At 38.1% G+C, this 57,671-nt stretch carries 55 protein-coding genes, 17 tRNA genes and 1 pseudogene (1 of these 73 running past the window's edge); 23 read left to right on the top strand and 50 right to left on the bottom strand.

Annotated elements, in window-relative coordinates:
• The 8 genes from ABE099_RS20190 to ABE099_RS20155 all read right to left on the bottom strand — a co-directional run.
• Window positions 1-259, bottom strand: partial view of a PTS sugar transporter subunit IIB gene (locus ABE099_RS20190; RefSeq protein WP_430033340.1) — the 5' portion only. The gene continues 29 nt to the left of window position 1, outside the view; 259 of the gene's 288 nt are visible here — the first part of the coding sequence; its start codon is at window positions 257-259; its stop codon lies off the left edge, out of view.
• Between the two features lie 13 nt (window positions 260-272).
• Window positions 273-2,357 (bottom strand): BglG family transcription antiterminator, encoded by a 2,085-nt coding sequence (locus tag ABE099_RS20185; protein WP_430033338.1) that lies wholly within the window; start codon window positions 2,355-2,357, stop codon window positions 273-275.
• Window positions 2,358-2,782: 425 nt separating this feature from the next.
• Window positions 2,783-4,141 carry a hypothetical protein gene (locus ABE099_RS20180; protein WP_430033336.1) on the bottom strand — a complete coding sequence of 453 codons (1,359 nt, stop codon included), beginning with the start codon at window positions 4,139-4,141 and terminating at the stop codon, window positions 2,783-2,785.
• Window positions 4,142-4,251: 110 nt separating this feature from the next.
• Complete coding sequence (nadE, locus tag ABE099_RS20175) at window positions 4,252-5,073, bottom strand: ammonia-dependent NAD(+) synthetase (RefSeq protein WP_430033334.1); 822 nt, start codon at window positions 5,071-5,073, stop codon at window positions 4,252-4,254.
• A 25-nt stretch (window positions 5,074-5,098) separates the two neighbouring features.
• Window positions 5,099-5,716 (bottom strand): nicotinate (nicotinamide) nucleotide adenylyltransferase, encoded by a 618-nt coding sequence (nadD, locus tag ABE099_RS20170; protein WP_430033332.1) that lies wholly within the window; start codon window positions 5,714-5,716, stop codon window positions 5,099-5,101.
• A gap of 34 nt (window positions 5,717-5,750) precedes the next feature.
• Window positions 5,751-7,241: a nicotinate phosphoribosyltransferase gene (locus tag ABE099_RS20165; protein ID WP_430033330.1), complete on the bottom strand. Its 1,491-nt coding sequence runs from the start codon at window positions 7,239-7,241 to the stop codon at window positions 5,751-5,753.
• An 85-nt stretch (window positions 7,242-7,326) separates the two neighbouring features.
• Entirely contained in the window at window positions 7,327-7,920 is a 594-nt protein-coding gene (locus ABE099_RS20160) for a cysteine hydrolase family protein (RefSeq protein WP_430033328.1), read from the bottom strand.
• Between the two features lie 144 nt (window positions 7,921-8,064).
• A complete protein-coding gene (locus ABE099_RS20155) occupies window positions 8,065-8,838 on the bottom strand; it encodes an NUDIX hydrolase (protein WP_430033326.1) in 774 nt (257 codons plus the stop codon).
• A 483-nt stretch (window positions 8,839-9,321) separates the two neighbouring features.
• Between ABE099_RS20155 and ABE099_RS20150 the strand changes: the two genes are divergently transcribed.
• Both ABE099_RS20150 and ABE099_RS20145 read left to right on the top strand, forming a co-directional pair.
• Window positions 9,322-9,957 carry a PBECR4 domain-containing protein gene (locus ABE099_RS20150; protein ID WP_430033324.1) on the top strand — a complete coding sequence of 212 codons (636 nt, stop codon included), beginning with the start codon at window positions 9,322-9,324 and terminating at the stop codon, window positions 9,955-9,957.
• Between the two features lie 67 nt (window positions 9,958-10,024).
• Window positions 10,025-10,786, top strand: coding sequence for an alpha/beta fold hydrolase (locus ABE099_RS20145; RefSeq protein ID WP_430033322.1), 762 nt, complete (start codon window positions 10,025-10,027; stop codon window positions 10,784-10,786).
• A gap of 17 nt (window positions 10,787-10,803) precedes the next feature.
• On the opposite strand, the gene ABE099_RS20140 is transcribed toward ABE099_RS20145, so the two are convergent.
• Complete coding sequence (locus ABE099_RS20140; RefSeq protein WP_430033320.1) at window positions 10,804-11,682, bottom strand: LysR family transcriptional regulator; 879 nt, start codon at window positions 11,680-11,682, stop codon at window positions 10,804-10,806.
• Between the two features lie 158 nt (window positions 11,683-11,840).
• Here ABE099_RS20140 and ABE099_RS20135 point away from each other — a divergent pair, with 158 nt between their 5' ends.
• Both ABE099_RS20135 and ABE099_RS20130 read left to right on the top strand, forming a co-directional pair.
• Window positions 11,841-12,626, top strand: a complete 786-nt coding sequence (locus tag ABE099_RS20135) for a SagB/ThcOx family dehydrogenase (protein WP_430033318.1) — start codon at window positions 11,841-11,843, stop codon at window positions 12,624-12,626.
• 143 nt (window positions 12,627-12,769) lie between these two features.
• On the top strand, window positions 12,770-13,672 hold the full coding sequence (locus ABE099_RS20130; protein WP_430033316.1) for a TIGR01777 family oxidoreductase: 903 nt from the start codon (window positions 12,770-12,772) through the stop codon (window positions 13,670-13,672).
• A 601-nt stretch (window positions 13,673-14,273) separates the two neighbouring features.
• On the opposite strand, the gene ABE099_RS20125 is transcribed toward ABE099_RS20130, so the two are convergent.
• On the bottom strand, window positions 14,274-15,182 hold the full coding sequence (locus ABE099_RS20125) for a helix-turn-helix domain-containing protein (RefSeq protein ID WP_430033314.1): 909 nt from the start codon (window positions 15,180-15,182) through the stop codon (window positions 14,274-14,276).
• A gap of 273 nt (window positions 15,183-15,455) precedes the next feature.
• Here ABE099_RS20125 and ABE099_RS20120 point away from each other — a divergent pair, with 273 nt between their 5' ends.
• Entirely contained in the window at window positions 15,456-15,647 is a 192-nt protein-coding gene (locus tag ABE099_RS20120) for a hypothetical protein (protein ID WP_430033311.1), read from the top strand.
• A 516-nt stretch (window positions 15,648-16,163) separates the two neighbouring features.
• On the opposite strand, the gene ABE099_RS20115 is transcribed toward ABE099_RS20120, so the two are convergent.
• Together ABE099_RS20115 and ABE099_RS20110 are read right to left on the bottom strand one after the other, a co-directional pair.
• Window positions 16,164-18,083 carry an ATP-dependent nuclease gene (locus ABE099_RS20115; protein WP_430033309.1) on the bottom strand — a complete coding sequence of 640 codons (1,920 nt, stop codon included), beginning with the start codon at window positions 18,081-18,083 and terminating at the stop codon, window positions 16,164-16,166.
• A complete protein-coding gene (locus tag ABE099_RS20110) occupies window positions 18,076-19,857 on the bottom strand; it encodes an ATP-binding protein (protein WP_430033306.1) in 1,782 nt (593 codons plus the stop codon). Before ABE099_RS20110 ends, ABE099_RS20115 begins: the two co-directional genes overlap by 8 nt.
• A 240-nt stretch (window positions 19,858-20,097) precedes the next feature.
• Between ABE099_RS20110 and ABE099_RS20105 the strand changes: the two are divergent.
• Window positions 20,098-21,276 (top strand): annotated as a pseudogene (locus tag ABE099_RS20105) (IS256 family transposase).
• Between the two features lie 99 nt (window positions 21,277-21,375).
• Here ABE099_RS20105 and ABE099_RS20100 read toward each other — a convergent pair.
• Both ABE099_RS20100 and ABE099_RS20095 read right to left on the bottom strand, forming a co-directional pair.
• Window positions 21,376-23,331: an AAA family ATPase gene (locus ABE099_RS20100; protein WP_430033304.1), complete on the bottom strand. Its 1,956-nt coding sequence runs from the start codon at window positions 23,329-23,331 to the stop codon at window positions 21,376-21,378.
• Window positions 23,332-23,560: 229 nt separating this feature from the next.
• Entirely contained in the window at window positions 23,561-23,770 is a 210-nt protein-coding gene (locus ABE099_RS20095; RefSeq protein ID WP_430033301.1) for a helix-turn-helix domain-containing protein, read from the bottom strand.
• 178 nt (window positions 23,771-23,948) lie between these two features.
• Here ABE099_RS20095 and ABE099_RS20090 point away from each other — a divergent pair, with 178 nt between their 5' ends.
• Window positions 23,949-24,257 carry a DUF6809 family protein gene (locus tag ABE099_RS20090; RefSeq protein ID WP_430033298.1) on the top strand — a complete coding sequence of 103 codons (309 nt, stop codon included), beginning with the start codon at window positions 23,949-23,951 and terminating at the stop codon, window positions 24,255-24,257.
• A 174-nt stretch (window positions 24,258-24,431) separates the two neighbouring features.
• Here ABE099_RS20090 and ABE099_RS20085 read toward each other — a convergent pair whose 3' ends face one another.
• From ABE099_RS20085 to ABE099_RS20075, 3 genes are all read right to left on the bottom strand, one after another.
• On the bottom strand, window positions 24,432-24,893 hold the full coding sequence (locus ABE099_RS20085; RefSeq protein WP_430033296.1) for an SMI1/KNR4 family protein: 462 nt from the start codon (window positions 24,891-24,893) through the stop codon (window positions 24,432-24,434).
• Between the two features lie 82 nt (window positions 24,894-24,975).
• Complete coding sequence (locus ABE099_RS20080) at window positions 24,976-25,542, bottom strand: hypothetical protein (RefSeq protein ID WP_430033294.1); 567 nt, start codon at window positions 25,540-25,542, stop codon at window positions 24,976-24,978.
• A 118-nt stretch (window positions 25,543-25,660) separates the two neighbouring features.
• The gene (locus tag ABE099_RS20075; RefSeq protein WP_430033291.1) at window positions 25,661-26,239 is read right to left on the bottom strand and encodes a hypothetical protein; all 579 of its coding nucleotides are present in this window, start codon (window positions 26,237-26,239) and stop codon (window positions 25,661-25,663) included.
• Between the two features lie 237 nt (window positions 26,240-26,476).
• On the opposite strand from ABE099_RS20075, the gene ABE099_RS20070 reads away from it, so the two are divergent.
• The 4 genes from ABE099_RS20070 (at window position 26,477) to ABE099_RS20055 (ending at window position 27,672) form a co-directional block, all read left to right on the top strand.
• Complete coding sequence (locus ABE099_RS20070; protein ID WP_430033289.1) at window positions 26,477-26,656, top strand: hypothetical protein; 180 nt, start codon at window positions 26,477-26,479, stop codon at window positions 26,654-26,656.
• A 55-nt stretch (window positions 26,657-26,711) separates the two neighbouring features.
• Entirely contained in the window at window positions 26,712-27,092 is a 381-nt protein-coding gene (locus tag ABE099_RS20065; RefSeq protein ID WP_430033286.1) for a hypothetical protein, read from the top strand.
• Between the two features lie 65 nt (window positions 27,093-27,157).
• Entirely contained in the window at window positions 27,158-27,382 is a 225-nt protein-coding gene (locus tag ABE099_RS20060; RefSeq protein ID WP_430033284.1) for a DUF6199 family natural product biosynthesis protein, read from the top strand.
• A 44-nt stretch (window positions 27,383-27,426) separates the two neighbouring features.
• The gene (locus ABE099_RS20055) at window positions 27,427-27,672 is read left to right on the top strand and encodes a DUF6199 family natural product biosynthesis protein (RefSeq protein ID WP_430033283.1); all 246 of its coding nucleotides are present in this window, start codon (window positions 27,427-27,429) and stop codon (window positions 27,670-27,672) included.
• A gap of 26 nt (window positions 27,673-27,698) precedes the next feature.
• On the opposite strand, the gene ABE099_RS20050 is transcribed toward ABE099_RS20055, so the two are convergent.
• Together ABE099_RS20050 and ABE099_RS20045 are read right to left on the bottom strand one after the other, a co-directional pair.
• Window positions 27,699-28,541: an alpha/beta fold hydrolase gene (locus tag ABE099_RS20050; protein WP_430033280.1), complete on the bottom strand. Its 843-nt coding sequence runs from the start codon at window positions 28,539-28,541 to the stop codon at window positions 27,699-27,701.
• Between the two features lie 657 nt (window positions 28,542-29,198).
• Entirely contained in the window at window positions 29,199-29,567 is a 369-nt protein-coding gene (locus ABE099_RS20045) for a winged helix-turn-helix transcriptional regulator (protein ID WP_430033278.1), read from the bottom strand.
• A gap of 237 nt (window positions 29,568-29,804) precedes the next feature.
• Between ABE099_RS20045 and hxlA the strand changes: the two genes are divergently transcribed.
• From hxlA to ABE099_RS20025, 4 genes are all read left to right on the top strand, one after another.
• Window positions 29,805-30,437: a 3-hexulose-6-phosphate synthase gene (hxlA, locus tag ABE099_RS20040; protein WP_430033276.1), complete on the top strand. Its 633-nt coding sequence runs from the start codon at window positions 29,805-29,807 to the stop codon at window positions 30,435-30,437.
• A 6-nt stretch (window positions 30,438-30,443) separates the two neighbouring features.
• Window positions 30,444-31,004 (top strand): 6-phospho-3-hexuloisomerase, encoded by a 561-nt coding sequence (hxlB, locus tag ABE099_RS20035; protein ID WP_430033274.1) that lies wholly within the window; start codon window positions 30,444-30,446, stop codon window positions 31,002-31,004.
• A 101-nt stretch (window positions 31,005-31,105) separates the two neighbouring features.
• Window positions 31,106-31,585, top strand: coding sequence for a tetratricopeptide repeat protein (locus ABE099_RS20030; protein WP_430033272.1), 480 nt, complete (start codon window positions 31,106-31,108; stop codon window positions 31,583-31,585).
• Between the two features lie 73 nt (window positions 31,586-31,658).
• Window positions 31,659-32,531: a pentapeptide repeat-containing protein gene (locus tag ABE099_RS20025; protein ID WP_430033270.1), complete on the top strand. Its 873-nt coding sequence runs from the start codon at window positions 31,659-31,661 to the stop codon at window positions 32,529-32,531.
• 10 nt (window positions 32,532-32,541) lie between these two features.
• On the opposite strand, the gene ABE099_RS20020 is transcribed toward ABE099_RS20025, so the two are convergent.
• From ABE099_RS20020 to ABE099_RS20010, 3 genes are all read right to left on the bottom strand, one after another.
• Complete coding sequence (locus ABE099_RS20020; protein WP_430033268.1) at window positions 32,542-32,982, bottom strand: hypothetical protein; 441 nt, start codon at window positions 32,980-32,982, stop codon at window positions 32,542-32,544.
• 336 nt (window positions 32,983-33,318) lie between these two features.
• Entirely contained in the window at window positions 33,319-34,134 is an 816-nt protein-coding gene (locus ABE099_RS20015) for a TrmH family RNA methyltransferase (RefSeq protein ID WP_430033266.1), read from the bottom strand.
• A 55-nt stretch (window positions 34,135-34,189) separates the two neighbouring features.
• Entirely contained in the window at window positions 34,190-34,876 is a 687-nt protein-coding gene (locus tag ABE099_RS20010) for a potassium channel family protein (RefSeq protein ID WP_430033264.1), read from the bottom strand.
• Between the two features lie 134 nt (window positions 34,877-35,010).
• Here ABE099_RS20010 and sspI point away from each other — a divergent pair, with 134 nt between their 5' ends.
• On the top strand, window positions 35,011-35,235 hold the full coding sequence (gene sspI, locus ABE099_RS20005; protein ID WP_210089164.1) for a small acid-soluble spore protein SspI: 225 nt from the start codon (window positions 35,011-35,013) through the stop codon (window positions 35,233-35,235).
• A gap of 96 nt (window positions 35,236-35,331) precedes the next feature.
• Here sspI and ABE099_RS20000 read toward each other — a convergent pair whose 3' ends face one another.
• The 10 genes from ABE099_RS20000 to ABE099_RS19955 form a co-directional block, all read right to left on the bottom strand.
• Window positions 35,332-36,915, bottom strand: coding sequence for a peptide chain release factor 3 (locus ABE099_RS20000; RefSeq protein ID WP_430033261.1), 1,584 nt, complete (start codon window positions 36,913-36,915; stop codon window positions 35,332-35,334).
• Window positions 36,916-37,035: 120 nt separating this feature from the next.
• Window positions 37,036-38,589, bottom strand: coding sequence for a glucose-6-phosphate dehydrogenase (gene zwf, locus ABE099_RS19995; protein ID WP_430033259.1), 1,554 nt, complete (start codon window positions 38,587-38,589; stop codon window positions 37,036-37,038).
• Window positions 38,590-38,782: 193 nt separating this feature from the next.
• Window positions 38,783-39,640, bottom strand: coding sequence for a YwmB family TATA-box binding protein (locus ABE099_RS19990; protein ID WP_430033257.1), 858 nt, complete (start codon window positions 39,638-39,640; stop codon window positions 38,783-38,785).
• Window positions 39,641-39,827: 187 nt separating this feature from the next.
• On the bottom strand, window positions 39,828-40,481 hold the full coding sequence (locus tag ABE099_RS19985; protein ID WP_430033255.1) for a response regulator: 654 nt from the start codon (window positions 40,479-40,481) through the stop codon (window positions 39,828-39,830).
• Window positions 40,468-41,535, bottom strand: coding sequence for a sensor histidine kinase (locus ABE099_RS19980; protein ID WP_430033252.1), 1,068 nt, complete (start codon window positions 41,533-41,535; stop codon window positions 40,468-40,470). Before ABE099_RS19980 ends, ABE099_RS19985 begins: the two co-directional genes overlap by 14 nt.
• Before the next feature lie 41 nt (window positions 41,536-41,576).
• Window positions 41,577-42,227: a cell wall-active antibiotics response protein LiaF gene (liaF, locus tag ABE099_RS19975; protein WP_430033250.1), complete on the bottom strand. Its 651-nt coding sequence runs from the start codon at window positions 42,225-42,227 to the stop codon at window positions 41,577-41,579.
• A gap of 127 nt (window positions 42,228-42,354) precedes the next feature.
• A complete protein-coding gene (locus tag ABE099_RS19970) occupies window positions 42,355-43,062 on the bottom strand; it encodes a PspA/IM30 family protein (protein WP_430033248.1) in 708 nt (235 codons plus the stop codon).
• 1 nt (window position 43,063) lies between these two features.
• A complete protein-coding gene (locus tag ABE099_RS19965) occupies window positions 43,064-43,546 on the bottom strand; it encodes a PspC domain-containing protein (RefSeq protein WP_430033246.1) in 483 nt (160 codons plus the stop codon).
• A gap of 5 nt (window positions 43,547-43,551) precedes the next feature.
• Complete coding sequence (locus tag ABE099_RS19960; protein WP_430033244.1) at window positions 43,552-44,220, bottom strand: PspA/IM30 family protein; 669 nt, start codon at window positions 44,218-44,220, stop codon at window positions 43,552-43,554.
• 58 nt (window positions 44,221-44,278) lie between these two features.
• On the bottom strand, window positions 44,279-44,578 hold the full coding sequence (locus ABE099_RS19955; protein WP_210089154.1) for a LiaF transmembrane domain-containing protein: 300 nt from the start codon (window positions 44,576-44,578) through the stop codon (window positions 44,279-44,281).
• Between the two features lie 336 nt (window positions 44,579-44,914).
• Between ABE099_RS19955 and ABE099_RS19950 the strand changes: the two genes are divergently transcribed.
• Together ABE099_RS19950 and ABE099_RS19945 are read left to right on the top strand one after the other, a co-directional pair.
• A complete protein-coding gene (locus ABE099_RS19950; protein WP_430033242.1) occupies window positions 44,915-45,409 on the top strand; it encodes a cation:proton antiporter regulatory subunit in 495 nt (164 codons plus the stop codon).
• Window positions 45,396-46,238, top strand: coding sequence for a YitT family protein (locus ABE099_RS19945; protein ID WP_430033240.1), 843 nt, complete (start codon window positions 45,396-45,398; stop codon window positions 46,236-46,238). The genes ABE099_RS19950 and ABE099_RS19945 overlap by 14 nt, the downstream gene beginning before the upstream one ends.
• A gap of 83 nt (window positions 46,239-46,321) precedes the next feature.
• On the opposite strand, the gene ABE099_RS19940 is transcribed toward ABE099_RS19945, so the two are convergent.
• Window positions 46,322-48,058 carry an ABC transporter ATP-binding protein gene (locus tag ABE099_RS19940; protein ID WP_430033237.1) on the bottom strand — a complete coding sequence of 579 codons (1,737 nt, stop codon included), beginning with the start codon at window positions 48,056-48,058 and terminating at the stop codon, window positions 46,322-46,324.
• A 220-nt stretch (window positions 48,059-48,278) separates the two neighbouring features.
• Between ABE099_RS19940 and ABE099_RS19935 the strand changes: the two genes are divergently transcribed.
• From ABE099_RS19935 to ABE099_RS19915, 5 genes are all read left to right on the top strand, one after another.
• Window positions 48,279-49,730, top strand: a complete 1,452-nt coding sequence (locus tag ABE099_RS19935; protein WP_430033235.1) for an ABC transporter permease subunit — start codon at window positions 48,279-48,281, stop codon at window positions 49,728-49,730.
• Between the two features lie 13 nt (window positions 49,731-49,743).
• Window positions 49,744-51,219 carry an ABC transporter permease gene (locus ABE099_RS19930; protein WP_430033233.1) on the top strand — a complete coding sequence of 492 codons (1,476 nt, stop codon included), beginning with the start codon at window positions 49,744-49,746 and terminating at the stop codon, window positions 51,217-51,219.
• Between the two features lie 336 nt (window positions 51,220-51,555).
• Complete coding sequence (locus ABE099_RS19925; protein ID WP_430033231.1) at window positions 51,556-53,376, top strand: ABC transporter substrate-binding protein; 1,821 nt, start codon at window positions 51,556-51,558, stop codon at window positions 53,374-53,376.
• A gap of 448 nt (window positions 53,377-53,824) precedes the next feature.
• Window positions 53,825-55,108 (top strand): MFS transporter, encoded by a 1,284-nt coding sequence (locus ABE099_RS19920; protein WP_430033229.1) that lies wholly within the window; start codon window positions 53,825-53,827, stop codon window positions 55,106-55,108.
• A 121-nt stretch (window positions 55,109-55,229) separates the two neighbouring features.
• Window positions 55,230-55,844, top strand: coding sequence for a LysE family translocator (locus ABE099_RS19915; protein WP_430033227.1), 615 nt, complete (start codon window positions 55,230-55,232; stop codon window positions 55,842-55,844).
• Between the two features lie 87 nt (window positions 55,845-55,931).
• Here the strand turns inward: ABE099_RS19915 and ABE099_RS19910 are convergent.
• The 17 genes from ABE099_RS19910 to ABE099_RS19830 form a co-directional block, all read right to left on the bottom strand.
• Window positions 55,932-56,010 (bottom strand) — tRNA-Leu (locus ABE099_RS19910).
• 72 nt (window positions 56,011-56,082) lie between these two features.
• A tRNA-Leu gene (locus tag ABE099_RS19905) sits at window positions 56,083-56,171 on the bottom strand.
• A 14-nt stretch (window positions 56,172-56,185) separates the two neighbouring features.
• A tRNA-Cys gene (locus ABE099_RS19900) sits at window positions 56,186-56,259 on the bottom strand.
• A 6-nt stretch (window positions 56,260-56,265) separates the two neighbouring features.
• A tRNA-Gly gene (locus ABE099_RS19895) sits at window positions 56,266-56,340 on the bottom strand.
• A 7-nt stretch (window positions 56,341-56,347) separates the two neighbouring features.
• Window positions 56,348-56,422 (bottom strand) — tRNA-Gln (locus ABE099_RS19890).
• 18 nt (window positions 56,423-56,440) lie between these two features.
• Window positions 56,441-56,513: transfer RNA gene (locus tag ABE099_RS19885), tRNA-His, on the bottom strand.
• Between the two features lie 64 nt (window positions 56,514-56,577).
• Window positions 56,578-56,653: transfer RNA gene (locus ABE099_RS19880), tRNA-His, on the bottom strand.
• A 22-nt stretch (window positions 56,654-56,675) separates the two neighbouring features.
• Window positions 56,676-56,749, bottom strand: a tRNA-Trp gene (locus ABE099_RS19875).
• Between the two features lie 10 nt (window positions 56,750-56,759).
• A tRNA-Tyr gene (locus tag ABE099_RS19870) sits at window positions 56,760-56,844 on the bottom strand.
• A 4-nt stretch (window positions 56,845-56,848) separates the two neighbouring features.
• Window positions 56,849-56,924 (bottom strand) — tRNA-Thr (locus tag ABE099_RS19865).
• A 22-nt stretch (window positions 56,925-56,946) separates the two neighbouring features.
• Window positions 56,947-57,022 (bottom strand) — tRNA-Phe (locus ABE099_RS19860).
• Window positions 57,023-57,054: 32 nt separating this feature from the next.
• Window positions 57,055-57,131, bottom strand: a tRNA-Asp gene (locus ABE099_RS19855).
• Window positions 57,132-57,148: 17 nt separating this feature from the next.
• Window positions 57,149-57,222 (bottom strand) — tRNA-Met (locus ABE099_RS19850).
• Between the two features lie 13 nt (window positions 57,223-57,235).
• Window positions 57,236-57,311, bottom strand: a tRNA-Val gene (locus ABE099_RS19845).
• A 56-nt stretch (window positions 57,312-57,367) separates the two neighbouring features.
• Window positions 57,368-57,442 (bottom strand) — tRNA-Glu (locus tag ABE099_RS19840).
• Window positions 57,443-57,462: 20 nt separating this feature from the next.
• Window positions 57,463-57,554, bottom strand: a tRNA-Ser gene (locus ABE099_RS19835).
• Window positions 57,555-57,557: 3 nt separating this feature from the next.
• Window positions 57,558-57,633, bottom strand: a tRNA-Asn gene (locus ABE099_RS19830).
• Between the last annotated feature and the right edge of the window lie 38 nt (window positions 57,634-57,671).

Genomic DNA, 57,671 nt, shown 5'->3' with positions numbered 1-57,671 from the left:
CCATTGCTGCTTTAATCTCGTTGCGATCGATAATATTGTTAATTCCGATAATATCGATTTTAAGACCTTTTTTACCAAGCTCTTCTGCTACATCGATTAGTGTTACAACAGCATCACCATTAAAGCCGTTTAATGCATCTAATGATCCATGCTCTACTTCGATTGGAAAATTATTTTCCTTAATAACCTGTTGTGTTTTGATTTTCAACATCAAACTTGAACCTACCCCAGCTCTACAAGCAACTAAAACTTTATACATAATATTTTCCTCCTTATAATTCCTGCGCCTTAATGAAATCAACGATTTCACTAGCGTCAGTTGCGTTATCTAAAATTTTGTAAAACTCATCCATCTCTAGCAGTTCAGCAAGCTCAGACATTGCACGCAAGTGACTGCTACTATCTACTGCACTTAAAGTAAATACGTATTTGACTGGGTCGTTTTCTCTGTGACCAAACTCAATCGGATTTTCTAAAGTTGCAACACCGATAGCAATTTCTTTGGTTCCCATCTTGGGTCTAGCATGTGGTAATGCCACATGTTTAGAGATGACGATGTACGGACCGGATGCTTTTGCTGACTCCACCATCGCATCAACATATCCCGGCGTAACTTTGTCATTCTCAACTAGCGCAGAAGCGGATAGTCTAATTGCTTCCTCCCAGTTTTTAGCTGGCACTTTTAGCTTCACCAGTTTTTCATCGACGAGATCATTCAGCATGGGATCTTCTACTCCTTTATCCTTAAAATTCTCTATTTGTGTAAAATAGGATAACAGTTCATTGGCAAGCATAGTTTCTGAAGTGACGCTGGCATGTCTTTTTATAATGGTCATCACTTCATCAATTTTGGGCTGTCTAAAGAATAGATCACCAAGCAAAATATATACTTCCCGGGTAATTTTGTACTTCTCTTTTGGAGTCATTACAGGACTGACTTTAACTATTGGAACATCTATTTTTAAACTTTCCGCTTTGTAATTCGTTGTAAATACGACATCCACCGAATCCGCAAAATTTTCTAGCTCCGAAAACTCAAGTGGTGGCAAAATATGCAGTTCTGGAAATAAATTTATAAGTTCTGCATAAAGGATTGCCGAGCTACCAACGCCATTAGAACATACAATTAATGCCTTCTTTTTCTGCAAAAGATCAAATTCCTTTTTGTTAGAAAAAACAGAAGCAAAATGCATGGTCAGATAAGCTAATTCTTCCTCTTGAATTTCTTCGCCAAACAAACTGACGAAATCTTTAGTCGCGTTATTTACAATGCGATATACCATCCGGTATTCTTCCTTCACCTTGTCACGAAGCGGATTGTAAATAGGAAGCTTAAATAATAGTCTGTAGTAAGCTGGTCTGAAATGAGAATAAAGCTGCTTAAATATTTTTTCTTGGTTGATGAAATAAACACCACTCAAATATTCAAATTTACTCATCATTTTAAGTACAATTTCTGATATAACCTCGCGATCCATCGTATCCTCTTCATTGTCTCCAACAGAGATACCTAGAATCCATGCACTGATATACATCACATCATGGGGTTTTATCCAATCGTTGTTATCGTCATATACTGCCAACAACTCTTCTGCGAACTTGTACTCTTTCATCGAAGGCATGACCGCAACACTTGGTATATCTATACACGCTACTGCTCCGTTATTTTTAGAAAGCATTCGTGCCTTCATAAAAATGAAAATATAGATAAACTCTACTAAGCGGTCCTCGACAAAAGTAATTTCATGCTTTTTGATGAGATTCAAGATGATATTCTTTGATTCCTCAAAGCTATCCAATTTGTATTCTTCAATAAAAATGTCGAATACTCTCGAATTTTCTTCTGCAGCAAGACCATCAATAATTTTTTGAATCAGTACACGTCTGATCTCCATTTCCGAGCCAACCAAGTAGTAACCATGAATACGGTTATTTTTGATGACGACTCCTTTTCGCTCAAGAATTTGAACGAGGTCTTTGAAGTCAAGGTTTACTGTGGAACGGCTAACCTTCAAAGAATCAATGAAATGATTAAGTGAAACATCATCCATGTTAATAAAAAGCATCAAATACATGTATTGAATTCGTTCCGCTTTGCTCAAATAATACGTATTTTTAGAATACTTTTGTTCAAGGATATCTTTGATTGCGTCCTTTGTCTGCTTAGGAATAATGGTGTCCTTTTGAGAACCTAGGGATATTAGAGGCACCTTATACGCCTGTAATAAAGCGTTGATTTTTCCCAGTCTGTAAGCAACTTGCCTCTTCGTAGAATGAGTTTCATCTTGCAACCCTTTTGTTGTCACAACAGTGCTGTTCAACAAAATACGAAGAATGGATTCGATCTCCTTATCCATGTGCCGTCCCTCCTTCCTGTCCAATCATGCTGCATCCCTGAGCTTCGTTTCATCCCCTCCTTGACCTTATTGTATGAGAGATATATAACGCTTTCAATTAGAATTGGGTCCAACTTTTGTACTACGACCGGACAAAAATTGAATTCATATATCAAAGAACTACGTCTATTCAAAATTCAGTATGCCCCCCTTCTAAATTGTGTATCCACATTTTAGGTCTATTTTAACCACAAATACGCATAATGCGATCGATGTCGAATTATATCGAATAATGTCACTTTATGCAATGATCATGCGGGAAATAAGACTTTAGGGAGAGTAGGAAACGAAGGAAATGAGCGCTGAGAAAACAATAAAAAAGACACACCATTTAGATGTGTCTCATGTCATATTTTCAATATTTTAATTCATTACTTTATAATTATTTAAATACTTTTTAAGCTTATAATGTCACCTGAATCGGCATCCACACAATGTTCACAATCTAGTTTTGCACATAAAACATACTTCTTTTCTTGTTGATTCCATACGTAAGTGGGGGTTAGTGTTAAATATGGATATAACAACGATAAAGCTTCCATTAGGTTGTATTTCAAATTAGAGCCTTGTGACACTTCTGGTGTTACTTCTTGTGTACCTATTCGATTTGTCTGAGGTAACTCCAGCAAGCCCATCCACTTAGTACGATCAATATAATTTATAACCTTTAAAGTCACGCGATCAAGAAGAACTACGATTTTCCCATCCCCATTTTGCTCTTTTAATACGATACCTTCTATATAGTTGTTTTTACGTCTTAATGAGCTTAAATGCCATAAACCAGATTGTTTAGGGTATAAAGTGGAGCATAATGCTGTGATCTCAACAATACACTTTTTCTCTTCTTCCATGGTAATTGGTTGTAGATCAGGATGCTTTTCATTATTAAGTGCTTGTTCTATTGTGACTTCATCCTCAATGGAAAGTGGAGAGGTTGAAGGCTGTGGCTTAATCTGCTCCTCTGTCCAAGTTAAAGGTAAGTTAAGCTGTAACCGCTCTGTTGTTTCATTTACAAATAAGAAGGGATAGGTAACAGCCCCATTATTGTAATTGCGAATCCAGATTTCCTCGATCCCATATACTTGACGACAATCGTGCTGTGCTTGTTCTACAGGCAAAGAAACAAGCTTTACCTGCTCCGCAATAAGCTGCTGGATCTTTGATAAGGTAAGTGTAAAATCCTCGACCCCTATTTCTTCTTGGGCAGGGATATTTCCATAACAGCTAAACATTACTAATTTACAGCTTTGATCCCATTTAATCTGAATGGACACTCCTAAAATATCGATCTCATTTATACAATACTGTAAAAGAATCGAGTCTGATGATAAATGTTTAATTTTATAAAGTGTTGTCCGTTGTTGTTGATGAGGTTGAGCTTGTGGATGAGCTTGTGTTGGCTTACCTATTTCATCTATAAATTGAACGATGTGTTGCATATCATTTCTTCTTAAAGCTTCCACATCAATGTAGGGACCACGCGCATAGGAAACCCCACCGACAAAAATAATAGACTTTAATGCACCTGTTTCAAAATTCAACTCTACAACACAAGTACCAGGAGGGTTACCCTCGTCTATATTGATATCCGCCACAGAACGAGGGAACCATATCAGGTTAAGTAAATAACTTGTTTCCTGTTTAGTGGTAATTTCTCTATAAAAAGAATAAGAATCAAAACGATATTCATCTAAACCAAAAAGAGCTTCCACGTTAGCGATATAGGCTTGTATTTTGGGATGCATAATCTTCCCCCTTGAAATAATATAAATCGTAGCTTGTTTTTGCTACAAAAACAAATAGGGCTGTAGCGTCTTTTTGCCACAACCCTAATCCTTTGTCTTATAAAATTATGTTATTTTTTCCACCAAGCATCAAATGGTGTTGCTGGAAGCTCACGTTTATGCGTAGTCACAAGGTAACGGCGTTCAATATTAGCTTTTGCCTCATCTGCAACCGGTTGCCCTGTTAAATATTGATCCAAAATTTCATATGATAATCCAAGCTCTGTTTCATCGGCTTGCTGTGGCTTATTGTCAAGTAAATCAGCAGTAGGTACTTTTAGATATAAACGCTCCTCTGCCCCTAAAGCCTTTAACAGCTCACGTCCTTGGCCTTTTGTTAAACCTGTCAATGGTAATACATCTGCCCCGCCATCACCATATTTAGTGAAAAAGCCTGTAATTGCTTCAGCAGCATGATCTGTACCTACCACTAAGCTTCCACGCTCTCCTGCAATCGCATATTGGGCAATCATCCGCATTCTTGCTTTTACATTTCCTTTATGATAATCAGATAATGGTTCAGAGTTGCTATCATTATAAGTACCCGTAAATGCAGTCACACTCGCTCCAATATTAAACACCAACGATTCATCTGGCTTAATAAATGCTAATGCAGCTTGTGCATCATCCTCATCATGTTGCGTACCATGTGGCAAGCGTACTGCATAAAAGGTAGCTTCGTAACCTTCAGCCCGCAAGCCTTCAACGGCAAGCTGTGACAATCTACCTGCTAACGTAGAATCTTGTCCACCACTGATGCCTAACACTAAACCCTTTGCCCCTGCTGACTTTACATACTCCTGCAAAAAAGTAATACGTGCTTTAAGCTCAGAATCGACATCAATGACTGGCTTTACATTTAAACTACGAATAATTTCCTCTTGTAGGCTCATGCTCCATCCATCCTTTATATATATTTTAAGCTAAATAAAGCTGGTGCTGAATAATATATTGATAACATGACTCAGGCATTAAATATCTAGGTTCACCACCACGACGGAATTCCTCTCGGATATACGTTGAGCTAATTTCCATCGCTAACCCTTTATCAATAAGATGGAACGTATGTCCATCGTCTGCATTTCGTAAAATTGGAGATTTGCTAATTGCAGCTAGCATATTAATGCCTTCCCTTGCCATTACAATAAACTTATTTTCTTGAATCAGCTCTTCGGACTTTTTCCATTTACCTTCACCGATATCCAGTAGCAAATCCGCACCCATAATAAAATAAATTTCATCATTAGGGTATCGTTGCTTAAAATGCTCCAACGTCAAATACGTTGCAATTTCCCAAGCGGGTTGCTCCATTTCATAACGGTCTGCCACAAATTTATCATTTCCATAAATGGCAAGCTCAATCATTTTCCAACGGTGCTCATCTGAGATCGTTAACGTTTTATCTGTTCTTTTACTAGAGCAAGGTAAAAAAATAACTTGATCAAGCTTACAGCGATGTGCGATTGTACTAGCTGTCCATAAATGAACGTTCGTAATTGGATCAAAGGATGAGCCATATATCCCGATCTTTGCCATGTTTACTTACACCTCTCCTATGCCCTTGAATCAACTAAGCTTGTAAGCTTGCATCTACCTTCTCACGTACTGCTTCAATCAGCTTCATCTTGTTATTCCAGCATTGCTGACTAAGGTTAACAGGATATTCGGCAGGGTTCAGCATTCGTTTATATTCATCCCATAATACCTCTAAATTTCCACTCGCAAAGCTCTGAATTTCTGTGAGTTCAGGCAGTTTATATACAAGCTTCCCTTCCAAAAATACGGGCACCTGTAGCTCCACAGCCTCAAAATCAGTCACAAATTTAGCGATATACGTATGCACAGGATGGAACATTTTCAGCTTCTGTTCTGCTTGTGGGTTTTCATTAGCAAGTGCTATATAGTCGCCTTCAGACTTTCCATTATTTCGGTTAATAATACGATATACCTTTTTATTACCTGGTGTCGAGATTTTTTCTGGATTTGCACTAATTTTTATTGTATCTACCATTGCTCCATATTCATTTTCAATCGAGATCAGCTTATACACCGCACCAAGTGCTGGTTGATCATAGGCAGTAATTAGCTTTGTTCCTACGCCCCATACATCAATTTTAGCGCCTTGTGCCTTGAGGTTCATAATTGTATATTCATCTAAATCATTAGAAGCATAAATTTTTGCTTCCTTAAATCCTGCGGCATCTAGCATTTTACGCGCTTCCTTTGATAAATACGCAAGGTCTCCACTGTCTAGGCGAATTCCACGGAAGTTAATTTTGTCGCCAAACTCTTGTGCCACTTTAATGGCATTAGGTACACCTGATTTTAGCGTATCATACGTATCGACGAGGAAAACACAATCCTGATGGTACTCTGCGTATTTGCTGAATGCCAAATATTCATCCTGATAAGCTTGCACAAAGGAATGTGCATGAGTCCCAGCCACTGGAATGTCAAATAACTTACCTGCTCTCACATTTGAGGTTGCATCAAAACCTCCGATAAAGGCAGCGCGTGTTCCCCAGATTGCCGCGTCCATTTCCTGCGCACGTCTCGTACCAAACTCCATGCTGACTCCGTCACCAATCACTTGCTTAATTCTAGCTGCTTTGGTAGCGATCAAGGTCTGATAATTAATAATATTTAAAACGGCAGTTTCAATTAATTGTGCCTCAGCTAGCGGAGCTTCCACACGTAAAATTGGAACATTTGCGAATACAAGCTCACCTTCACGTAAGCTGTACACATTGCCTGTAAAACGAAGTTGCTTCAAATAATCCAAATAATCTTGTTGATACCCTTCTTCTTTTAGATAAGCAAGATCACTTTCGGTAAATTTAAAATCATGCAGATAACGAATTACTCGCTCTAATCCAGCAAAAATCGCATATCCATTTTGAAACGGTAATTTACGGAAATAAACTTCAAAGATCGCCTTGCGCTCATGAATGCCGTCTCTAAAATAACCTTCAGCCATATTTATTTGATAACGATCGGTATGAAGTGCCAAGCTGTCGTCACTATACTTGCCCTGTGGTAGTTCTACTTCAGAAATTTTCATCTTGGTTGCTCCTTCTTTCGGCTTGATTAAAGCGATTATTATTGAAATGAGTTGCCTTTTTGCTTATGACTATGCCTACTAGGTCTTATCTGATTTCAGCACCTAGGGAACCTTTAAAGTGACGTAAAGACCACAAATGACCTTCAGCATCAAAGCTAGCAATTGCTTGTTCATGAATCACAATTTCAAACCCTTTATTATAAGCATCCACTGCAGTATGCAACACACAAATGTCACTACATACACCAACTAAATGAAGCACTTCGATTTTCCGTTCGCGTAATCTTAGCTCCAAATCCGTTCCAGCAAATGCGCTATATCTCGTTTTATCCATCCAGTATACCTGCTCGTTATTACGGTTTGCATCATACACCGCCTGCAATTCACCATACAAATGGCGCCCACTTGTGCCAGCAAGGTTATGAGGAGGAAACAGCTTTGTTTCTGGGTGTAATTCGTCCCCCTCTTTATGCAAATCAATCGCAAATACAACATAATCGCCTTGAGCGATAAATTGTTTTGTTATGTCAACAATCGCTTGCTCAATATCCTGACCTGGCTGACCACACGTTAACGCACCATCTGTTGCAACAAAATCATTTGTATAATCAATGTTAATGAGTGCTTGCCTTTTTGCTAAGTTAGAGTTGTTAAGGTTGTTATTCGCATTATTGTTCACAATGATTCCTCCTCATTTTAGAAAGCTATGGTTAAGGTGCTGAGTAAGTGATTCAAATTGATATTAGGGAATTAAATTAAAGAGATAGAAATATGAAAAGCAAAATCAAATAATCAAATTATACTTTAGCAATTTTCATTACTATTATCGCTTGTTATGGTAAATTGAATGGTTGACTGGCACGTCCACGAAACGATAAAGCTGTGTTGGCTTTTTAGACGTACGTGTCGTTTTTTCACCCTTTACCTCTTCAATAAAAGGTAACGATTTAATTTTTCTAGCAAAGGCTGCATCAAGTGAAATCGCAGAATCGTTACTCACTGTGAGCAACACCGCCTGTAATTCAGAATACGTAAACTTTTCTGGTAAAAAGGATTGAGCGACCGTCGTCTCTAGCAATTCACGCGTAATGACCTCAATCGCGTCCTGAATGATCTGTCTATGATCAAAGGCAAGGTCTAGCTTCAGCACCTCTTTTACCGAAAACAATTCTACCTCACTGGCATCATCATTGGCTTGGCGTTCTTGGAGGCGATGCTCTGGCACAATTGCGTAATGTGCGTTCGTTATAATCCAACCTCGTGGATCACGACCTGGAGTATCATATACCCCAAAATGCTTTAAATGAATATTGGTGACCCCTGTTTCCTCCATTAGTTCGCGCTTAGCCGACTCAAAGGCTGTTTCATCTGGGTTAACAAAACCACCCGGCAACGCCCATTTTCCCGCTTCCATATTGGGTCTACCTTCACTATCCGTCATACTGCGCTGTATAAGCATTAGCTTCAAATCCATCACAGGGGGCTTAAACTCCTGCTGTTCTGACACAATCGTAAAAATCGCAATGTCCGAGGTGTAACCGTCTGGTGTTCTATATTTTTTAACATCATATTGCTGTAATGCCTGCTCGTTAGACAATGAATTTGAACTCCCTTCTTTTTAAGATTGAGGTACAGTAAAAGTAAGAAAATTATTGTTTGTATTTATAAAAATAAAGTTAAACCAGGTTTCTAATAACATTTAACCTTTTGTTAATTGTAATTATAGGAGATGAAGAAGGATTTGTCAATTCTATTTGTGAAAATGGGCGATTGTATATTGGTCTATTTTTTAAAAGTAAGAAACAGAGCGAACTGAGTCTCCAATATAGTCATTATCTTGAAATATCATATATTATTCGAAATGCATATCACATACAAAGCTAAATGGTTGCTACAATGAATAATTCAGAGTATAATGGAGATATAAGTAAATGGACCTTAAGGTCATCGGGGAGGCGACCCTCGATTCCACGCCGTAGGGACAATAAATAAGATACGGAAACCAATGTCGTCTTAGTATTATGACTAAAACCTGATGTTAATTCATCAGGTTTTTTTACATACTTAAGGAGAATTAATGATGCTTGATGCGGAGACACTCTTTAAATTAACTTCAAAACCTAGGATAGATCAAATATCTCTTAAGTTACTACAACAATACTACGAACAATACCTAGAACCATACATATTTATTTTTAGACTGGATAATGGCGAAACTATTCATTTAGAGTTTCATAAGAAGCATCTTTGTCATCTACTTGGTATCGAAAGAATAGCCAAAGGTTCTGTTAAATCCAAGGATCTTCATAAATATTCTGGTATAGAAGGTTTTCGTAATATACAGAATGGTATAATCACAAAAGAACACTTAAAAAGGCTAAATAAAGGGAAATTCAATTCAGCGAAAGACAAGTTAATCTTTTTCTACTTACTGCCTTCTATTATAGATTCTCCTCAAATATTACTAGATTTTGTTGCTAGAGATGTCCATTCATTAATTCAAGCTAAACTACTAGCCTATGTATCAACAGAGCAAGCTTACGTCCATCTAGGTATTGATCAGGATCATATAAATATGCGTTTTTTTCCAAGGACTTATTTAATTGAAAGAATTACTCAAACTAGTGACGGTACTAAATTTATTAAGGATCAATCCCCCTTGAAAGTGGTAAAGACAGACAAAGTAAATAAAAAACACTCACTTACTCTCTCCTAATTGTTAGTTTACTTCGTTTAATATAGGTATAATACTACTATCAGTTTCATTTGAAAGGGGCGTTATGATGTTAAGCTACAAAACAAGCGGTCAGCCTGAAAACCCATCCATCCTGTTTCTACATGGCGGTGGACTTAGTGGTAAAATGTGGGATGATATCACAAAGTTACTACAGGAGCACTATTACTGCATCGTACCCGATCTTCCCGGTCATGGTGATAGTTCCTCCATCACACCATTAACAGCGGATAAGTGTGTAGAGGAACTTACTCCTTTGTTATCTCAATACGGACCTGTACATATTGTAGGCTTATCTATGGGCGGTATTTTAGCACAAAAGCTGCTTGAAGCTTCTCCAGACTCTATCTTATCTGTAATCATCACAGGATCTTCCCCGCAGTTAAGTCCCTTTAAAGTTGCGCTAATTAATATGTTGGTATCACCAACTTATGCCTTCATGTCGTCTAAAAAAATGACAGCGTCCATGATGAAAGGTCTGAGTATCCCTGCGGTTTACGCCCACGATATTGAACTTGATATGGAAAAAGTAACGCCCTCAACCATGCGCCAAATGTACGGATTAATGAAAGAAATTAAAGTACCCACTCCCTCCACTCATCCTGTGCTAGTTCTTGCTGGAGAACGAGAAGGTGCACTTGTGCGAAACAATGCTCGTAAGCTCTTAGCAGCATTACCTAATAGTAAAGGTGCACTTGTGCCAGGTTTAAATCATGCATGGAGTTATGAAAATCCTCAATTGTTTGCAGAGGTCGTGAGAACATGGATTGAAGAAGAAGACGTGCATGAGGGGTTAATAAGGTTCATTTAAGCGTAAAATTAAGCAACTCAATCAGAAGCAGCCAAGGCTGCTTTTTTTAAATAATTTTGACTATGCACAATAAATTGTGCCACAACTGGAGAAATGTATGACTGGTCACGAACAGCAATGACTAGCTCCCGACTGATAGCTGGACGAAGAGGAATCGCAGTAACCTTAGGTAAAACCTCAGGAACGTATAGTTCAGGCAGAATTGTAACCCCCACTCTTTCTTGTACCATAGAGAGAATCGTTATCGGGTCCCTCACCTCCAACGTAACATCAGGTATGATGCCATGGTCTTGTAGCAAGCTTTTAATCCCAGTATCCTTAACCATGAGAAAGCATTTCCCTGTAAGTTGTTCGAAAGTAAGATACTCTTCCTCCTTAAGCGGACTGTAGTTGGAAACGTATACCTTCATTTCATCCTTAAGCAAAGGAAAGACGTGAAACTTTTTATCAGGCACGGTCATAAAAGCCACATCTGCAACAGAATCCGTAAGCCATGTCTGAATTTCTTCGTTGCTTCCTTCAAATAACACAAGCTCGATCTGAGGGAACAGCCTACGAAATGAGCTAATAATACCAGGCAAAATCTTTGGAGAAACACTGGAAATGACTGCGATTCGTAGTGTCCCCGCCTCCATTCCGCGAGCAGCATTTGCTTCCTCTCTCATGTAGGAAGTAATACGTATTATATCTCGCGCATGTTTAACCATCCGCTTACCAATGTTAGTGGTTGTGATCCCTCTCCTACTTCGATCAAACAAAACAACTTCCAATTCCTTTTCTAGGCTAATGATCATTTGAGAAACTGCCGATTGCGTAAAGCCTAATGCTTCCGCCGCTTTCGTAAAGTTTTTGTGCTCTGAAACCGCGATCAACACCTGTAATTGCAATAATGTCATGCTTCCTTCACCTCTAATATTCATTAGTAAATACTAATGGTATATATTATAAACCATAATTTTACTAATCCAATACCTAATCGTATACTTCGCTATAAGCAATATGTAGGAGAAATATGTAGGAGACACTTCTATTGCGAAATAAGGAGGAATGATTCATGCACCCGGATTGGAAAAACATAGGTCAGCAATTTATAGAAGCAACCTCATACAAGGTTGGTGATTTAGAAAAAGGTTGGGCTAGTAAATACGACTTTTCCAAAGTACCGCCTAAATATCTTCGATATGAAGATGCACTCCTTCACATTCCTTTAGGAGAACCAGATTTTCCAGAGACCATAAATATATGGGAAATTCTCAAAACCCGCCGTACTAAACGAAACTTTACTGACGTTCCTCTTTCCTTGAACGAACTCAATATTTTGCTATGGGGCGCACAAGGAATTACGGCAACACATGATGGTTATGAGCTTCGTACCACCCCATCCGCTGGAGGGTTATATCCGATTGAAACCTATCTGATGGTCAACCATGTAACAGGCTTAGAAAAGGGATTATATCACCTAGATGTTGAACGGTGGACGTTGGAAGGCTTAAAACTGGAGGAGGTATCAGAGATTGCTTATCTACTCACTGAGAATCAGGAAATGACGCGCCATTGTGCAGTTAATTTCATTTGGACTGCTGTGTTGGAGCGTACAGAGGACAAGTATAAAGAACGAGCATATCGATATATTTTCTGGGATTCAGGCATTGTCTCACAAAATCTACAAATCGTTGGCACTGGACTCGGGCTGGGTGTAGCCACAATCGGTCATTTGATGGATGAGGACATGAATGAGTATTTAGGGATTGATGGAAGTAATCATATGTCGATGCTGATGGCATCTGTGGGACACGTATCAGGATTAGGCTGGGAGCATGACAGGCGGTATAGAAAGTAGTACAGGTGCTCAAAACACGTAATCAGATACGCTTCGCACTAAGTTCGCTGTTTAGCAATTTTCATAAATTAAAGATATAATATATAAAGGTTTTAATTTCGTTTATCTTTAATTAATGGCAAAGAACAGGGGGAGAAAGCTGGATGAAATTTATTATTTTTGGCGCAAGTGGTTTTATTGGCAGTGCACTAACAGATTACTGGTTGCGGGAAGGTCATGAAGTCATATTAGTTGGTCGAAAGGCGGTAACTCCCCCGTCTCCTCTTGCCTCCAGCACCACTTGGGCTGAATTAGAAGCAAATCCCGAACTGGCTGAAGGATCAGATGGCTGGGTCAATCTATCGGGCGCCAGTTTGAATCAGCGCTGGCGCCAGAAAAATAAGGACCTCATTATTCAGTCCAGACTCACAGTGGTAAATGATGCTGGGCGACTTTTGCAAAAACTTCATACGAAGCCAAATGTCATTATTCAGGCTTCAGCCGTCGGTATTTACGGCACTTCTCTGGACAAGACCTTTGACGAAAGTTCTCCAGCCAACATATCCGACTTTCCCTCACATGTCGTACAGCTCTGGGAAGCTGCGGCGGATAAAGCCTATTCCGAAAGCGGCTCACGAGTTGTTAAGCTACGTACCGGCATTGTGCTGGGAAATGGTGGCGGCGCCCTTAATATGCTTAAGCTCCCATATCTGCTTGGTTTCGGTGGACGTATGGGTAGCGGAAAGCAATGGATGTCATGGATTATGCTAAGTGATATCGTCAAGCTGATAGACTATGCCGTACATCAATCATCGATCGAGGGTCCGCTTAATGCTGTCGCACCACACCCGGTAACGAACGATGAGTTTGGACGTATGCTCGGCACTGCCTATCACCGTCCACATTGGTTCCCCGTTCCAGCACCAGTACTGAAGCTTGCGCTGGGCGAAATGTCGGAACTTGTGCTACAGGGGCAAAGAGTATTACCTGCCAAAGCGATGGAGCATGGCTTCGTGTTTGAGTACCCTGAGTTATTGTCGGGATTGAAGTCATTGAAATATGATTGACACTTGATTGTTTTGTTCATGTTAATTAGTTGTTATGAAAATATAGTGAATTGGTTTGTGTCATTTTAAATCTTTCTTCTTAACAAACTCGTCGAAATCTGTACACGATAACTAATGGCAGTGATCATTTCAAGATTTTAGAAAGAAACCTCACGTTCAACCTGCCGTTTTCTCTCAGTTTGAACTATTCGGTTTTTCCGAATTGTTGCTGCTTCTTCTAACTCTGCCTCTTCATAGATATGTTTAATATGCTCGCTAATCGTACTGGCACCTTTCTGGTAAAACTACACAATTGCTTTCTGAGTCATCCACACCGTTCCATTCTCCAACTTCACATCAAACTTTGTACTTCCATCTTCAGTCCGATATATTAAAATGTCACTATTATTAACCAATGATATCCTCCCTCTTTTTTACTTATTCAGGATTTGGAATTATACGTTCCTATTTTATTATGTAGGAAAAAATGCACTTCATGAGATCTGCTATTCCTCACAAAGTGCATTAATATTTGAAATCATTTTCATATAAGAAATTCTCAATAAAATTAATGTAAAGTCTAAAGTTATCCTTTTATTCAGTGACCTAGATTAAGCTTCTTCTACAGACTATAGCTTCTCACGGGTCTTAGCACCGCATACCCATATCCTTCTGGAAAGTGCCTCTGATAATCCTGCTTCGATTCTTCATCCCATTCATAACCTAGCTTCTCAGGGTCAAAATTCCAAGCGGTTTCCTCCACCGTTCTCATCACAGCACCATTATCTTTTAAATAATCAAAGGGAGGATGGAAAAAGACTAGATACTCTGATTCAGGAATATCCCTACACTCCATACCTGCCGGAATAGGTCCATCATAATCACTCGAAACTGGAATGCCATATAAATATCCCTTTTCCCCATCTACATAAAACCATCCAGCCGTCTGTCCTAACTGTCCAGTAAGGGTATGATTAGACATACTTTCTAAGGTTCCACTGATTTCATCACAGGAATGACCCTTGCTCCAAAAATCTCCATAGTTATTTGCAGAAATATCCCAAATGCCAATAAATTTATGTGCTGGAATGACCTCCACCTTAATCTCTGCTGGCTGTAAATGTACATTACTCATCTTATCCCGCTCCTTCATCAAATAATGATAAGGAGAGAATACCTCCTGACGAATCGCAAGTGGGATGGGGCATGGCGCTTTCTGATAAGCAGATGGTGTAAGCTGAAATGCCTTCGTAAAAGCACGTGTAAACGCCTCTTGTGAGGAGAACCCATACTTTATCGCAACATCCAGAATACGTGCATCTGTATCACGTAGCTCTAAGGCAGCACGACTGATCCTGCGATGCCACACATAATCTCGCAACGTCAATCCTGTCAGTTGATTAAACTGCCTAGAACAATAATACGGCGAATACCCCAACTGCTCAGACATCTTAAGTAGCGATGTATTCTCTGTAATGTTAGTATCCATCCAATCCACCATAAGCTGAACCATCTGATTCCATTCGTACATGGTAGGCGTCCCTCCTTTCACTTTCGATCATATCAAGAGCGATTGTTAAATATTTGACTTCAGTTGCAAAAGGGGAAGGGCGAGTGTACATGTTATGTTTCTGCACCTGATTATGTATACTAGCAAACTAGCAAAATTCTACATGAATGATATTGTTATCACCATATCGAACATGATTATTCTGTGCAAGAATTGCAAGGTATCGTTCCCTATCCTCTCCTATAATCATAACTGAAAGGAGGATCGCTATGAACTGGCTAGATCGCATGAATAATGCAAACCCATCTATCTGATGAAATTGATTTAAATGAATTAGCTAAGATTGCTTTCTGTTCAAGCTACCATTTTCAACGTATGTTCTCGTTCATCACTAATGTGACCTTGGCTGAATACATTCGGCGTAGACGGCTTACCATTGCTGCATTTAAGCTATTTTTCAATGTATCGAGTCCCAACTTCTGTTAATGCAAATTAAGAAAAAACATTTATTTGAGGTACCAGAGTTTTGGACGACATGTATATCAAATGGTACGGTTAATCGAATCCGAATTGCTTCAGGAATAAGGGAGAACGATCAAGTTCATTTTATGCTGTACACAATCGGTATGGAGAGAAACTATCCTATATGATTGGCTACTTCTTACCTCAAGCTGGATTGCCAGAAGGATTCGAATTACTTCAAATTCCAATCAAAAATATACTATTTTCTAAACGGGTCTGTAACCTGAAGAGCATAGTTCCATTCATAAATTTTAGAACAGAATTTTGAGCGAGTGTTGTCCGAATTCCAATTACGAGTTTACTAATAGCCCTGCGTTTGACTTATGATCGTATGAATGTGATGGCGGTCTGGATTTCTATGGTTAAGGTGGGGTGAGCTTAGAGAATGTATATTAAATTGAATAATAGGAGCTATCAAAATGTCATTTTAATGTGCATTTTGATAGCTCCTTATTTACTAGTAGAGCAATAAATAGCTGTTTAATATAAATTGTTAACCTTCAAAATATATTCAACTAACTTATTTAAATTAATTAACAAGTCTTCCATCATTACTTCATTTGCTTTGATAATTCCAACTTGGTTTGCCTCTAAATATTTTTGATCAAAGTTATTAAATACATAACGTGCCAGTTGTAATTTATGTTTTATAGTACCACTAGATTCTGATACACCAGTTATCCCCTGTTCTGTTAGTAAAGTTCCAACTCCTTTCTCCTTAGAAAAAACATCCCAGTTTATTGAATCATTCACTCCTGAAACTTTTGATTTTTTTGAATTATGAAGTGCCAGATAAAATTGTTTTATAAGCTCGGGATGAGCATAATTCTCAAGTTCTCTCCCTTCTAGAACCCATAAGTTAGGTAATTTTTTGATATCAAATGTAGCATCATCCTGAGAAAAACCGACTATCGGAAGTAACTTGTTTTGTTCCTTTAATTCAATTGCTATTCTAAACATTCTCTTATATTTTTCTGTTCTCTCACTAGCATTATCTGAGTCAATAATAACAAAAGGATTAGGATTCACTTTTAAAACATTTAGTTTACAATCATCATCAATATTAATTAATTCAACTTCATCCTCTGAATAGGAGTAATGTGCAATATTGCTACCACCAGTCATTAAGATAGTATAATGTAATCCCTCTATTATATTTAGTTTGATATGTTTTTCTCTTTTATAAATCTCAAAATAAGTCCGTAACCATGCTCTTACCCAAAACATTTCTGATGGTCCTTCGACCCAGATAACCGAATTACTTAAAAAGGCATCCCCAGGTATTACTCCTAGTTCATTTGCAACTTCCCTTAGTATTCTAGCATCTCTACCTGTTTGATTAAGAGATCTAAAAAAACCATTAAATGAACACTTCCCCTCCTTTTTAGTAAATCGATAGAGCAGATCATGTTCTAAGGAAGATTCAATTACTGTAGGAGAATGTGTAGCAATAATATACTGTGTTTGCGTACTTTCTCGTAATATTTTTATCAATATCCTCACAAGACCAGGTTGAAGATGACTTTCTATCTCATCAATGATCACAAAATTTTTCTTGCCTCTTGCAATCTCCATTAAGAGAATACACAACATTGTGTAACCAGTTCCGATTTCCTGAGAAGATAAATCGAGATGGTTCTCAAAGGTAAAAATAAATTGTTTTTTTTTAGTATCTACCCCAATATGTAGAGGGGCATCTAAATTAAATTCATTTTTTAACCAACTACTTAATGTACTTCGAACTTTAGAGGTTTCACTTGGATTTTTATTATCACTTAACCAGTTTATTAATTCTGCACCACTTCTAAAAAATGTACTATAACTCGTTCTATCAAAGGAACGAATTGAATCGAAAATAAGTATTCTACTTTTTAGTTCTTCATATAATTTTATACAAGTACGCTCAACCTTATCTTTATTAATATCACTAGATGTAAACACTAATGAAAACTTTTCATTGTACTCCATTCTAGAACTATTCATATTGAAACAGTGAGAGTCTTTATCATTATATTTTAAATAGATAAAACAATTAAAATGCCCTACTGTTTTTCTAATTTCAAAACAAAGTTGAATTCTTCCCAAATTTTTAATTCTCAAAATATCTGCATCTTGACTGTCTTTTAAGAGTCCTGTATTCAATTCAAACTTTATCTGAATCGGTTGTTCAACATCAAATCCAAAAAAATCCCGATCACAAAAACTTGATGCAAAATAGTTACTATTAACACTATTGATATTTGAATCAAATACTGAAAAAATTCTTGCCATTAAAGATTTACCTGAGTTATTGGGCCCAATTAAAAACGATATTTTCCCAAATTCTGATAAATCCATTTTGTGCTCTTCCTTAAATCCACGGTAATGTTTAATATATATGCTTTCAATAAATTTACTCATTGCTGCTTACTTCCCACCAATTTTTAATCGTATCTAAAACATTATAGTCTTCTAATTCCTTTTTCCAAGCAGTTGTAAATTGAACATCGCTTGAGTTAGGTAGTGGCTTAGGTAAATCAATAATTACCTTTGTAGGTATAACTATACATTCACCTGCAACTAACACTTCTCCATTTTCAAAAAAAGGTATCATGCTCGAAAGGGCACCTAAATGATCCGGTAATACATGTTGAACAAAAGATTGATCATCAGGATTTGTCACTCTCAGCACAAAAAAATTAGAGCATTGTGAAATAATAGTCGTTGATAAATCTGAAGGTCGCTGACTAATTATGAGTTGACTGATTCCATATTTTCGACCTTCCTTAGCTATTCTTCCTATATATTTCTGTGGCAACTTCGTTAATTGAGTACTTTCTCTTGGAATATAATTATGAGCTTCTTCAAACACTAAATAGATTGGTAATTTTTTGGGATCATTATCCCACAATTTATATTCAAAACTAATCCTTGCAATCATACCGATTATTATCGGAGTTATTTCTGAAGGAATTTTAGAAAAATCTAAAATTGTAAGTTGAGTATTAAGATTATCTTTATGTATTGAGAGTAATTGGGTTATATATTCAACTAAAAATAAAGAATTTTCATCATTACTAGAAAACAAAAATTGGTATCTTCTGTCTAAATTAATACTCTTGAGTTTATCTATTATCTGAGTTAATTTATTAAAGTATGGCCCTTGTAAAACTTGATCTTTATCTTTGTCTTTCCTATCAACCTTACTACTTCCTGAATTTGATAAAAACTGTCCATTTTCTTCATTTATAGCCTCTACTCCATCTGATTTCCAAAATGTTTGTTTATTCAAACGTTCTAGGGTCTTAACTAAACTTTCAAATGAAAAATACATTGGTGAGTTTATGTTTATGCGCTCAACAGTACCAATTCCCTTTTTTATTTTTTCAAATTCCTCCTCTTTTAATTTGGTTATTTGTTCTCTTAATGCACGAAATTCCTCTGTATTTTTAGTGTAGTCGATATCCCCTAAAAATATTGATTGGAATTCTTCAAAATTTAATATCCAATAGGGCAAACAAAATTTACTAGCCTCTATCTTATTTATTTGGTATTCATCTCCACTAAAGGCAGAGTAATATTCATCATGCAAGTCAAAAAATACAATATGACTAAAGGGATGCTCTTTTAAAACCTTCTGTAAAATACTTGCAACTGTATACGATTTACCTGAACCAGTAGAACCTAATATGACAGAATGTTTAGATAAAAATTTGTTTGTATGTATTCGAACTACTTCATCTGCAAAACCAGTAGCACTACCAATTGACAATCCATCACTGCTAAGTGAAAATAATTGTTGCTTTTCTTCAACCGTTAATAAGTAACACAGTGAATTAAACTTTGGATAATGACCAATCCCTCTTTTAAATTGCAAAGTAGCTTTTACCCTTGGATCCTGATACCCAATAACTTTAGCAATGATAACAGCCTTGGTTTCATGATTTTTTTCCGATTCTGAAACCAATCTGACTTCTTCAAAGATACCATAATGAATTGAATCAGATGTTGAAGGTCCCCCTATAACAAATATATCTCCTACTGTACCTACATATAGACTAACAGTTTCATCTGATAAAACGATCTCTTGCTCTAAATTATTAAGCCGTAATTTATCATCTACCTCAATCGTAATATCCATTCCAGAAACAGATATTATTTTGCCAAACGGATTATTAATTGTTTTTAAATCCATAGTAATACCCCCTATTTATGTAATACTATGTATTATTCGACAATACCCAACAATTTCCTTTAACTATTCATTGTTAATGTGAATTTATAGAATAATAAATTAAGGTTTTTATTATTTTATAAATCGAAATATTAGCAGAGAGCGTAAAATATTATGTGTAAATAGAAACCAATGAAAAAGGAAGACCTTTTCTTGTAGAATTGAAGTTACCACACACCAATTCAAAGAGAGGTCTTCCCTATGAATCATTTTACAACAGATTTAGTTCAAGCTCTAGTCGCTAAACAGGATATTACAGAAGTTTTTCGTACTCATCTAGAATCTGCCATGAATCATTTGCTGGAAAGGGAGTTGTCTGCCTTTTTAGACTATGAAAAATACGACCGAGCCGGCATAAACTCTGGGAATTCTAGAAATGGGGTCTATGTGCGTACACTTCACACGGAGTATGGAGACTTAAAGCTAAACATGCCTCGAGATCGAAACGGAGAGTTCAAGCAATAGACGGTGGCTCCCTACAAACGTTCCAATGACACCCTGGAATCCTTTGTCATCCACATGTTCCAAAAGGGCGTAACGATGACCGAGATCGCAGATTTAATCGAAAAAATGTATGGACATCACTATCCCCCGCAAACCGTATCCAATATGACGCATGTCATGACAGAGCATGTGGATGCCTTTATGAATAGACCGCTGTCTCCCCGTTATGTTTGTGTGTACATGGATGCCACCTATGTGCCCGTGAAACGAGAAACCGTAGCCAAAGAAGCCGTGTATGTCGCTGTGGGCATCCGTGAAGATGGGTATAAGGAAGTGATTAGCTATGCCATTGCACCCAACGAATCTGCTTACGTATGGAATGAACTGCTCCAGGATATGAAGGTCAGAGGGACGCAAGAGGTGCTACTCTTTATTTCAGACGGACTTGCTGGTATGGCTTCCGCCATCGCTGAAGTCTATCCAAAGGCAAAGTACCAAGCCAGCCTCGTTCATGTGGCACGAAATATCGCGCATAAAGTCAGAGTCGCAGATCGGGCTGATATTTGTGCAGACTTTAAAACGGTCTATCGTGCGGAACACGAGGGGGGCAGAGAGGCACTAGACTCATTCTGTGTCAAATGGAGAAGTAGCTATCCCAAAGTGGTGAAATCCTTACAAGAGAACCCGTATCTCTTTAGCTTTTATGGTTTTCCTAAATCCATTTGGAAAAGCATCTTTTCCACCAACCTGATCGAATCCTTTAACAAACAGATGAAGAAATATACGAAGCGCAAGGAGCAGTTTCCTCATGAAGAGGCACTGGAGAAATTCTTAGTCACTCAGTTTGAAAACTACAACCAACGTTTTGCTACACGGTGTCATCTTGGATTTGATCAGGCTCGGGCTGAACTTGAGGCGATGTTCACCACCAACTAGCAACAACTTCTACAGGTCAAGGCTTTTTTCATTTACACATAATTCTTGACGCTACCAGCTTACTTAAGACATTATAATCTTAAACGATCTTTACATTGATTATTCAAAATATTCTTTTATTATTTCAAATAATTCAGGTGTTTCCCCTTTTTCCAAGGATGTATATTTTTTAGCAATCAAAAACTTATTATAGTGATCATCTAAGAAAATATAAATTTTTCTTTTATCTTCAATAGGTATTAATTCTATAGGTTCTAATATTGACTGCTCTTCAGATTTTACCCTAGAAGATGCTGATTCCTCTCTAAATTTAAACTTATTAAATATTGCAATCAATTCTGAATCTCCAGTTTCCATTATTACATCACGCACTGAATTATAATATTTTAGTGGATTTAAACAGTCCTCCATTTCAGTTGGCGAATAATATCCCGATTTCGAAACACCTTGTAATTTAATATCTTGGTTTCTTTCTTCTTGGATTCTAGCTAGTTTAAGTTTCCCCTTCACATTACTACTAATTTCTAAATCATGTATTATATCGTCAGTATCTATAAGACATAATACTTTGCTTTCAATAGCCCTTTTTTCCTCTTTCTCTGAGAACGGAGTAAATAAATACCTATAGACCTTAATTACATTACCACACCCACCAACACTTAATAGTCGAATATTTTCTATTCCTTGCAAATAATGTGTTAGATAAAGTTTGTCGTCACTTCCCTCACAAATTATCCAATGACATTTTTCAGCTCTAATTGAACTTAAAATTGAAGCTGTCAGGTCAAAGTAGCTTTTCATTTGAATGTCTTCAGGAAGAGTTCCTCTTTTTTCAAAATAATTATTTAAATCAAAAGTGTTTATACAGACTCGGCTTTCTCCACTTTTTTTATAATCCAGATGCTGAATATTTCCTATATTAGTTATAGGTAAAGATCCATACCAATGGGTCGTTAATAATAATTGATTTTTTCCAACAAGATTATGCAGTCTCTCAAATTGTCCAAAAGCTTTAGAAATATGTAAAGAGTTCTCCGGTTCATCTATAGCCAGTAAAATTTTCCTCCTATTGGAAAGTGAGTTATTCTGTAAAAATGCAGTTGCTATATCAATTAGTGCAATTCTTTGCTCTCCTGAGCTTAATTCATTTATCTCTTTTTTATCCTTCTTTAATGTCCTAATAGAAAAATATGCCTCTAAAATTCTATTTCTTACATCTGCTGGGGTTAGTTTCCTTTTATACCCTTGCTCAACTTTATAAGCATAAGTTTCATCGATAACCCCAATAGTCTCATTAATTGAATTCATATATTCATCTAAATTTGTATTTAAATAATCCATTAAACTAATTTTCCCATTAGTTCCATTTTGCTTTGTGAAGTTCTTTTCGTTTAAAATGTGATCAATTTCATCTAAGATATCAGTACTCATCAAATCTTGCATTTCTTTATTTTCAATTTTTATTACCTCACTGGTAACAGACTCTACTGGTATATATATATATGAATAATAATCCCTTATAGCGTTTATTATCATTCCATCTCGGAAGTCAATACCACTTTCCCTTAAGTTATTTTCTAGATGAGTATTAAATGTACTATAGTAAACTTTGGATTTCTCAGTATAATTTATTCCAAGAATAAAGAATAAGTACTTCTCCTTTCCATATCTATACTTCAACTCATCTCTAAAACGAAAAAAGTGCTCAAACTCTTCACTGTTCTTTAAATTTGCATTTGCTTCATCAGTTACTTCCCAGAAATAATCACTTAATTTTACTAATATTCGGTAATAATCCTCTTTAATATTTTGAAATATCTCATCCTTTTTCACTAAAAAAACAGGTGCTACAAAAGCCTCCTCTGCTTTTGTATTTTTTGTTCTATTCCAGTTGCTATTATTAAAGAATGTATTTAGGCTTTCTAAAACAGAACTCTTCCCTACAGCGTTATTACCAATAAATAAAGTAAATGGATTTTCATAGTCATCACAAATTGGAATAAAATTTAAACCTTGATAAATCTTATAGTGTCTACAAAGAAGACCAACTATCATTTAAAACACTCCTATTGAAAAAATTAAGATTAAATTAAATAGAAAAAAGCAAAAGCCTACCTAAACACTATTTGCTACCATATTCCTATTTTATATAATTTTTAACGATAGTGTATATAAAAAATTCATTTTTACCCATCAATTTCTTACATTGGGTAATTAAATAATTTCTAAGCCTAACCTACTTATTATTTCGTTGATGCTGTAACTTTTCTTGTAAAAGCACATATCAACTTCTCTCAAAACTATCACTCTGCCCCAACAAGTAATCAATACTAACATTATAAAACTTAGATAATTTAATCAAAATCACCGTTGGAATATCCAATGCACCTGTTTCATAACGAGAATAAGTTGCTTGTGTAATGTTCAATTTCTTAGCTAAATCTTGCTGAGTTAAGTCCCTATCTTCTCTTAAGTCTCTTATTCTTCTATACATGTTTTATCACCCAACGCTATCATAATTTATACGAATTTCGTATATTGACTTTTATGCAGTTTTCGCATAAATTAAAATTGGGGGCATACTGTATCAGTTAATTAAACCTAAATCATTTAACTGTTAACTACTAAATCTTTACCCAATTGCCCATTCCCCAAGAAAAGAGGTTCTCCACATGAAACCCTTAATCGAACAACTATACAACGGCACTTTATCTCCTGACGAAGCCGGCATGTCCAATAACCCCAAATATCGTGAGATCAGTCACCAAATCTCTGAATATCTGCAAACGTGGAGGTCCAACCATTCAGAAGCTGAATGGCAACAGCTTGAACAACTTCTTGATTTATACGCCCAAACGCACAGCATGGAATTAACCGCAACCTTCACCAATGGATTCAGATTAGGTGCAGGCTTAATGGTTGAAACCTTAACTGGAGAAGAACAACTTGCTTTTCACATTGCGTCTATGAGGAATAAATAGATAAATAGAAGGTAATTCAGTAATTAATTAAATATGATGTACACTCTCTCTTCTGCTGTATTTTATCGAAGTTAAATCATATGTATATATGGCACTCAAATAGTTCTCGTCTCAAACTTACGGGTATTGTTATCCTTCTCAAAACAAAAAAAGGATGATAACATAGATCATCCTTTACCTAGACCGCTCATCAATCAATCTTTCTAAAAACACCGCAAAGCTTGAAGCATACTCCTCAATCAAATTATTCATTAGATCATAACGCATGATCGAAAATTCTCCCTGCTCATCTTTAGTAGAAGTATCAAAGAAATAAAGCTCATCACTATCTGGCACAAACAAATCCATTCTGTTAGGAAACTGGCTCACCCACCATTCCTCAGCTAGGTTAAGTCTATGCCTGTAAAGAACATCTGCATCATGGTATTCTCTGTGTTCTGGAGCAACAATGGTCAGAATTTCCCCACCATCCAACAGGGCGTTACCATAATGAGTTATCCACCAGCGATAAGATGAAGGCAAACGGAAGCCTAGTTCGTCTTCAACTTCCACGATCCAATTCTCTTGTGCACCATGTCCATTAAACCATTTTAAAGCAGTTGTTGTTTTAAGCTTTTCTTCTAATCGCTCATACATAATGTTTACTTCTCCTCCCTTGTTAACTATCTATAAAACCTTAGGTGTCTCGTAACTCCATATCCTTCTGTCCCTCTGCCTTCTACAGATCAAACGGTGGCGCTTTCCCGATTAAAACATTGTCAGGATGGACATCTGTTGGCTCATATTCATTCATACGGAGATAGATATACTCAATTTCAGCTAATGGCATTTTCAATTTTTTACTGACTTCATAAAGCTCTGCGCCTTGGGAAAAAAGTTTACGTGCTTGACTGATTGTTCCATTTAGCCAATTATTTTCAAGCATCCATTGATTTATTTGACCCAATAGTTGATTTTGGGATTCCTTATCTGCGTGCTTATTATACTTAGCAACTGACTCTGAGAGATAGTTATAAAGGTAGATACCTAGTGCCTCACGTTGCTCATGCTTAGATAATACTTGGTACTGCTCATAACTTAAGCTAATATCCAATTGGAGGGTATTAGCTTTGCTATCAAGACTTCTGGATGTTTTTCGACTATAAATCTCTGGAAAAACACGCAAAACAAAAAAGAGATCATAAGGAAACTCCCATGTTTCCGCTAAATCTTCTAGGGAAAGTAGCTCATCTCTCAATTGACCCACACAAGTTCCATGTATATCTAGAGTGAAAAATAGTTTCATACACAACTCCCCCTCTCACACTAACAAGCAATCAGATCATTCCAAGGAGCACCCTCTAAGATTATTTTCCTCTTTTATATATCAAACATATTTATGAATTCCCCCATAAACTTTTACATCAAAATTCATATTTTTTAAATCGTTCTTTAAGATCATCTTCAAACTCTATCCATTCCGCATCACACCATAAAGACATGTTCAACAATTGGGACAGCTTATCCACGGCTTGGGCAGGGTCATTAATCCCAAGGAGTTGTCCAAAATCCTCATTATTTACATCCAATACTTTCGGAAAATAGTCATCATTAAGACGCTCTTCTTTAAGTTGTTCATATTCTTCTCTTGTCCATGGTTCACAAAAGATTTTTTCGGCTTGAATTTCCCCAGTCTCAAAAAATGACAACTCAAATATTTCCTCATTCATATATCCGACTGTCATAACAGGTTCTTCCACTAGTTGGGATAATGTTTTACCTATTTTCTTCACAGTTCCCCACACAAAATAATCGTGGAGCACGCTAATCCAGCTCTCATTCGGATTACTTTTACTAATATACATAGTAATGCTAGTCTCTGTAGAATCATTTTCCCGATTACCTAATACTTTGGCATTTCCTTCAGTGAGCTTTTTTAATGCTGTAATCGTCTTCTCAAGATTATTAGACTTAATATGCAAATTGGCAAATGACCGTCCCATAAGCTCCCTCCTCTTATGTGGTTTTTATTTAACCTGATATAATATTTATTCTATAAATTGATCATGACATATTTCTTATGTTGATTATAGCAATCGCTCATCACACCAATTGGCTCCACTCTAGGACAGAGCAGCTTACCAGTTGAAACTTTAATAAAAGCGACTTAATGGACAAATTGCGTCTATGAGGGATAATTTGGGTATATACATAATTAATAAGTAAATTAGGAGGATATTATGTACAAACTTGCTTATATTGTTGGTTTAATACTAATGTCCCTTTCAATATTGCTCGCTTTTCATTACCAAGATGAAGGTATCCATCTCGTCCCGATTATTACTTTTTTGCTAGGAATCGGTTTCTTTTTCATCGGAAAATTGCTCTATAGAAAAAGTCACGCGGAATCTAAGTTCTAGTATGGTATCATTTACCTTATAGGTACTTTTTACCGAAAAGGAGGATTTTTGTGTGATGAAAACTAAGCTTAGAAAGCTAACCGTTGAAGATCAACCTTACGTATATTGGCATGTGGGTGGTTCTCGCCTTACCTTAAACATTTCACCCAAGGAAGACAAAACAACAAAAATCACGCTCATTTTCGAAGCTGATCCACCAAATGAAGAACGGCATACCTTCTGGGCATTTTATGATATCTCTGCACACAAAAACAACCTAAATACGACCATCCATCTAGGCAAACCAAAACATATTGCGGAGATCATTCATTATTTACAAAACGAGCAACAAGAACTTTGGCTCAAAGGAAAGCAAAATACGATCGATAACGCTTGGGAGTTGCTGCAAGCCATGGGTTACTCCAAGATGGAGCCGATTTGGATTGAGCAATGGTGATATAGTAATATACGTGACTATACTGAAATGAGGGAGTTGTTGTTTTGCTTCTACCCATTTTGTTGATGTTTTTCGGATTAATATTTATTTTACTTGGGCTTGTACATATTAAAAAGCCTGAAATTATTCATGAATTTACCGAAAGCTGGAAAAATAACAACACCACGGAGCCAAGTGAAGCATACTCCACAATTATAAAAATCAAGGGAATCGTTCTTGTTATTATCGGAATACTTTCATTTATTGGTGGTGTAATCACTTTATTTTGGCTTCCAACTTTCTTACAATAGTAGTGCATGCATTACCCTAAACCAACCCAAAGGAGTTGTTGCTCTTGTTCTTCCCTATCATAACTATAATTTTTGGACTTATCTTTATTGGACTAGGTATCTTAAGAATAAAAAATCCCGAATTTGGATTGCAGCGTAATGTACGATGGAAATTTAAAGATGAGGTTGAGCCTAGTGAGTCATATTTATTATTTCTTAAATTTGGTGGAATTGTTGTAATTATTGCCGGAGTGTTTGTTACACTTTTTGGTATCATGAGCTTACTTCAAGCCATATATACTTCTCATTAAACTACAATTTACCTAGCAGTAATCAATTATCTTTTTTGCAAAAATAAAAGTGTTAACTCGTTCACAATATCGGCATGCTCCATAGTTAAGGAATGACTTGCCCCAGCAATTAAATGAGTCTCGATATTAGGGATGACTTGTTTTGCATTTGCTATTGTTTTTTCTGCAGGATAAATTACTTCCTTATCTCCGATCAGGAGCAAGGTAGGAATGTTAAAATCATGAAACTCTTCTTTAGCAAATACAGAAGGCATGAGCTGCAAAAGTGGTTTGGCATAGCGATAACCCGCTATTACTTGCGCCCGAAATACAGGATGTAATGGCTCCCCCTTCCCAGAAAACCACAAAAAAGCATTATCAATCCACTTCTCCGTGTGAAATAACAAAGCTGGATAAATTTTCGCAAAAAATTTCATACTTATTTTATGAAACGTTCCTGCTGGGGCATAAAGCAATAGCTTGGATATTCGCTCTGGATAAGCAATTGAAAAATTCAATGCCAAAAATCCACCCATAGAATGCCCTGCTAAATCTATCTCATTCAACTCCATAAAGTCCAAAACCTCAAGAAGCCATCGGTTAGCATCCTTCCGACTTTTTATGGCAACATTAGGTTTACTTTTACCGAAATCCCCCATAATATCAATCGCATAAACACATCGTTCTTGTGCTAGCTGCTTTATATTGGGAAACCACATCGTACTACTCATTGTCATCCCATGAAGGAGAATCAATGGTGGCTTACTCTCATCACCAAAACAAAGTACGTGCGTATCACCAAAGCTTGTATGTATATAACTCGATGTTCCTTCCACTTCAATCATATCTAAACTTTTCTCATAACAAATATAATATTCTGCTTCAGCCACTTCACTCTTAAAAATAGACCCCACAAGACACCTCTCTCCTCTGATCTTTCAGCATAAACTATAAAATACCTTCCATAATCTCATTATGTAACCTCTAATAACAAATAACCTATAAATCATATCATACACTCACTTAAAAGATTGTTACTTTTGTTTCTTTGCTAATTCGTTCAATAAAAACAGGAAAATGGATGAAAGTTTAGCTGGAAATATAGATGAGAGGTAGAGATTAGTGGAAGTGAATAATATCTAACTTTGTGCAACTTAGTGGGACTATTCGAAATTCTAAGTTTATAACCCTACATATAACCAATTATGATATAATTTAGCATGTACAACTGAACTTGGGTGGGAAGTATTACCTCCGGATTGGAGGTGATGCATATGACATTTTCGTTTTCGGATGTGATGATGATTGGAATGTTTATTCTAGCATTGCTCACTTACCTGAATAAACGAAAATAACCTGCCCAGGTTAGCGCCAAGGGAACAGGTTATTTTCAAACACCAAGTTTGGAGGTATCCCACCCAAGTGTTGTGCTGAGGGCGGTCGGCGGACCGTCCTTATTTCTATCCTTATCTTAACATAAAAATATCATACATGTGAATCAATTTCACTTGATTTTTACATGAATTAAGACAATATTTTGCCCCCTATTACTTCTGTTCCATCATAATCTCTACGTCCACTTTGTCCAGCACATTTTCAATATAGTCCTTCCCCCACTCATACATTGCATCCAAAATCGGCATTAAGCTTTCACCGTGCTCCGTTAGCGAATACTCCACCTTAGGCGGAACAACAGGATAAACCTCACGGTGTACAATGAGATGTGCCTCTAGCTCTCGAAGCTGACTCACAAGCATTCTTTGCGTAATCCCTGGTATTAGTGCCTTTAACTCCCCAAAACGCTTCATCCCTTGTTTTCCTAAATGCCATAAAATGAGCATCTTCCACTTCCCGCCTATAATTGCTAACGTTAATTCCTTTTCACAATTAAAGCTCTTTTCATCAAAATGTGGCATATATGAAACCTCCTTGTTTATTTTCAATACATTTCTTAGTTCACAGTATACTTTTAGACACTATATGCGATTAAAGTGCGTACTTCTATAAATTTTATATATTTAGTATATTGAGCATGAACCGAATAGTAAACCATAATCAACCGCAAACATAAGGGTAGAAATAAACCTAACTCGGACAGATGCTGTTGAGTTGATATTCACTTAAACCACTTTAAACTAAGGAGCGTGTATGTAATGAAGTTACAATTAGCACTAGATCTTGTTGATATCCAAGGGGCAATCGAAGTTGTAAAAGAGGTACAAAACCATGTTGATATCGTTGAAATTGGTACACCCGTTGTCATTAATGAAGGATTGCATGCTGTTAAGGCTGTAAAAGAAGCATTCCCACATTTGACTGTATTAGCTGACCTGAAAATTATGGACGCAGCAGGTTATGAAGTTGGCCAAGCATCTGCCGCTGGTGCAGATATCATTACAATTTTAGCAGCAGCAGAAGACGAGTCCATCAAAGGTGCTGTAGCAGAAGCAAAAAAACTAGGCAAGCAAGTGCTAGCTGATATGATTGCAGTCAAAGACCTTAAAGGTCGTGCGGCACAATTAGACGAGTTTGGTGTAGACTACATTTGTGTGCATACTGGTTATGATCTACAAGCTGTAGGTAAAAACTCTTTCGAAGACCTTGCAACGATTAAAAGTGTAGTGAAAAATTCTAAAACTGCGGTTGCTGGTGGAATTAAACTTGAAACTCTTCCAGAAGTAATCAAACAAAATCCAGACCTTATTATTGTAGGTGGCGGAATTACTAGCCATGATGACAAGCAAGCTGTAGCAGCTAAAATGCAAGAGCTTATTAAACAAGGGTAAGTGGCTATGTCACACACATCACTCTATTTCAGTCAGGTTATCGAAGAATTAAACAAGACCGTGAATTCTATTCCCGATGAATCGTCTGAAGCCTTGCTGAATCAAATGATGCAATCGGGCAAGATTTTTGTTGCAGGAGCAGGGCGATCTGGACTTATGGGTAAAGCCTTTGTAATGCGGATGATGCACATGGGGTTAGATGCTTATGTTGTAGGTGAGACAGTAACAGCAAATTTGGAAAAGGGCGATCTGCTCATTATTGGCACAGGTTCTGGTGAGACAAAAACGCTTATTCCTATTGCTGAAAAGGCAAAAAGCTTAGGAGGCATCGTAGCAGCCGTTACCATTTCACCTGAATCTACAATCGCTAAAATAGCAGATATCGTTGTCCAGCTTCCAGGTTCACCTAAAGAGCACCATGAGAGTATATCCCAAAGTATCCAGCCGATGGGCTCCCTATTTGAGCAGACAATGTTGTTATTTTACGACGCATTAATTTTACGTTACATGACTCAAAAAGGTTTAAGCTCTAGTCAAATGTATGGCAAGCATGCTAACCTTGAATAAGTTAAATAATAGAAGCCTAGAAAAGACATCTCTTATAGAGAGTAGCTTTCTAGGCTTTCTTTTGAATTAATTTAGATGAACGATGAAAGGGATTGGTAGTTATGACATTAGATACAGTACTGCAACTCCGAAAGGAAAAAAAGTACACCGAAGCGAAGGATGCCATGCTCCAATTACTTACTACGGAACCCAATCACGGAGAAAATCATTATCAGATGGCATGGTGTTACGACAATCTCGGTGAAGAACGACTTGCAATCCCTCACTATGTCCAAGCTATCTCACTTGGTTTATGCCCAAGCAGTCTAGAAGGTGCTTATTTGGGTCTAGGGAGTACCTATCGTTCTCTAGGGCGATATGCAGAGGCAAAAGAAATCTTCGAAACCGCTATGCTAAAGTTTCCAGATAAAAATAATTTGAAAGTATTTTATGCCATGACCTTGTATAATTTACAGGAGCACAGTAAGGCGATGGAAATATTGTTGCAGCAATTGGCAGCGTCCAGCAATGATGATTCCATTTTAGAGTACAAACAAGCGATTCTTTTCTATTCAGATAAGCTAGATGAGAAGTGGGAATAAACCACATAGATATATAAGCGTTTAAAGAATAAGGATATAATGGATAAGGATATTACTTAGGAGATGTATACGGATGAAACACCACTCAACCACCTCAACCATTAACCACCTCAAACCCGACTGCCAAAATTGCTTTGGGCTTTGTTGTGTCGCGCTTTATTTTTCTAAGCACGATGGCTTTCCAACCGACAAGTACGCAGGCGTACCTTGCCCTAACTTAGCCCAAGATTATACATGTAGCATTCATGAAAACCTCTCGGAGCAAGGACTAAAGGGTTGTATTGCCTATGAATGCTTTGGTGCAGGACAACAAATATCCAAAGTAACTTATGGTGGTGGACCAGGCTGGAGAGCCCAGGGTGCAGATCACTCATCTTCAGAACTTATGTTTAACGTCTTTTTAATTATGAAGCAATTACATGAAATGTGTTGGTATTTATATGAGGCACTTTCCTACGAAATTCCAACTGCACTTGCTGACGACGTGCAATATCTACTTAATGAGACGGAAAAAGTCACACTAGCATCTCCTAATGAGCTACAAAATTTTGACTTATTTGTTCATCATAATAAGGTTAGCACGGTCATTAACCAAGCTACGCAAGCGATTCAAGCCCATACTCGCCAAGCATTATCTAAAACCTCAAATTTTAACGAAAACAAAATACTTAACACCAAGCAAAAAAGAGATTTTATCGGAGCTAATTTAACAAAAAAAGAACTTCGCTGTGCAGACCTCCGTGGATGTCTCCTCATCGCTGCCAATTTAGAAGGTGCAGACTTGTGCGGAACCAACTTGATTGGTGCTGACCTAAGAGATGCCAATTTACGAGGTGCAAACTTAACACAAAGTCTTTTCCTAACTCAGATGCAAATTAACGGGGCAAAAGGAGATAAATATACGCAATTACCTGCATCCCTTTCTCGGCCAGCTCATTGGATTTAAAAACCATTATTCACTTTTTTAGTTGTACAACCTTTTGAAAGTATGTGTATGTATTTTTAGTAATGTCATAAAGGTAGACACTTTTGGGATCTTTAGGATCATCATTTTTTTCAGCAAGAACAAGTAAAGTTGGTGTTAAGGAATATAGCACTTCTAAATATTTCTGATTAATATCAATAGGCATTGGAGAAAGGACGTAAACCCATTTTCTTTTATTCAAATCTAATAAATATTGAAGACATTTTATTAGTATATAAGCAATACCAAAAAAAGTAATAATATTGCTAATCATATTAGCTATAAAATCTTGTTTAGTAGTACTAACATTAATTATCCCCCATAGCGTTATTGAGTGAACAATAATATCTAATAATATTGTAGAGAATAGTAAAGGAAATAGAAATTTCACATTAAATACTATTCTCCTCCTCTTTTTCCCCTTATAAGCCATGTATTTAATTAAACAAAGTATAAGTACTAGAAATATCTCTAGAAGATAGAACCATATTATTATGTCAGTAATACGTTCAGTATATTTTAAAGTGCTTAACTCACCATACAATGCAGCCAAAAATATACCATAAACAATAAACACAATAAAAAGGAAAATAAACACTATAAAGTTCTGTAGAACTTTTTGATGTTTAGGTATAAAGAGTTTATCAAACTTGCTAGATGTAAAGGTCTTTACCGTAAAGTTTATTAAATAAATAAGGGTTGTACTAAATATTATTTTGAAAAAGAGCTCCAAATTTATCACCTTTCGGGTACAAATGAAATCAATTTATTATTCCCCACTATACTCCCTCTGCCTCAACACCTCATACAACAACACCGATCCTGCCATCGCCACATTCAGTGACTCCGACTGTCCATGCATCGGAATGATTAACCCAGCATCCATAAGTTCAAGCACTTCTGCACTTAACCCTTTCGCTTCACTGCCCATGAGAAGCCATACGGAAGAGGTAAAATCATACGTATAGCAATTCACTGCCGCTTGTAAGCTTGTCCCTGCTAATGTAATTCCATGTGCTTTAGCTTGTGGTAAAATCTCAGCTAAATCCCCCTGTAGCACAGGTAAATGGAATAGTGATCCCATTGTTGAGCGGATTACTTTGGGATTGTACAAATCAGCACATCCATTTCCTAAAATAACACCATCCGCCCCTACCGCGTCAGCACTACGGATTAGTGTCCCAACATTACCTGGATCCTGCACACCATCCAACACAAGCACTAAGCTGTTTTCTTTTGAACACAACCGCTGTAAGGTCTGCTCATGATCAAGGCTATTCACCTTATGTATAACAGCAAATACAGGCTGAGGTGACTTCACCTCGGTACACTTAGCTACCACGGCATTAGATACAGCAATCCACTGTACATCTAATCTTGAAGCAGAAAATGAGGTTAATTCCGAAGGAATCCCTGCATCGATATCATAGCAGACACACTCAATGACAGTGCTTGTATTTTTGATCGCTTCCTGCACTAAATGAATGCCTTCTACAATATATTTTTGCTTTTGATCACGATGCTTTTTTTCCAGTAAAGAAGCCCATTCCTTCACTCTGGCATTTTGAGGTGATAATATTTCCATGCTCATCAATTCATCCTTAACTTTTCTATATTCTAATTTAGCCCACTAGTTCTCATTAATTTCGCACAGGCTGAGGCGCATAATACAATTCCAGCTTCGTCAAGTCATTACGCTCACCAACAATGACAAGAATATCTTCTTCCGTCAAACGCTCAGTAGCATCTGGCGAAATATTCATTTTGCTCCCACGTTTAATCGCCATGACGTTACAGCCAAACTTCGCTCTAATTTCAAGCTCCTTCAGGTTTTTGCCCACCATCGCTTTAGTTACAGTATGCTCTACAATGCTATATTCATCAGAAATCTCAATATAATCAAGAATATTAGGGGATATTAAGTGGTGAGCAACACGTAGCCCCATATCCCGCTCAGGATATACAACCTTGTCCGCACCAATTTTCTTCAAAACCTTCCCGTGTAGTTCATTTTGCGCCTTCACAACGATGAGTGGCCCACCCATATCCTTTAAAATTAAAGTCGTTAAAATACTTGCCTGTATATCTTCTCCGATGGCAACAACAACGACATCAAAATTACGTATGCCTAGTGCGCGCAATGCCTCTTCCTCCGTAGAATCTGCAGAAACGGCATGTGTCACGACGTTAGATAACTCTTGAACTCGATGTTCATCTGAATCAATCGCAAGTACATCAAATCCCATATTGCTTAATGCGTTAGCAATGCTTGAACCAAAACGTCCAAGCCCAATCACTGCAAACTGCTTTTTGGCTGCATGTGCCATTGTTTCACCTACCCCTAGTTCATTGCTATGTTCGTTATAGTATACCACAATCGTTATTGAACTTGAATTTTCAGACTGGAAGCGGGGAACATTAAATACGGGTCAAATTAAGATTTCAAGGGAGGAGCTTGAACATGCCAATTACGATGGATCTACGCCAAGCGGTCATTCATAAAATGCATGGTAAAAGTGAAGATGGCTTACGTGAAATGATTGATGGCTCGATACACGCTCAAGAGGCAGCTTTGCCCGGACTAGGCGTAGTATTTGAGCTGATGTGGGAGGACTTGGCTGAACCAAAAAAGGAAGCCGTTGTCCGCAAACTACATCATCAATTAGAGGAAATCGATAAGCACTAAAGAACAACCATTGAAATAGTGATATTTGCCCACTATAACAATAGCAAGCTTGAGGCTAGAGGAACACTCTAAACACAAGCTTGCTATTGGTTTAACTTATGGAGCCATTTCTAAAAACTTCGCATCTGGATTTTTTTCCATTGCTGTTCGCATTGCATATTCGTTTTCAAACAAGGCAACATAGTTCCCTTTTTTATCCTTCACAAGCGTAGAATTGATTCTGAACTTAGATGGATCAACTTTATCCGCAACAATCCATCTTGCAAATTGGAATGGCATACGTTGTAGCTGTACATCTACTCCATATTCACCCTTCATCCGGTACTCAAATACCTCAAATTGCAATTGACCAACTACACCAAGTAACGTATCCTCAAAACCAACTGTTGTGAACACCTGAATCGTGCCCTCTTCAGTAAGCTGATCGATTCCTTTTTGATATTGCTTATGCTTTAGGGCATTTTTAACCGTAACTTTCGCAAAAATTTCAGGTGAAAATGTCGGTAATTCATCAAATACAATTTCTCCACCTTGGCTTAGTGAATCTCCAATTCGGAAAATACCTGGATCAAACAATCCAATAATATCTCCTGGATAAGCTTCACTTACGATATCGCGATCCTGAGCAAGAAATTGCTGTGGTTGGGATAACTTAATATCCTTGCCCACCCGAACATGCTTCACGCTCATTCCTCGCTCAAATTTACCTGAAACGATACGCAAAAACGCAATTCGGTCACGGTGAGCAGGGTTCATATTCGCTTGAATTTTAAAGACATATCCCGAAAACTTCTCTTGCGTAGGCTCAACGATTCCTGTTGTGCTCTTACGTGGTTCTGGCTTAGGTGCAAGCTCGAGGAAGTTTTCCAAGAAGGTCTGAACACCAAAGTTATTCACTGCACTCCCAAAAAATACAGGCGTCAATTCCCCATTTTTAATTTTTTCCAAATCAAATGGATCACCCGCTACATCTAACAGTTCTAGATCCTGACACAACTGATCATGTAGGAAATCGCCTGCCATCTCACGAATCATTGGATCTTCGTAGCCGTTCACCTTCGTAACCTGAATTTCATCATGGTTGTCACCTTGGAACAACTCCACCTGATTTTTCATACGGTCATATACCCCACACAATTCACGGCCTGAACCAATCGGCCAGTTCATCGGAATAGAGCGAATTCCAAGCACCTGCTCCAGTTCCTCCATCAAGTCAAAAGGACTACGTCCTTCACGATCCAGCTTATTAATAAATGTGAAAATAGGAATGCCACGCTTCGCACATACTTGGAATAGCTTAATCGTCTGTGCTTCGACCCCTTTGGCAACGTCAATCAACATGACTGCACTATCCGCAGCCGTTAGGGTACGATACGTATCTTCACTAAAATCTTGGTGACCAGGGGTATCCAAAATATTAATACGATGTCCATTATAATCAAACTGCATCACAGAGGAAGTTACAGAAATCCCCCGTTGCTTTTCAATTTCCATCCAGTCACTTGTTGCATGCTTACTTGCTTTACGCGCTTTAACAGAACCAGCAAGACGGATCGCACCACCAAACAGCAGTAGCTTTTCCGTTAATGTTGTTTTCCCGGCATCCGGGTGGGAAATAATCGCAAACGTTCTCCGTTTATCTACTTCCTGCTGTAATACTTGATTCAATGCGTTACTCATCCTCACGTTCCTCTCATTTAACAAAAATCACGTTCTTCTATTGTATCACAAAAAGTCGTCTTTCAAGCATCATTATACTTGAAAGACGACATATAAAAAAATCAACTTTATATAATTTGATTACCGAGAGTTTTTAATCCAAATCACGTTATCCTCATCTTGACCATTTACTGGCCACCAGTGGAAGCCGTCCTTAGCAAGCAATTCGTGAGCCGCATCAGGTCCCCATGAGCCTGCCTCATACATGTTAATGTCATTTGGCGCTTCTGCCCATGCCGCAGCAATTTTGTCTACGAATGCCCATGCAGCTGCAACCTCATCCCAACGTGTGAAATACGTGGAATCACCTTGTGCAGCATCATAAATGAGACGCTCATAAGCTTCAGGGGAATTAATACCGATTTGACAGCTTTGACAAAATTCCATTGCTAGTGGTTCAATTTGTGAATCAGAACCTGGCTTTTTCGCATTAATCTTAATATAAATCCCTTCCATTGGATTAACACGAATAACAAGCAGGTTAGGTGCAAGATCATGCTTTTGACGTAAGTATACATTGGTTGGCATCGGTTTGAATTCAACCACAACCTCTGTTGTTTTAACAGGGAGACGTTTACCTGTGCGAATATAGAAAGGAACACCAGCCCAACGGAAATTATCTACAAGCACCTTCGCTGCAAAATATGTTTCTGTATTTGATTCTGGGTTCACTTTATCCTCTTGACGATACCCTGGTAACACCTTTTCCCCTTGCTTACCTTCGGAATATTGCCCACGAACTACACTCGCCTTTACCTCTTCATGCGAAGCATATGGACGTAAAGAACGAAGCACCTTCACCTTCTCATCACGAATATCCTCTGGAATCAAGCGACTTGGTGGCTCCATCGCGATCATGGTCAGCATTTGCAGGATATGATTTTGCCCCATATCACGCAACGCACCAGAATGATCGTAGTAACCGCCACGTTCTTCGACTCCAACCGTTTCACTTAATGTTATTTGCACATTAGAGATATGGTTGTTGTTCCAAAGTGGTTCAAAGAAAGCATTAGCGAAGCGAATCACTTCAATATTTTGTACCATTTCTTTTCCAAGATAATGATCGATACGATAAATTTCTTCTTCTTTAAATACTTGGTTTAACTCTTCATTCAGTTTATGTGCAGATGTAAGGTCATAACCAAATGGTTTTTCAATTACAAGGCGATGCCAACCACTACTGCTCAGCATACCACCCTTTTCAAGATTGAAGGACACACTTCCGAACAGCTCAGGCGCAAGCGCAAGATAGAACAAACGATTGCCAGGGATACCAAATCGTTCTTCCACCTGTTCAGTTAGCTGCTGCAATTCACGATATCCTTCTAAATTGTTGATATCTAATGACTTGTAAGAAAAATGCTCTGCAAAGGTGTTCCACTCCGAATCATCCTTCACTTTATAACGGCAAAATTCCTCAATAGAGCGATGTACATCATCTCGGAATTCCTCTTGCGAACGCGGCCGTCTCGCCACGCCAATAACAGCAAAATCTTCCGCTAACTTTCCTTCACGATACAGTGAAAATATCGCAGGAAAGAGCTTACGGCGTGCCAAATCTCCGGTTGCTCCGAAAATGAAAAATACTGCCCCTGGTGTATGCAGTGATTCTAGATTTTGATTATCAGCCATGGCTCCTCATTCTTTCTATTGAATATTGTGAATAATTATACAATCTCCCAACAGTGATAAAGCTTCTCAGCTAACACAAGGATTGATGTAATTTTAGCATATTCAAAACAAGGATGCTATAAATTAATTACATTTACGAATAAGTTTATTCAAGATTCATCTAATTTTTAGACTAACTTCATCTTTAATTCATCTAATATTCAATCGTTAATAGCGGTGAACCGATGGATACTTCTTGTTTATCCGAGTCTGAGCTTTGATGAAGTGCAAGCTGTATATTGATACGTTGTTCACCACTTAATACAGATAAAGGTAATTCCCCAACATGATACGATGAGCTTACCGTATTCCCATCCTGATATTGATCTACTCCCGCTACTTCCTTCCACTGCATTTTCATCAAGGATTCTAGCTTAGCCAGGATTAACTTCGTAGACTCTGCACCATCTCTACCATCTCTACTTTCTCTACTTTCCCTACCTGCACCTAGCTCATTTTTCTGATTTCCCCCTTGATCTAGGTTTCTCGGCTTTACAGAGGAGGTCAATTCGCCTTGTATTGCCCCATTCCACAGAATGTCAATACCGGCTTTATTTAATATAGCACCGTAGCTTCCTTGTAGCTGTTCTAGCTTGGCGAGTCCTTCTTTATTAAATGCTTCAACTCTAACCATGACATAATATTTTCCATCTGCCTGCTCCGTTAATGTGAAGGTGCTTTTTACCTCCTTTGTAACTTGAACAGAAGCATATTGTTGATGTCCTTGAAAATGAGCTGCGGTTGGTGTTGTTAATCCTAGACTATCTGCTAGACTAGCTGCAGCTTCCTGAGAGGATAATGGAACTGCCCATGCACCTTGCCATTTTACTGTGATATGTGCAGGACCTTCTGTAAGTTGAGAACCCACCTTCCATAGCTGTTCCCATTGCTCCTGTGCATATTGTAACGTATGACTTTTCTGCGCATAGACATGATTTTGTTGTTGATCCAACTGATTAAATAAAAATAAGCATAAAAAAACACTCAATATAATAGCATACATTTTTTTCATAATAAAAAACTCCTTCTCTATTAAACCCAATTCATCATCAATCGGATTCAAACTATAAACCTATTTAATAAATCTAGTAATCTATTAAGTAGGTTAGCCAGAGAAGAAGTATATTATACATTACATATTTTATTATTCATTTGATTCATTTAATCATATTATCCTGTTATTCATGCTCTTTACTGTATTACTCCGCTAATCCATTTTTATAAGCGTAGATAGCCGCCTGTGTACGATCATCTACACCTAGCTTAGCTAAAATGTTAGTCACATGGAATTTAACAGTTTTCACGCCAATGATCAGATCATCCGCGATGTCTTGATTCGATTTACCTTGCGCTAATAAGCGAAGCACATCCATTTCGCGCTCTGTTAATTCTTCATAAGCAGGAGTCTCTGGCTTAGGCTGACGCAAACGATTCATCATTTTAGACGCAACCTGTGATTCAAGCACCGATTGACCTCTTGCCGCCGCACGAATGGCCTCCGCAATCTCAGAAGCCCGAGATGTTTTTAGCAAATAACTAAATGCGCCTGCCTCAATTACAGGGTACATTTTTTCATCGTCCAAATAACTTGTTAACACAATAACTTTACAATTAGGATTCAGCTTAAGTAGCTCACGCGTTGTTTCAATGCCATCCATCCCATCCATAACCAAATCCATTAATACAACATCTGGCTTATACTCCTGAACAAGTCGAATGCCCTCTTCGCCGTTACTCGCCTCACCTACAACCTCAATTCCATCCTCTGTACCAAGTACAGCCGCAAGGCCAATTCTCACCATTTCATGATCGTCTACGAGTAGCACTTTGATATCTTCATTATCGTTCTCCATGCTCCAATCCCCCCATCTCATCACTCATTAAAGGTATCGATATCTCAATACGTGTTCCTTTGCCGGTTGCAGTTATGAACTGAATTGAACCCCCAACCTCATGCACACGTTCTTGCATCGTTGATAAACCATAAGAGGTCTGCTTTTTATCATCTAGCTCAAAGCCAATGCCGTTATCTCTCAACGTCACTTTTATGACCTCGCCACGCCGATGAATTTTAATTTCCATTTTATCTGCTTTAGCATGACGTAATGTATTAGACATCGCCTCTTGAATAATACGAAATAAGTGATTTTCAATCCCTTTTCCTAAAGTAAGGTTTTCATCCATTTCAAGCACCAGATCCATCGGAACTTTTGTTTTTAGCTCCTGTACTAAATCCAGTAGGCCTTGCGATAATTCCTTGCCCTCTAAATACACCGGACGTAAGTGAAGCAACAAAGCTCTCATTTCCGACTGAGCAACTGAAGCCATTTCCTCGATTAATTCCACTTGTCTTCTTGCCTTTTCAAAATCTTTATCCATAGTTCTGCCCACCGCAGTTGCTGTCATCGAAATGGCGAACAATTGCTGAGACACCGCATCATGCAACTCTCGTGCTAAACGTTGTCGTTCCTCTACAATAGCTGAAATTCTAGCTTGCTCGGCTAGCTGAGCATTATGTGTAGACAATCGTTGTAAGGAACCAACCTGCTCCTCCCAGCGTTTACCTATCCGCTCCATCTGCTCGGCTAATCTTCCAATCTCATCTTCACCAAGCTTAGGCACGGTTCCCGTCTGATTTCCTTTTTCCCATTGTACAAGAGAAGCCCTCAGCAAATCCACCTTGCGCTTCGCACGATAGGATTGTAGAAAACCACCACCACCACCAATAATTACAATGAGACACAGCAAGGTGATTCCTGCTCTAATCCCTGTTCTCCATGATGTAGGAGGAATTAAAAAATCATATGTATATAAAATATAAACAACAGCAAGGACAACAACAAACGAAACTAAAATACCCTCCCGCATGCTACGTGATAACATATCCTTTGAACGTTTAACCTCCATGCAGGAGCCTCCTTTAGTAAACTTATTTTAAATAAACATTTCTATATAAATTTAATATCAACATCGCCAACTAAATAAGAAATTACAATTTTCACTTTATACTCATTTTGCTCATATTGCGGTGACTTCCAATATAATCTATTCATCATGCCTGTCGTTTTTTCATCTCTAAAGTTCAGCTTACCAAATAACACAAATACCTCTATATCTACACCATAATCCATAGGAATCGTGAGATCAACATCACCAACAATTCCTTGGAAAATTACAATATGGGAATGTTCCTCTTCAATTGCAAGTGACAAGTCAATGTCGAGCTCTCCAACAATGTGCCACATGCTAGTGTTGCGTAATACCCATGGATCACGATCCCATTGGATATTTGTCGTAATGCTTTGCTTTTGCGTATAATTACGATCGGCTTGTACCTTTCTCACCTTTGCAAAATAAAACCCAAGCGAAATCATAATAATAGCTGCCACAAGCATGAAATTTTTTAACAAAATTAACCCGCTACCAATTGCAACCAAAATATAGCCTTGGCGTACATCTTCACCTTTACGGATTTTATAAATACCTAGACTTAATACCAGCAGTGCGACAACACTAAAAAACCCTAAATGCTTTCCGAAAATAATCAGAAAACTAAAAGCAATAAACCCAAACAATAGGAGTTTTTTTGGTTTGTTCATGTCACACCTCCATCTTCTGCAAAAAGTACCACTTTGTAAAATTGGCAAAAGCCATCTCAGCGATTGCTGTATGGCTTTTTACCAACTTGATTAGCATAACATATTCCATGTTTTACGTGTATAGCTATTATTCAGAAACGTTATCCTTTGATGCAGAGCTAGAAGGATTTAATTTGGATTTTAATGCTTCCAATTGTTGATCTACCTTCATTTGCTTTTCTGCTTCTTCTGGGCTGATATAAGAAGAGGTTGCAGTGTCACGATATACGATACCGGATACTTCTGCTTCTGCCTCTAATTGCATAATTTTTTCCTCCATACGGTGGAAGCCAAGAGAAGCATGACCACTTTCGATGCTGTTAAGGCTACTTAATTGGGACATTTGCTTTCTAGCCTTCGCCATTTGTGCACGACTAACCAATTCGTTACGTTTATTGCGAAGCTTATAGAATTCATCTTTCATGTCATGCAATTGTTGTTTTAATTCAGAAGCATGTACTTCTGCTTGTGCATGTAATTGACTAAATTCATTTTGCTTTTGATCATAGTTCAATTTTTCTTCAAGCAATTTACGAGCAACTTCCTCTTGTCCGTTACGAAGAGCAAGCTCTGCTTGGCTCTCACGTTGTGCTGACACACGAATCGCTTCGTCTAAACGTTGCTTCATACGACGTTCGTTTGCCATTTGCTTAGCCACTGTGACTTCCGCATCACGGATTTCTGCCTCCATGTCACGTAAGTACTGGTTAAGCATTACAATTGGATCCTCAACCTTATCCAACATTTCATTAACAGATGCTTTAGTGATATCTTTAATTCTTTTGAATACTCCCATTTTATTTATCTCCCTTCTCATTCTCGTAGTTATTTAACTTTTTGCGAAGCTCTTTTAGTTCTTTTTCCATTGCTTTTTTCTCAATATCCTTCATCATATCGTCTAGACTTGATGTAGGCTCTTGCACTGTATTGGGATTAGGATTGGAATATCCTTGGTTATAAGGGTTATAAGGTGGCTGTTGTCTAGTGTTGTAATCCTGATTAGGTCCTCCCATATTCCATGGGCCACTCGAACCACCTTGACCTCCTCTTCCTCCCCGATGTCCCCATTCATTGTAATAAGGATCATTGGGATGACGTGGTTCATTAGGAACAACTAAGGATGCCAAGAAATAAAGAAGGATAACGGTTCCGCTAGAGAAAATCACAACGAATATCATAATGACTCTCAAAAGCGTTGAGTCCAAATTAAAATGATTCGCTAACCCACCAAGTAACCCCGTTACTTTGTTATCATATCTGGAGCGATAAAGCTTATTCATCTTACTCACTCCCCATCCTTCGGCTTAAGCTTCTGCTTCAAACGACTTAGCTCTTGCTCCAACGTAGACTGAATATTACCGCTAATGTCGTTAAAAAGATCCTCTCCATTTTTGCGTAAATCTCTAAGGCTACGTGCCTCAAGCTCCATATCAGAAACTCGATCTTCAAGACGTCCGAACATTTTAGGTACATCTTGATTATTTCCCATACGTTGATTCATTCTTTGCTGAAGACGTAGGGTTTCCATTCTAGCATGGTAATATTGGCGCTTGTTATACACGATTTGATACTCTGTTTTAAGTTCATTAAGCTGAGCCTCTAACTCTTGGAGTGATTCTAAGCTTTGTGTATACAATCCTGTGTATTGTTCCATTTTTTCTTCATATATAATCTTTTCTTGTAAAGCAAGCTTAGCCAAATGCTCTTCATCAGCCTTTAGCGCCAATAACGCTTGCTCTTCTCGCTTATCTCGCATCACTTTAGCTTGATCAACCTGCTGCTTCAAGCTTTTAGTGTGATTGTAATAATGATGATGCAACTTCTCAGCTTCTGCAATTTCCCGTCTTGTCTCATTTAAAAATTGATCTATTAAAGTAACAGGATCTTGGGATTGCTCAAGCTTTTCATTTAAAGTTGCGACTGTAATGTCTCGTACTCGTTGAAACACACCCATAACATCTCATCCCTCCTGACGACTAAACAGCTTTTCAATTTCATTTATATTTTATTAATTAGTAGTTACGTCTACCATTACTAAGTGCAGATATTCCGTATACGATCAACCCGATACCAAGCAACGGAACAATTAGCCATGCAAGCTTAGATAGTAAGGATAGGATACCGAAGAATAAAATGATCCAGCCAAAAAATGAATTTCCTCGACGAATCCCATAGTAACCAAGAGCGATCAGCAACAGACTGAAAATGACTCCAAACAAACTTCCTAAAAGCGGGGTGAATTTTCCTATTAAGATCAGTACCCCCATCACAATTAAAACGATAGCAAAGCTATTTGGCTGACTTCTTCTCATTGATTATCACCGCCTTTCGTTGTCATCAACCTTATACTCTTATTCTAGATATTTCTTTCACTTTTCAAAACAGACTACAGACGGTTTTTATACTAGACCTAAGTCGAGGTTAGTTTTAGTTTTTGCATCACTTTGCGCTTTGAGATACTTTTGATTGTATGATATCCTTATTATAGCTGAGCGGGTAACATCGCTATAGTTTCGTTAATTTCCACTTAAATAGTAATATTGTTTTAATACTAATGTAAATGTAATTTATGAGTATGTTTCTAGCCGTTTATTGATTTGGCATTACTTATTACTTATCGTATTACTTATATTGGAGGCTTGGATCAAATGAATCTCAAAGAAACCGAAATACCAGGCGTTGGCAAACAATTTGTCGCTGAAGCTCGTAGTGGTGACAAAATCTCGATCGTGATCCATAACGATGGACGACGTGAAATGAAACACTTTGAACATAGCAATCCTGATGAGAGTGCTTCGATGATTACACTTGAGGATGATGAAGCAAGATATATCTCTGCTATTATTGGCGGAATTACGTACACCCCTACTGCACTTGAAAATATTGAAGTCGCACTTGGTGATATTACAATTGAGTGGTATAAGCTAGAACCACATTATAAATCGATTGGCAAAACAATTGGTGAACTTCGTATTCGTCAGCGTTCAAGCGCTACTATTATTGCTGTCATTGAAAAAAACCATACGAAGCATATTAATCCAGGAGCAGATACACTGCTAACTGTAGATGCAACTGTTGTCGTGATCGGAGAGCGACTCCATCAGCAACAAATTAGACAGATCCTATTAAATGGAAGTGCTTAAAAAAATAAAAGTTTCAAAAATTGTCGGGATCATAACAGGTGCAATTTTAGCCGCGATTGGCTTAGAATTGTTTTTAATGCCACATGGCATTGTTGTAGGCGGAATGACAGGATTATCTGCGTTAATGTCTTTCTACACTGAAATGAGACTTGGCTTATTTTTATTTATGCTTAACATTCCGTTTATTGTTTTGCAATATCGTTATATTAGAACTTCCTTTAACTTATTAACCATTCTAGCTATTTTAGTGCTGTCGACGGGAACCATTCTTCTTCATCCCTTCCCAGCACTATTTGATAGTCCAATCGCTGCGGCGATGAGTGGTGGCATTTCATTAGGACTTGGCATAGGATTAGTAATTCGCTTTGGAGGTCATCTAGATACTGCTGAAAAAGCGGTGGCTTGGATAAATTTCAAATTGCCATTACCAGCGGAATGGTTAATGTTAATATTAAATTGTAGCATTTTAATTTTTGCAGGCTTTTTTTTAGGACTTGAGCAGGCTATTTATTCAATTATTGCTTATTACTTAGCTTTTGAAGGTATTAAATTACCTTTAAGACATTTTCGAGTAGCAAGAACACTAAGTATTGTTAGTGGCAAAAGTAATGACATTGCAAATGAGTTGCGACAACGCCTTAATCTACAGTGCACTCCCTTATCCTCAAAAATTAGGGGTGACGCTGAGATAGTAACCCTGTTATGTAAGGTTCGACATTGGGAAGAATTAAGGTTACGGGCGATTGTTCAAGAAATCGATAAAGAGGCAGACATTGCGTTATATCAATACAGCGCCAATGAAACTCCTCCCACATCACCGACACAATAAAAAAAGCAACCCCAATCATGTTGAACTTGGGTATACCCCTAGTCCTTCGTGATTGAATGTTGCTTTTTATTTTGTTTTACCGCCTACACTGGCATAGCTACATAATGACCTTCAGAAACTTCTACCAGCTTCGAGTGCTCAACACCATAATCGTCATGATTATCGTAATATTCCTCTAGCGTCAACCGACGCTTTTGACTTTCAATTTTAGGATCAGGTACTGGAATCGCAGATAACAATTTTTTTGTATATTCGTGTTGAGGATTGCTATACAGCTCCTCACTTTCCGCCATCTCTACGATTTTACCCATATACATAACCGCAACACGATCACTAATATGCTTCACCATAGACAAATCATGAGCAATAAACAAATAAGTTAGCCCTAGACGTTGCTGTAACTCTTCAAGCAGCTTAACAATCTGAGATTGAATGGATACATCCAAAGCAGACAACGGCTCATCACATACGATAAATTTAGGCTCTACAGCAAGCGCTCGTGCAATTCCGATCCGTTGACGTTGTCCCCCTGAAAACTCATGTGGATACCTTGAAGCAAACGCAGGATCGAGTCCCACCATATCAAGCAATTCCTCCACGCGATATTTCCGCTTCTCTTTACTTCCCCCCAGCTGGTGTACATCTAAAGCTTCTCCGATAATATCCAATACCTTTAATCTCGGGTTTAAGGAGGCGTAAGGGTCTTGGAAAATCATCTGCATATGCTTGCGCATCACTTTCATTTCAGCCGCTTTTAGTCGATTTACAGCAACACCTTGATATAAGATATCCCCTTGGGTTGGCTCATGTAGACGTAAAATTGCTCTACCTGTTGTCGATTTCCCGCAGCCAGACTCTCCTACTACTCCTAAAGTTTCACCTTCATGGATATGGAAGCTTATATCGTTCACTGCCTTTAAAATATTACCTTTACCAAGATTAAAATGCTGACTTAACGAATTAACTTGAAGGATTGGCTTAGCATTTCCACCCGTGATCACCGTTGGTGTTGCTTTAGGCTTTTTCTTATCATCTAAACGTGGCAAAGCATGAAGTAGCTTTAATGTATAGGGATGCTGTGGGTTTTCGAAAATTTCAGTCGTGCTCCCTCTTTCCACGATAACGCCATCCTTCATTACAAGCACCTGATCACACATACCAGCAACGACACCTAAATCATGCGTAATTAAAATAATTGAGGTACCAAATCTTTCCTGTATATTTTTCATCAAATTAAGGATTTGTGCTTGAACCGTTACATCTAGCGCGGTAGTAGGCTCATCTGCAATTAATAAAGCAGGTCTACAAGCTAAAGCAATTGCGATCATCACCCGTTGGCGCATCCCCCCCGAGAATTCATGTGGGTATTGTTCAAATCTACGCTCACTGTCCCTAATCCCAACTAACTTTAACATCTCAATTGCTTCTTTTTTAGCTTCCTTCTTAGATAACTTCTGATGCTTAATTAAGCTCTCCGCAATTTGCTTTCCTATTTTAATCGTAGGATTTAGGGAGGTCATTGGATCTTGAAAAATCATCCCCATATCTTTCCCACGTATCGCTTCCATTTCTTTTTCGGAATATTGTGCTAAATCTTGTCCTAAAAAAATAACCTCCCCGTCCTTCATAAAAGAAGGTGGAGATGGCAGCAATCGCATAATAGATCTAGCGGTAACACTTTTTCCACTACCGGATTCACCGACAATACCGAGTGTTTCTCCTCTTTTTACCTCAAAGCTAACGCCACGTACGGCTTCTATTTCTTGCTCGCGTCCTTGAAATGACACTGTTAGATTTTTCACTTGGAGTATGGAATCCATCCCAAAGTCACCTACCCATAAATAATTTGCAATTGGACATTATATAAATGTAAAAAAAGTAGTATTGTACTTATTAAAGATATCTTACTTTATTATAGAGACTGTACTTATTATAAAGAATTACTTATTATAATGATAGCTTGACATAAAAAATAAGCTAAAATAAAATATACTATATCGATCGGAATAATGCAAAACTTAAAATCGAGGAGAATGTATGATGGCACAACCTTCACCGAACCATCGCCAGCACCAGCCTAAATATACAAATTTAATTACAACTAATTATAATAAAGCACTTTTAAATCCTGCGTACAGGTATTTTATATATATATTAGGGGCGCCTGTCCATCTCTTTATTTTAATCTATTATTTATGGAATAGAAAAAGGGATTCTTATCAAGTTGCAATGGAAGAAGTCACGAACAAACTTGTTGCTTCAGGTTATAAAGAAAAGCTAATCCTTGAGCTTCGAGAGCAGGCTATAGCTAAACAAAAGTTTTTTAATGAACAGATAGATGAAGCTAAGCAAAATAAAGAAGTAGAACAGCTTGCAACCATTAAGCTGAAAGAAAAAGCGATAGAAGAAGTAAATAAACAACTTGAATTAAAGCAGACTGAAAAACTGTCGTTGTCCAATACCTTTTCTATCTTAATGAAAACAAATTGGTTTTTTCCAATAAGCTTAATCCCTGGAATTTTGATGTATGCCCTAATATTCATCTATAGTCAAACTTATTTGAAGTTTATATTTGAACGATTAGTTATGGCTTTATTTGTAATTCTGGGAGTATCCACACTCGTCTTTACCATTTTGCATTTATCACCGATGACTCCTGCTCGCAATATTCTTGGTGAAACCGCGACGACAGAGCAGATTATGAAGTTTAATGCGATATATGGTTTGGATCAGCCTTATCTTGTTCAGCTATGGCACACCATTAAAGGGATCTTTACCTTTGACTTAGGGAACTCCTTTGCCGGCAATGAAAACGTAACAAGCGCCATTGCAAGGAAATTCCCAATTACGTTAACCCTAACGATCATTTCATTATTTGTCTCGATGCTTATTGCTATACCTGTTGGAATTATATCCGCAACAAAACGGAATACATTTTGGGACTATTCCTTCATGTTTATTGCACTCATTGGATTATCCATCCCAAGCTTCTGGCAAGGGTTAATCTTTATCTTAAACTTTTCAATCAAGCTAGGACTATTACCAGCAACCTATAATCCACAAAATGCATTATCCATAATAATGCCAGTCATTGTATTAGGTACAGGACTGTCGGCGGCAGTGGCAAGAATGACTCGTTCGTCAATGCTGGAGGTTATTAATGAGGATTATATTTTAACGGCAAAAGCTAAAGGGCTTGCTAAACGACAGGTGCTCCTGAGACATGTGATCAGTAACGCCATGATCCCCATCATTACGGTCATTGGACTGCAATTTGGAGGCATGCTAGGTGGCTCTGCAGTTACCGAAAAAGTATTTAACATTAGTGGGTTAGGTAATTATATTGTGGATAAGCAATTTATCCCTGATATCCCCGCAGTTATGGGTGGTGTCGTATACACCGCAATTACAATCTCACTAATTAACGTTATTATCGATATTATGTACGCCTTCTTTGACCCTAGAATTAGAGCAAAGATGAAACAAAACTAAAGCAGGTGGGGTTATGTACAAATTAAAATCGTCTCAGGATTATAGCCATGCTACGTTTTCCTTTATTATTTCCTTGGTGTTAACAATAATCCTATTGCTGAACAGCTTTGACTTTGCAACGAATTCAATAAACAGCTTTATGTTTTATTTATTTATTGCATATACCTTTTTTACAGTAATACAGGGAATTATTACATGGCGCATACGAAAAGACATTCTTATTAAAGGCGAAATAAGCACCTTTACGCGCAGCTTAGGTTTTTTACAACTGTTAAGTATTTTTACAGCTAATATTTTTGTTGGTGCATCAGGCTTTCAGTTAGTAAAAAAAGAAAAAAATACAGAATACACGCTTGCAGTGTATACATTTCTAACTGGACTATTTGTAATTGGAATTTCGGCTTTAAACTTATTTAAGCCTTATGTATCTAATACATTTATACCTGCCATGCTTGTTTTAATTTTATTTATGGTATTTCACTTGATTGTTTTATTACTCATATCAAAATTTGTTGTTAATCATTATGCACCAAAATGGATGCTCCCTATCGCCTTCTTGTTAATACTAACCACGATTTCAGGTAACCTATTTGCCTTATTGTTAGGCATTAATTTAATCGTAAAGGTAAAACATAAAGGTGTCGCCGTCACCGCAAAGTGGAAAACGATTTGGGATAAGCTTACGACGAATATTTCAGCAATGGTTGGACTATTTTTTGTCATCTTACTGTTTTCAATTTCAATATGTAGTGTGTATACCTTTGATTATGATATGGCAATTGCCAATAACTATAGTGCCATTTTACAGCCACCTTCGCTGGCTTACCCGTTAGGAACGGACAATTTTGGTAGATGTCTCTTTTCTCGAATTATATTCGGAGCAAGAATTTCATTGATTGTTGGCTTTATCTCTACGCTGATTCCCGTTATTATTGGCGGTATACTGGGTGCCTTAGCAGGTTATTATGGTCGTCATGCAGATAATTGGATTATGCGTTTGTTAGATATTTTGTACGCAATCCCTGGTATTTTGCTTGCTATCGCAATTATTGCGGCATTTGGGGCTAACACGGTCAATTTGATCATTGCATTAAGTGTCGGTGCAATCCCTACCTATGCGAGAACAATGAGGGCTAACGTCTTGATGGTGTCTACTTACGAGTTTGTGGATGCGGCTAGAGCATTTGGGTCCAGTAATTTCAAAATTATTTTCAAGCATATTGTTCCAAATTCACTTGCGCCAATGATTGTGAAGTCTACCCTTACGATTGGTAGTGCAGTCATCGCGACAAGTAGTCTTAGCTTTCTTGGTTTAGGTGTTGAGCCACATATCCCTGAATGGGGAAACATCTTAAAGCTAGGGAGTACGTATTTAGAGACGAATTCTTATTTAGCGATCTACCCTGGGTTAGCCATCATCTTGCTCGTCTTATCCTTTAACTTCTTAGGAGATGGACTACGGGATGCACTTGATCCTAAAATTAGTTGATTAAAATTAGTGGTTGCCAATAATGGAGATGGAAGCTACAAGACAGAGGGTTCTTCCGATCATTGTTAAAACCAGATTTCTTATATTTTCAAAATGATTTGAGGGTGGAAATCTGGTTTTAAAAGATGAACATTTCACTTCTCCAGAATCCCTCTGTCTCTTCGCTAAGTTGGGATGTTGTCAACCGCTAATTTTAAAAGATAGCCCTGAAGTTATCAAACACTCGGTAATATTTTGTAGTTTGAAATGCCCACGTCTTTGTATTCAGCGGCACCTTCAGTCTACAAATTTTATACATTTGCTTCACAATATAAAAACTATTCGGAGGGAATCATCATGAACAAAAAGTCACTGCTTATGCTACTACTCATCTTCACCATCGTAGTAAGCGGATGCTCAGTTAAAACAAAGACAGATACAGCATCCACAGATGGCAAAAACACGACGAACACTGCAAGTGGCGCACCTATTGACATAGAGCTACTTGGCATGAGCCTGAATCAAGATGATATGAATATCATCCGAGATCAATTAACCAAAAATGGTTTCAATGTGAAGCTGAACATTCAACCAGACTACAGCAGCTTCAAAGCACAAGAGGATGCTGGGAACTATGACCTTTCCCTTTCAGGCTGGACAACAGTTACAGGTAACCCTGATTATGCTGTAAGATCATTATTTAAAACAGGCGGAGATTACAGCCGGTTAGCTGACCCAGAAATTGATACTTTGATTGATAAGGCAGCAACTGAAACGCCTGAGCAATATGTAGAAACCTACAAGCAATTAGAGCAAAGACTTGTATTTGATAAAGCGTATATCGCTCCATTGTACATTTCTTTAAAAAGCCAAGCGTTTAACAAAGATATTTTAAATCCAGACAGTGTTCGTTTGTCTAAATCACGCGCGTTAGCATGGGAGCCGATTGACTTTAAAGATACTTCTAAACGTGCAACACAACCATTAGTGCTAACTCAAACGGCATCCAATCTAACTTCTCTTGACCCAATTAAAGGGAATGACGGCTCGATCAATCAGCTTAATACTAATATGTATGTTCGCCTTATTAATTTAACGGATGATGATAAAATCACATCAGAAAATTCATTATCCTACAACTACACCATTGCCGAAGGTAATTCTGAGTATTACTTCTTGTTACGTGACGATATTAACTTCGCTAAAATTGATAAGAAAAAAGCAGTGGATACAGGTGAACGTGTAGGCGCAGATGACGTAGTCTTCTCACTAAATAGAGCAAAAGATAAAAACTCTGTACCTGATCATCGTACGTACAGCTTGCACGAGCACATTAAAAATGTAGAGATCGTAACAGACCTAAGCTCACTTGATAACATCAAACAATCCAATGGCACAGGAACAGTGCGTGAAGCACTTGAAGCTGGGCTAAAAGATAAAGTGACTGGGCTTGTTGCAAACAAAACAGATGCAAACAATGCTGCAGGAAAATACCAAGTAATTAAGCTAACTACAACTGAGCCTTTCCCACAAGTACTTAACTATTTGGCTCACCAATCTGCGGGTATTGTTTCTAAAAAACAAGTCGAAAGCATAAACACTTATGATGTAGCTAAATTTGATGTTAACAAAGACATTCCTTATGGTGATCAAAGCACAGTAACTGAGGGTGCTAAATATAACAACACGTTATATGCAAGTGGTCCTTACATTATGAGCTATAAAAATGACTACGAAGCTATTTTCTTGAAAAACCCTGGTTATCGCAAAGGTACCGATGCAGCAGGTAAAATCGATACTGTAAAGGTTCGCTTCATTCAAGACATGGACAGTGCATTATCAGCGCTACGTAGTGGTGAAGTTCATCTTGTATACGGTGTACCTGAAACCAAATTCGACGTAATTACAAGTGATAGTAAACTTAAATTAACTTCGATTGAAAGCAACGCGGTATCTTACCTCCTATTCAATACAGGAGAACGTCCAGTTGCTAAGAGTGAAAACCTAAGAAAAGCAATTCTGTATTCGATTAATCAAGACGAAATTCTTTCCTTCTACAAAAATAATAAATTCAAAGCCGCATCTACTGTAAGTCCGATCGTAAAAACCGGTAATGAACTTGTTGCAGATGCAAATAAAGTAAAAGAATTTTTAGCGGCATACCGAGCTGAAAAATAACTAACTAATGAAATGATCAAATAAATAAAATGAAGAGCTAATCAAATTGTTTGAAGAACCTTAAATCCACTGTTTAGTGAGATTTGAGGTTCATTTTTTTGTCTCAAACCTTAACTTAGTTTATGTGATCCATAATTTCAGCTTCTGAGCATAGCAAAAATTCATACTTATTCCACATATTGTGGATATATATATTATTTATGTGGATATTCAGTGAGTAAATCCAGTGTTTATTCACAACTTATCAACATTCTTCACAATTCCATACTGTATACCACATATTTAACTATATTCTCTTTTGGTATGTATATAACATGTGCACAATATGTTGATAACTCCAATTTTTAGTGGATAATATTTTCATAAAATAAACAGTGGTCGATTCTTCCGAAAAATTACCTTTCCTGTTAAACTGGAATTACTGTATAGGCAGACTGGAGTGAATAATTTGAGCATTGTACGGCAAATATCTAATAAAATTGGGGGCTGGCCCCGCAACATCCAACTCTTTTTTCTAGCAAGTGTACTGTGCCAAGTTGGGAGTGGTATGTTCTCTGTTTTATATAATGTTTATATCCAAAAACTTGGTTATAATGATACAATGAATGGCCAGATTGTCAGCATTCAGTCATTAGCAACAGCGATTATGTTTATCCCCATTGGTTTGGCTGGTGACAAGTTTGGTCGTAAGAAACTACTCATAGCAGGTGCTTTATTCAGCGGTATTGCTTTAATTGGTCGTTCCTTTGACTACTCTGCGAACGGCTTGATCTGGTTTGCTGTGTTCTCTGGGCTATTTGCCGGAGTATTTCAGATATTATCGATCCCTTATCTTGCTGAAAGTGTGAAGGAAACTCAGCGTCTCAAAATATTCAGCTACTATTCTGCGCTTGTGCTTGCGTCTCAGGTTGTAGGAAGCCTTGGGGGTGGAGTTCTAGCTGACTTGCTTCATCACACCTTTGGAATATCTGAAGTCTTAGGACTACAGATCGTGTTACTCCTTGGCGGAGCAACGACGTTAATCGCTTTTATTCCTTTACTCTTTATCACTGAAACTAAAACCTTACATAGGACAAAACATGAAGATAAAGAACACAGCCAGACTCCAACCGAAGTAAATGCTGATGTTAAAAAAGACTCTGTATTAATTATTCAATTTGTTACAACTCAATTGTTGATTGGTCTAGGTTCTGGGCTTGTTATCCCTTACCTGAATCTGTATTTCACTAATCGTTTCTCATTGTCCATGAGTGGGATGAGTTTACTTCTTGCACTCGGTCAAATCATGACCATTGTATCTATGTTAATTGGCCCTACCCTAGCTAATAGAACAGGTAATGTACGTGCAGTAGTCATTTTTCAGATCATGTCCCTGCCTTTTCTCTTGTTAACAGGGTTCACTAACATACTATTTATAGCTTCAATCAGCTTTCTATTTAGACAAGCCTTAATGAATGCAGCCAATCCAATACAGTCCGCAATTTTAGTTGATCGTATTTCTGACAAACGGCGTGGAATTGCCAACTCCTTAATGCAGACTGCATTTATGGTTGGCTGGGCAACGATGGGCCCCGTTCAGTCCTATCTAGTTACAACCTACGGAACCTACTGGGGTTATGCCATCACATTTAGTATTACAGGAAGTCTCTATGTGATCTCATCACTTATGTATTATATAATGTTCAAAGAAACTAGACCTGCTAACACTACATCTTCAACACCTGGATCTTAAAATCTGATACTTATAACTGATAGAACTTGACCCATAAAATTAACTCATAGAATAAAGCCAGCACACGATATTAGCCCTCTATCGTCGCTGGCTTTTGCAAACTTTTTATAAAGGAGACCTTATGTTATTACTACTTAAAGGCTGCTTCATTGGACTAGCAATTGCAGCTCCAGTTGGTCCTGTTGGCGTAATTTGCATTCGACGTTCACTGGCTCAAGGAGCTAAGTATGGCTTTATTTCTGGCCTAGGTGCAGCAACAGCAGACGCTATATATGGTTGTGTAGCCGCATTTGGCTTTACGTGGCTAACTAGTCTACTAATAGGCTATCAAGCATGGTTTCAATCACTTGGTGGTCTGTTACTAGTTCTACTCGGTATACAAACTTGGTATTCTAAACCGGCTAATCTTAATACTGAAGTTTCAAAGAAAAGTTTGCTTGCAGCTTACGCCTCTGTATTGGCAATTACAATCACAAATCCCATGACCATTTTAGCTTTTGCAGGAATTATTGCAGGGGCAGACATTGCTGTAGCGCATTCAGAGCTTGGCCCTGCTCTTCTATTAGTCGCAGGAGTTTTCACTGGTTCTTTAATCTGGTGGCTCTTTATTTCCTTCACAGCGTCTCGTTTAAGCACTAAAATGAGACCAACTTCATTACTATGGATCAACAGAGCATCTGCTCTACTGATTTGTAGTTTTGGATTATCTGCTCTAATCTCAGCACTCATTCATTAATTACTTAGTATAGAGGCTGGGTAGATAAGATATTTATAAATAAAAAGAGTTCACTAGAGAATTTCTCTAATGAACTCTTTAAACTAATACCGGTGAGAGGACTCGAACCTCCACGGTTTCCCACTCGATTTTGAGTCGAGCGCGTCTGCCATTCCGCCACACCGGCAAATTTTACGATTGCTATACGAACAAATGATACTATAAAAAAATTATACACACCATTTAAGTTTAAGTAAAATGGTGCGGAAGACCAGACTTGAACTGGTACGATAGTCACCTACCGCAGGATTTTAAGTCCTGTGCGTCTGCCGATTCCGCCACTCCCGCATGTGTAATATAAATGGAGGCGCCACCCAGATTTGAACTGGGGATAAAGCTTTTGCAGAGCTGTGCCTTACCACTTGGCTATGGCGCCGTATTATGGAGCGGACGACGGGAATCGAACCCGCGACCCTCGCCTTGGCAAGGCGATGCTCTACCGCTGAGCCACGTCCGCATATAAATGGCTGGGGATATAGGATTCGAACCTATGGGTGACGGAGTCAAAGTCCGTTGCCTTACCGCTTGGCTAATCCCCAATATAATGTAATCAAAAGGGCGATCGATGGGTTTCGAACCCACGAGTGCCGGAACCACAATCCGGTGCGTTAACCCCTTCGCCACGACCGCCACATCAGAAAAAAATCAACCCAATGATTAGATCATAAGGCTCTGTATTACAATCTTAAATTAATGGGGCGGTCGAGGGGAATTGAACCCCCGAATGCCGGATCCACAAACCGGTGCGTTAACCACTTCGCCACGACCGCCACAATGTAAAGAAAGTAATATTGGCAGGGGCAGCAGGAATTGAACCCACACCAACGGTTTTGGAGACCGTTGTTCTACCTTTAAACTATGCCCCTATAAAAAAACTGGTGGGGGCTGATGGATTCGAACCACCGAACTCGACGAGAACAGATTTACAGTCTGCTGCGTTTGGCCACTTCGCTAAGCCCCCACAATGGTGCCGGCGAGAGGACTTGAACCCCCAACCTACTGATTACAAGTCAGTTGCTCTACCAATTGAGCTACACCGGCATATACTATTGTATTACTTAAATGGTGGCTTGGGACGGAATCGAACCGCCGACACAAGGATTTTCAGTCCTTTGCTCTACCGACTGAGCTACCAAGCCATATAAGATTGTATCTGCAATTAGTTCAATAATGGCGGAGCCGACGGGATTCGAACCCGCGGTCTCCTGCGTGACAGGCAGGCATGTTAGGCCTCTACACCACGGCTCCACATTAAGGTATTGCAATTGCGGGGGCAGGATTTGAACCTACGACCTTCGGGTTATGAGCCCGACGAGCTACCGAACTGCTCCACCCCGCGATATTATGTTAAATGGTGGAGGCTGAGGGGCTCGAACCCCCGACCCTCTGCTTGTAAGGCAGATGCTCTCCCAGCTGAGCTAAGCCTCCAAATAACATATACATTTTATTCTAACATATAACTTACTGTGTTAGCAAGTATTAAATGGTGACCCGTAGGGGAATCGAACCCCTGTTACCTCCGTGAAAGGGAGGTGTCTTAACCGCTTGACCAACGGGCCTTAAATGGATTGAATAATAGTGGCGGAGAGAGAGGGATTCGAACCCTCGAGACGCTTGTGACGCCTACACGATTTCCAATCGTGCTCCTTCGGCCAACTCGGACACCTCTCCATATGGCTCCCCGAACAGGACTCGAACCTGTGACAACTCGATTAACAGTCGAGTGCTCTACCAACTGAGCTATCAGGGAATATTATTCATTGATAAATCAAGGTTGTACCTTGAAAA

The organism is Paenibacillus turicensis (assembly GCF_050461185.1).
Classification (GTDB): Bacteria; Bacillota; Bacilli; order Paenibacillales; family Paenibacillaceae; genus Fontibacillus; species Fontibacillus turicensis_A.
The sequence above is the reverse complement of the archived record's forward strand: the minus strand, read 5'-3'. Positions and strand labels throughout refer to the sequence as shown.

What these genes read in the sequence shown, in the direction of transcription:
- ABE099_RS19980 (WP_430033252.1), bottom strand. Translation starts at nt 41,535, where the DNA reads ATGGAGGTTAAACGTTCAAAGGATATGTTATCACGTAGCATGCGGGAG.
- ABE099_RS20010 (WP_430033264.1), bottom strand. Translation starts at nt 34,876, where the DNA reads ATGGCACATGCAGCCAAAAAGCAGTTTGCAGTGATTGGGCTTGGACGT.
- ABE099_RS20130 (WP_430033316.1), top strand. Translation starts at nt 12,770, where the DNA reads ATGAAATTTATTATTTTTGGCGCAAGTGGTTTTATTGGCAGTGCACTA.
- hxlA (WP_430033276.1), top strand. Translation starts at nt 29,805, where the DNA reads ATGAAGTTACAATTAGCACTAGATCTTGTTGATATCCAAGGGGCAATC.
- ABE099_RS20015 (WP_430033266.1), bottom strand. Translation starts at nt 34,134, where the DNA reads ATGGAAATATTATCACCTCAAAATGCCAGAGTGAAGGAATGGGCTTCT.
- ABE099_RS20060 (WP_430033284.1), top strand. Translation starts at nt 27,158, where the DNA reads ATGTTTTTCGGATTAATATTTATTTTACTTGGGCTTGTACATATTAAA.
- ABE099_RS20110 (WP_430033306.1), bottom strand. Translation starts at nt 19,857, where the DNA reads ATGGATTTAAAAACAATTAATAATCCGTTTGGCAAAATAATATCTGTT.
- ABE099_RS20030 (WP_430033272.1), top strand. Translation starts at nt 31,106, where the DNA reads ATGACATTAGATACAGTACTGCAACTCCGAAAGGAAAAAAAGTACACC.
- ABE099_RS20140 (WP_430033320.1), bottom strand. Translation starts at nt 11,682, where the DNA reads ATGACATTATTGCAATTACAGGTGTTGATCGCGGTTTCAGAGCACAAA.
- ABE099_RS20000 (WP_430033261.1), bottom strand. Translation starts at nt 36,915, where the DNA reads ATGAGTAACGCATTGAATCAAGTATTACAGCAGGAAGTAGATAAACGG.
- ABE099_RS20065 (WP_430033286.1), top strand. Translation starts at nt 26,712, where the DNA reads ATGAAAACTAAGCTTAGAAAGCTAACCGTTGAAGATCAACCTTACGTA.
- ABE099_RS19970 (WP_430033248.1), bottom strand. Translation starts at nt 43,062, where the DNA reads ATGGGAGTATTCAAAAGAATTAAAGATATCACTAAAGCATCTGTTAAT.
- ABE099_RS20075 (WP_430033291.1), bottom strand. Translation starts at nt 26,239, where the DNA reads ATGGGACGGTCATTTGCCAATTTGCATATTAAGTCTAATAATCTTGAG.
- ABE099_RS20125 (WP_430033314.1), bottom strand. Translation starts at nt 15,182, where the DNA reads ATGTACGAATGGAATCAGATGGTTCAGCTTATGGTGGATTGGATGGAT.
- ABE099_RS19960 (WP_430033244.1), bottom strand. Translation starts at nt 44,220, where the DNA reads ATGGGTGTGTTTCAACGAGTACGAGACATTACAGTCGCAACTTTAAAT.
- ABE099_RS20135 (WP_430033318.1), top strand. Translation starts at nt 11,841, where the DNA reads ATGCACCCGGATTGGAAAAACATAGGTCAGCAATTTATAGAAGCAACC.
- ABE099_RS19935 (WP_430033235.1), top strand. Translation starts at nt 48,279, where the DNA reads ATGGCACAACCTTCACCGAACCATCGCCAGCACCAGCCTAAATATACA.
- ABE099_RS19940 (WP_430033237.1), bottom strand. Translation starts at nt 48,058, where the DNA reads ATGGATTCCATACTCCAAGTGAAAAATCTAACAGTGTCATTTCAAGGA.
- ABE099_RS19990 (WP_430033257.1), bottom strand. Translation starts at nt 39,640, where the DNA reads ATGAAAAAAATGTATGCTATTATATTGAGTGTTTTTTTATGCTTATTT.
- ABE099_RS19985 (WP_430033255.1), bottom strand. Translation starts at nt 40,481, where the DNA reads ATGGAGAACGATAATGAAGATATCAAAGTGCTACTCGTAGACGATCAT.
- ABE099_RS19965 (WP_430033246.1), bottom strand. Translation starts at nt 43,546, where the DNA reads ATGAATAAGCTTTATCGCTCCAGATATGATAACAAAGTAACGGGGTTA.
- hxlB (WP_430033274.1), top strand. Translation starts at nt 30,444, where the DNA reads ATGTCACACACATCACTCTATTTCAGTCAGGTTATCGAAGAATTAAAC.
- ABE099_RS19930 (WP_430033233.1), top strand. Translation starts at nt 49,744, where the DNA reads ATGTACAAATTAAAATCGTCTCAGGATTATAGCCATGCTACGTTTTCC.
- ABE099_RS20090 (WP_430033298.1), top strand. Translation starts at nt 23,949, where the DNA reads ATGAAACCCTTAATCGAACAACTATACAACGGCACTTTATCTCCTGAC.
- ABE099_RS19925 (WP_430033231.1), top strand. Translation starts at nt 51,556, where the DNA reads ATGAACAAAAAGTCACTGCTTATGCTACTACTCATCTTCACCATCGTA.
- ABE099_RS20070 (WP_430033289.1), top strand. Translation starts at nt 26,477, where the DNA reads ATGTACAAACTTGCTTATATTGTTGGTTTAATACTAATGTCCCTTTCA.
- liaF (WP_430033250.1), bottom strand. Translation starts at nt 42,227, where the DNA reads ATGAACAAACCAAAAAAACTCCTATTGTTTGGGTTTATTGCTTTTAGT.
- ABE099_RS20115 (WP_430033309.1), bottom strand. Translation starts at nt 18,083, where the DNA reads ATGAGTAAATTTATTGAAAGCATATATATTAAACATTACCGTGGATTT.
- ABE099_RS20150 (WP_430033324.1), top strand. Translation starts at nt 9,322, where the DNA reads ATGCTTGATGCGGAGACACTCTTTAAATTAACTTCAAAACCTAGGATA.
- ABE099_RS19915 (WP_430033227.1), top strand. Translation starts at nt 55,230, where the DNA reads ATGTTATTACTACTTAAAGGCTGCTTCATTGGACTAGCAATTGCAGCT.
- ABE099_RS20045 (WP_430033278.1), bottom strand. Translation starts at nt 29,567, where the DNA reads ATGCCACATTTTGATGAAAAGAGCTTTAATTGTGAAAAGGAATTAACG.
- ABE099_RS20020 (WP_430033268.1), bottom strand. Translation starts at nt 32,982, where the DNA reads ATGGCTTATAAGGGGAAAAAGAGGAGGAGAATAGTATTTAATGTGAAA.
- ABE099_RS20085 (WP_430033296.1), bottom strand. Translation starts at nt 24,893, where the DNA reads ATGTATGAGCGATTAGAAGAAAAGCTTAAAACAACAACTGCTTTAAAA.
- ABE099_RS20095 (WP_430033301.1), bottom strand. Translation starts at nt 23,770, where the DNA reads ATGTATAGAAGAATAAGAGACTTAAGAGAAGATAGGGACTTAACTCAG.
- nadE (WP_430033334.1), bottom strand. Translation starts at nt 5,073, where the DNA reads ATGAGCCTACAAGAGGAAATTATTCGTAGTTTAAATGTAAAGCCAGTC.
- ABE099_RS20185 (WP_430033338.1), bottom strand. Translation starts at nt 2,357, where the DNA reads ATGGATAAGGAGATCGAATCCATTCTTCGTATTTTGTTGAACAGCACT.
- ABE099_RS20145 (WP_430033322.1), top strand. Translation starts at nt 10,025, where the DNA reads ATGTTAAGCTACAAAACAAGCGGTCAGCCTGAAAACCCATCCATCCTG.
- ABE099_RS19950 (WP_430033242.1), top strand. Translation starts at nt 44,915, where the DNA reads ATGAATCTCAAAGAAACCGAAATACCAGGCGTTGGCAAACAATTTGTC.
- zwf (WP_430033259.1), bottom strand. Translation starts at nt 38,589, where the DNA reads ATGGCTGATAATCAAAATCTAGAATCACTGCATACACCAGGGGCAGTA.
- ABE099_RS20025 (WP_430033270.1), top strand. Translation starts at nt 31,659, where the DNA reads ATGAAACACCACTCAACCACCTCAACCATTAACCACCTCAAACCCGAC.
- ABE099_RS20180 (WP_430033336.1), bottom strand. Translation starts at nt 4,141, where the DNA reads ATGCATCCCAAAATACAAGCCTATATCGCTAACGTGGAAGCTCTTTTT.
- nadD (WP_430033332.1), bottom strand. Translation starts at nt 5,716, where the DNA reads ATGGCAAAGATCGGGATATATGGCTCATCCTTTGATCCAATTACGAAC.
- ABE099_RS19955 (WP_210089154.1), bottom strand. Translation starts at nt 44,578, where the DNA reads ATGAGAAGAAGTCAGCCAAATAGCTTTGCTATCGTTTTAATTGTGATG.
- ABE099_RS20100 (WP_430033304.1), bottom strand. Translation starts at nt 23,331, where the DNA reads ATGATAGTTGGTCTTCTTTGTAGACACTATAAGATTTATCAAGGTTTA.
- sspI (WP_210089164.1), top strand. Translation starts at nt 35,011, where the DNA reads ATGCCAATTACGATGGATCTACGCCAAGCGGTCATTCATAAAATGCAT.
- ABE099_RS20165 (WP_430033330.1), bottom strand. Translation starts at nt 7,241, where the DNA reads ATGAAAATTTCTGAAGTAGAACTACCACAGGGCAAGTATAGTGACGAC.
- ABE099_RS19945 (WP_430033240.1), top strand. Translation starts at nt 45,396, where the DNA reads ATGGAAGTGCTTAAAAAAATAAAAGTTTCAAAAATTGTCGGGATCATA.
- ABE099_RS20120 (WP_430033311.1), top strand. Translation starts at nt 15,456, where the DNA reads ATGCAAACCCATCTATCTGATGAAATTGATTTAAATGAATTAGCTAAG.
- ABE099_RS20080 (WP_430033294.1), bottom strand. Translation starts at nt 25,542, where the DNA reads ATGAAACTATTTTTCACTCTAGATATACATGGAACTTGTGTGGGTCAA.